The sequence below is a fragment of the Streptomyces longisporoflavus genome, assembly GCF_014649775.1.
Taxonomy (GTDB): domain Bacteria; phylum Actinomycetota; class Actinomycetes; order Streptomycetales; family Streptomycetaceae; genus Streptomyces; species Streptomyces longisporoflavus.
In genome coordinates this window covers 1-56341 of the sequence record NZ_BMTR01000009.1, presented here as the reverse complement: position 1 = coordinate 56341, position 56341 = coordinate 1, and the positions used below count along the sequence as shown (strand labels likewise).

Here is a 56341-nt window from a genome sequence, read left to right as displayed (position 1 = left end):
GCCCCACCGCCCCGCACGGCACATCCGGACCCCACCAGGTACGCTCGCCCCTGGCCGCACGCGGATGCCCCCTACACGCGACGCCGGCCCCCAGACGCCCAGCGAGAACGACCCCGGGAGACAGACGAAGATGGCCGACCGCGTCACGGTGATCGGCTGGGACGGTTCACCGCTGACCGCCACCGCGCGTTCGGCGCTCGGCGCCGCCACCCTCGTCGCGGGCGCCGCCCACCACCTGGCGCTCGCCGAAGTGCCGCGGGGCGCCGAACGGATCCGCCTCGGCAGCGTGAGCCTGGCCGCCCGCCGCATCGCCGCCCACCGCGGCACCGCCGTGGTCCTCGCCGACGGCGACCCCGGATTCTTCGGTGTCGTACGCACCCTGCGCGCCCCCGAATTCGGCCTCGAAGTCGAAGTGGTGCCCGCCGTCTCCTCCGTCGCGCAGGCCTTCGCCCGCGCCGGGATGCCCTGGGACGACGCCGAGGTCGTGGTCGCCCACCCTCGCACGCTGCGCCGCGCGGTGAACGTGTGCCGCGCGCACACCAAGGTCGCCGTCCTCACCTCACCGGGCGCGGGCCCCGCCGAGCTCGGCCTGCTGCTCCAGGGTGTCCACCGGACGTTCGTGATCTGCGAGGAGCTCGGCACCGAGCGCGAACGGGTCACCGTCCTCACCTCCGACAAGGCCGCCGACCACACCTGGCGCGACCCGAACGTCGTCATCGTCATCGGCGGCCCGGTCGCCGCGTCCGACACCGGCTGGATCGCGGGCCGCGACCCCGGAACGCCGCGCGGCTGGGCGCTGCCCGCCCCCGCCTACGGCGGCGACGCCGGGCTCGGCGAGGGCGAGAGCGACCGCCTGCGGGCCGCCCAACTCGCCCGCATCGGCCCGCGCGTGGGTGACCTGGTCTGGGACATCGGCTGCGGCAGCGGCGCCTTCACCGCCGAGGCCGCCCGCTTCGGCGCCGCCGTCATCGCCGTCGACGCCGACCCCGACGCCTGCGCCCGCACCGCGGAGGTCGCCCGCCGCTTCGGTGTGCAGCCGCAGATCGTGCACGGCATGGCGCCGCACGTCCTCGAAGACCTTCCCGAGCCCGATGTCGTACGCGTCGGGGGCGGGGGAGCCGCGGTGGTCTCCGCCGTCGCCGACCGCCGCCCGGCACGCATCGTGACGCACGCGTCGACCCGTGACGCCGCCGAACTCATCGGCAGGGACCTCACGGAGCACGGATACGCGGTGGAGTGCGCGCTGCTCCAGTCCGTCGAACTCGACACGCGCGCGTGGACGGAACGGGAGCGGACCGTGGTCTTCCTGCTTTCCGGACAGCTGCCCGATCGCGCCCCGTGACCCTGCTCCCGCATGGTGCGGGGTAGGCTGGCCGATCGTTGTACCGCACCGAGTCTCCGGCGAATAGTTGGTCAATGTCCGGAAAGCTCGCCCGTTTTGGGGGGTGTGTGGTACGGCAGGACCGGAGGGCGCGCAACGTGGCGCAGCCCACAGCGGACCGTTGCGGATCAAGCCGCCACAGCGGTCGGCAGACCGGGACAATGCCTGTTGTCCGTACGCGGTTCGTGCCGCGCGGCGCGCACGCTCGTTGAGATTGACGGGCGGTTGGTGCGCCGCTCCGGGCAATGGGGCTTCCCCGGCCTAAGGCTGCGGGGCGGTCGAAGAAGCACTAACCGATGGGCGAGGGGTTACGCATGACCGACACCGGCCAGGTTCCGGGCGAGGGACTGCCGGAGAACGCAGGCATGGTGGAGCAGCCGGGCGTCCCCGCCCCGGGCGCGTACACCTACCTCGACCCCTCCGAGAACCCCGCCGCGAGTGTCGCCCCCGCCGACGACGACGACCTGCTCCTGATGCCGGGAGCGCAGGGTGCCTGGAGCGAGCCGCATTCGGCCGCGCCGCAGCCGGTGGCCGAGCAGTACGGCGGTGCCCCGTACGGCGGTGCCCATGACGGAACCGCGCAGCACGGCGTCGCCCAGCCGGTGGGTGCGCAGGCCGGCGACCAGCAGGCGGCATTCGCGCAGGCTGCCGGCCAGCCCACGGGCGCCCCGTCGCCGACGGATCAGTACGCGGCCGGTCAGCCGGTGGCCGACCCGTCCATGGGGGACCAGTCCGTGAGCGACGCGTCCGCCGGGGGTCAGCCGTTCAACGGCCAGTCCGCGGGTGACCTGTCGGTCAACGGACAGGCCGCCGGTGCGCAGTCGGTCAACGGTCAGTCCGCCGGTGCGCAGTCGGTCAACGGTCAGTCCGCCGGTGGCCGGCACTCGGCCGGTCACGCGCCGGGCATTCAGCCCGCCGTCGATCAGCAGCTCGTGGGCCAGTACGCGGCGGGCCCGCAGCCGGTCGCGCAGCCGCAGGCCATGCATCAGCCGGGTCCGCACGAGACGGCAGGCCGTGACAGCGGCTCGGTCGATCTGAACGGCGTCCAGCTGCCCGGCGCGCCCACCCCTGCGCCCGCATCGCACCCCGGGCCCTCCCGCCGTCCGCTGCACCGGGGGCCGTCGGGCCCCGCCGTGCCGGACGGTACGGGGAGTCCCGTACGTTCGCTCGCCGACCGCGGCCCGGCCGGTGCTCCGCAGCACTCCGCGCCCATGCGGCATGCGGGTCCGCCCACTGTGGGGCCCGAGTACCTCGACATCCCGCGTGACGCGGAAGGCATGCCGGGCCCGCAGCTCGGCGAGATCGCGCCGCAGGGCGCGACGCCGTGGACGGCCCAGCCCGCGCAGCCCGCCCCGGCTGATCAGCCCTCGCGGTCCGCGCAGCCGGTCGCACCAGCAGAAACGGTCGTCCCGGACGCAACATCTGTCACAGACGGCGCACAGGACGCACAAGCTGCCCCGGACGCACAGGCTGCCCAGGACGTTCAGGCTGCACAGGACCCGCAGAATCCGCTCGCCGGTGAGGCCCCGCAGCCCGCGGCCGCCTTCCCGCAGGCCCCGGGTGCCGCCGACCCCGAGACGGCGCAAGGTGTGGCGGCCGACGACCAGTTCGCGCACGCCGCCGCCGAAGCCGGACAGCCCGCGTTCACGGTGGACGCCGAGCAGCCGCCGGCCGAGCAGGCGTCGGCAGCTGACCAGGCGGCGGCCCCGGTCGCAGCGGACGCGTCGGCCGTGGACTCGTCCGCGCCCGCCTCGGAAGTGAGCCAGGAGCTCCCGCTCGCCGCCGACGCCGAGCAGCTGTCCGCCGTCGGGCAGGCCACGCACACGCCGGACTACGGCCAGCCGCAGTTCGCCGTGGCCGGGGCGCAGCCCTGGTCGGACGCGCCGCTCGCGGCCGCCGGGCACACGCTCCAGGGCCCGCACATCCCGCAGTCCCCGCAGCAGCCCGACGCCCCCGCGGCTCCGGCCCCCGCGCCGCTCGGCCAGTTCGTGCCGGTCGAGGGCTCGGTACCGACCACGCCCCACCTGGCCCCGACGCCGCCGCACGCCCTGTCCGTACCCCCGGAGCACGTCGAGGCCCCGCAGCCCGACGCCCCCGAGGCGCAGCCGGAGTCCGCCGCCGAGGCCGAGGCGCCCGCGCCGGACGCCGTACCGGCAGCCGCTGTCCCGGAAACGCCGGTCGCCCCCGAGGTGCCCGAGACTCCGGAGGCACAGGAGACCCAGGAGGACCAAGAGGCCCAGGAGCCCTCGGCTCTCCTCGAAGTCGCCGAAGCCCCCGAAGCTCACGAAGCCGCCGAAGGCCTCGGAGCCCCCGAAGCGGCCGCACCCGCCGAAGCCGACGCGACCCCCGAGCCCGCCTCCCCCCAGCCCGCGGCCACCGTGCCCGCCCCGCGCGACGGCAACGGGAACGCGGCGGCCACCGCCGCGCCGGCCCCGACGGAAGAGCCCGTACCGGAGGCGCCGGAACCGGCGGCCGAAGCCCTGCCCCTCGCGGCGGGCGACGCACCCGTTGCGGCCGAAATCCCCGAACCGACTGAGGCACCCGAACCCATGGCAGCCCCCGAGCCCGCGGCAGCCGCCGAAGCCGGTCCCGGCGAAGAGACCGAAGCCGCGGACGACGCGGCCCCCTCGGAGCCGGTCACGGAGCCGGAAGCCGCGCAGTTGCCGGAGCCGGTCAAGGAGGCGGACACCCCCGCCGCCCCCGCCTACGACGACGCCGAGCGCGAAGCCGTCCTGCGCGTCATGCGCGAGCGCCGCGACATCCGCAACGGCTTCCGCAGCGACGCCATCCCGCACGAGGTGCTGCTCCGCGTCCTGGAGGCGGCCCACACGGCGCCCTCCGTGGGCCACTCGCAGCCCTGGGACTTCGTCGTCATCCGCTCGGCGGAGACCCGGCGGACCATGCACGAACTGGCGATGCGTCAGAAGGACGCGTACGCCAAGTCGCTCCCCAAGGGCCGTGCCAAGCAGTTCAAGGAACTGAAGATCGAGGCGATCCTCGACACCCCGGTGAACATCGTCGTCACCGCCGACCCCACCCGCGGCGGCCGCCACACCCTCGGCCGTCACACGCAGCCGCAGATGGCGCCGTACTCCTCGGCCCTCGCCGTCGAGAACCTCTGGCTCGCGGCGCGCGCCGAAGGCCTCGGCGTCGGCTGGGTGAGCTTCTTCGACGAACGTGAGATGGTCAGAACCCTCGGCCTGCCCGAGCACCTCGAAGTGGTGGCCTATCTCTGTGTCGGATACGTCGACGAGTTCCCGCAGGAGCCCGAGCTGATGCAGGCAGGCTGGTCCAAGCGCCGTCCGCTCTCCTGGGTGGTCCACGAGGAGACGTACGGCCGCCGTGCCCTGCCCGGCGAGGACCCGCACGACCTGCTCGCCGAGACCGTCTCCAACATCCGTCCCCTGGACGCGAAGGCGCTCGGCGAGGCGTGGGAGCGGCAGAAGCGGATGACGAAGCCGCCGGGCGCGCTCGGCATGCTGGAGATCATCTCCGCGCAGCTCTCCGGCCTCTCCCGGCAGTGCCCGCCGCCGATCCCGGAGCCCGCGGCCGTCGCGATCTTCGCGGGCGACCACGGCGTACACGCCCAGGGCGTCACCGCCTGGCCTCAGGAGGTGACCGCGCAGATGGTCGCCAACTTCCTCGGCGGCGGCGCGGTCTGCAACGCCTTCGCCAACCAGGTGGGCGCCGAGGTCTGCGTCATCGACGTGGGCGTGGCCAGTGAACTCCCGGCCACCCCCGGCCTGTTGCCCCGCAAGATCCGCGCGGGCACGGCCGACATGACGACCGGCCCCGCGCTGAGCCGCGAGGAGGTCAAGGCGGCCGTCGAGGTGGGCATCGAGACCGCCCGCGACCTGGTGGCGGCGGGCAACAAGGCCCTGCTCACCGGCGAGATGGGCATCGCGAACACCACGGCGTCCGCGGCCCTCATCTCCGTCTACACGGACACCGACCCGGGCGAGGTGACCGGCCGCGGCACCGGCATCAACGACGAGATGCACAGCCGCAAGGTCGACGTCGTGCGCCGCGCCCTCGAACTGCACCAGCCCGACCCGGCCGACCCGATCGGCGTCCTCGCGGCGATCGGCGGCCTGGAGCACGCGGCGATGGTGGGCCTGCTGCTCGGCGGCGCCTCCCTGCGTACGCCCGTGATCCTGGACGGCGTGAGCGCCGGCGCCGCGGCCCTGGTCGCCCGCGCCATCGCCCCCGAGGTCCTCGCGGCCTGCATCGCGGGCCACCGCAGCGCTGAACCGGGTCACGTGGCGGCCCTCAACAAGCTCGGCCTGCGCCCCCTGGTCGACCTCGACCTCCGCCTCGGCGAGGGCACCGGCGCCCTCCTTGCCCTGCCGGTGGTGCAGAGCGCGGCCCGCGCGATGCACGAGGTGGCCACGTTCGACTCGGCAGGCGTGACGGAGAAGTAGCCGAACGTGATGGAGCAGTATCCGGACATGACGGAGTAGCCGAAGCAGCCGTACGACGAGGCTCGGGGGCGAAGCCCGCTTTTCGGGACAGGGCGGGGCTGGGCGAGAGACCCCGCCCCGCCCAAGCCATACTGAACCCGCACGTCAAAGCATCAACGCAGCCGCCTCACCGTCGCAGCGGCCCCCGCAAAGCCCCGCGCCCCGCACGAGGAGCCACCCGCCATGGCCGAAAGTCCCGCCTACCCCGTAGGTCTCCGCCTCACCGCCCGCCGCACGGTCGTGCTCGGAGGCGGTCAGGTGGCCCAGCGCCGCCTCCCCGCCCTGATCGCCGCGGGCGCGGACATCACCCTCGTATCGCCGACGGCGACCCCCTCCGTGGAGGCGATGGCGGACGCGGGCGAGATCACCTGGGAGCGCCGCCGCTATGAGCACGGCGACCTCAAGGACACCTGGTACGCCCTCATCGCGACCAGTGACCCGGAGGCCAACAGGGCGGCGTCCGCGGAAGGGGAGGCGCACCGCGTCTGGTGCGTCCGCTCCGACGACGCCGAGGCCGCCACCGCCCTGACCCCCGCGACCGGCCGCTCCGAGGGCGTGACGGTCGCCATCCTCACCACGGACATCGACGACCGCGACCCCCGCCGTACGGCGGCCATCCGCGACGCGGTGGTCGAGGGCCTGCGCGACGGCACCCTGGCCGCGCCCCAGCAGCGCACCCGCACCCCCGGCGTCGCGCTGGTCGGCGGCGGCCCCGGCGACCCGGACCTCATCACGGTCCGCGGCCGGCGTCTCCTCGCCGAGGCGGACGTGGTCATCGCCGACCGGCTCGGACCCCGCGACCTGCTCGACGAACTCCCGCCGCATGTCGAAGTGATCGACGCCGCGAAGATCCCGTACGGACGTTTCATGGCCCAGGAGGCCATCAACAACGCCCTGATCGAGCACGCGAAGCAGGGCAAGTCGGTCGTCCGGCTGAAGGGCGGCGACCCCTTCGTCTTCGGGCGCGGCATGGAAGAGGCGCAGGCGCTCGCCGAAGCGGGCATCTCCTGCACGGTGGTGCCCGGCATCTCCAGCTCGATCTCCGTGCCCGGCGCCGCCGGCATCCCCGTCACGCACCGCGGCGTCGCCCACGAGTTCACGGTGGTCAGCGGGCACGTGGCCCCGGACGACGAGCGCTCCCTGGTCGACTGGCCGTCCCTCGCCAAGCTGCGCGGAACCCTCGTGATCCTGATGGGCGTGGACAAGATCGGCAAGATCGCCGAGGCGCTCACCGCCCACGGCAGGTCGCCCGGGACCCCCGTCGCCCTGATCCAGGAGGGCACCACCGCGGCCCAGCGCCGCGTGGACGCCACGCTCGGCACGGTCGCCGCCGAGGTCGCCGCCCACGAGGTGAAGCCCCCGGCGGTGATCGTCATCGGCGAGGTGGTGAACGTGGGCCCCGGAGGCCCCGCGTGACCCGCAGCGATCCGACCCTCGCGTAACCGCCGGTAACCCAACCGCCCCAAGGCGTTGGCACCACACCCAGGACAAGGCAGTATCACCCTGTGGCTGATCTCATCACCATCGACGACCCCGCCGACCCGCGTCTGCGCGACTACACGGGCCTGACCGACGTCGAACTGCGCCGTAAGCGGGAGCCCGCCGAGGGCCTCTTCATCGCCGAGGGCGAGAAGGTGATCAGACGCGCCAAGCAGGCGGGCTACGAGATGCGCTCGATGCTGCTCTCCGCCAAGTGGGTCGACGTCATGCGCGACGTCATCGACGAGGTCCCGGCCCCCGTGTACGCGGTCAACCCCGACCTGGCCGAGCAGGTCACCGGCTACCACGTGCACCGGGGCGCCCTCGCGTCGATGCAGCGCAAGCCGCTGCCGACCTCCGACGAACTCCTCACCACGGCGCGCCGCGTCGTCGTCATGGAATCGGTCAACGACCACACCAACATCGGTGCGATCTTCCGCAGCGCCGCGGCCCTCGGCATGGACGCGGTCCTGCTCTCACCCGACTGCGCGGACCCCCTCTACCGCCGCTCGGTGAAGGTCTCCATGGGCGCGGTCTTCTCCGTCCCCTACGCCCGCCTCGAATCCTGGCCCAAGGGCCTGGAGGGCGTACGGGAAGCGGGTTTCAACCTCCTCGCGCTCACTCCGGACGAGAAGGCGAAGACCCTCGACGAGGCGGCGCCCCACCGCATGGACCGGGTCGCGCTGATGCTCGGGGCGGAGGGCGAAGGCCTCACCACGAAGGCCCTGATGGCGGCCGACGAATGGGTCCGCATCCCGATGGCCCACGGCGTCGACTCCCTGAACGTGGGAGCGGCGGCGGCGGTCGCGTTCTACGCGGTGGCGACGGGCCGCCCTCAGCTCTGAGGGTCCGACCCCGGATCGAGCCGACCGCTCTGCCGTACGTCGTGCACATCGGACGTGCCGCTGCCGCCGAGCCCGCGGGCGGGGCCCTGGCACCCCTGGGCCGTCGCGATCGCAAGGGCCACGAGCAGCGTCACGACGACGAACACGAACAGACGCTGGCGCAGCAGGCGCGGATTGGCCGGGCGCCGCGCGCCGCCGGAGCGTGTCGTGTTCCGCGGCTGCGAGGGGCGTGAGCCGGAGCGCGAGGAACTGGATCCGGGACGCGAGGAATTCGGCCGCGACGATCCGGAGCGCGACGACCCGGTACGCGAGGAGCCACCGCCCCGCGAGGAACCGGTCCGCGAAGACCCGGTGCGCGAAGCCCCCGGCCGTGCCGCACCGGGCCGCGGCGGGGGAGTGCCCTGCGGCTGACGCCGCTGGGTCTGCTGGTCCGCGTACTCCTCGGCCATCCGGCCCGTCGGCCGGTCCTGGCTCTGGCGGGGCGCGGGCGGCCGGGGGTCGTTCAGGCCCTGCGCCTCGCGGGCCGCGATCTCCTTGAGCCTGAGGGACAGTTGAAGCGTGCTGGGGCGCTCCTCGGGGTCCTTGGCGAGACAGGCCCTGATCAGCGGGGCGAGCGCGTCCGGGACGCCCCCGAGCTGCGCCTCCTCGTGGACGACGCGGTAGAGCATGACCTCCGAACTGCCGTGCCCGAAGGGTGAGTCCGCCATGCCCGCGTACGCCAGCGTGGCGCCGAGGGCGAACACGTCCGTGGCGGGCGTGACGGCGGCGCCGCGCACCTGCTCGGGCGCGAGGAAGCCGGGCGATCCGACGGCGGTGCCCACATGGGTCAGTGTCGAGGCGCCGGTGGCCCAGGCGATACCGAAGTCGATGATCCGCGGCCCCTTCGGGGACAGCAGAATGTTCGAGGGCTTCAGGTCACGGTGTACGACACCGGCCTCGTGGACGGCCACGAGGCCTTCGGCGAGCGCCGAGCCGACGACCGCCACATCGGCCGCGGAGAGCGGCCCCTCGGCGGCGACCTTGTCGTGCAGGGAGGGGCCGGGGACGTACTGCGTGGCGAACCACGGCCGGTCGGCGTCGAGATCGGCGGCGACGAGCCGCGCGGTACAGCCGCCGCGGATGCGCCGGGCCGCGGAGACCTCGCGCGCGAAGCGCGAGCGGAACTCCTCGTCCTCCGCCAGATCGGGCCGGATCACCTTGAGGGCGACGCGCTGCCCCCGCCGGTCCGACCCCAGATAGACGACACCCATGCCGCCGGCGCCCAGCCGCCTGTGCAGTCTGAACGAGCCGACGACACGCGGGTCCTCGCGCCGGAGCCGCATCATCGCCATGTCCATCCCCGCTGCCCGGTCCGTTGTCGTGCCACAGCTTACGTTTCCGTGGCCGGGCAGGTGCAGAGGCCGCGCCCTCGCGGGCCGACCGATTGTCAGTGCCGGGTGGGAAACTTGAAGAGTGGTCAGGGGCAGTGGAGCGGGCGGCCGTTGTGCGGACCGCCGCTCCCAACCATCCGTCACCGAAGGGGGATTGATCGCGTGAAAGGTGATCGTGTGGAGATAGTCGTGGACGCCGGGGACACGACACGGACGTACGAGGTGGTGGCGAGCCGGGCGGGCCGCCGGGTGGAGACGGCGGTCCGCAGAGGGGTGGTCGAAGTGAGCGAAGTCACCCGTAGTGGGTCGGTCGTGCGGACGGCGCGGTTCATGTCGACCCGCGTCCTGGCTCTGGTCGAGCAGCCGGTGCCAGGAGAGGACACATCCGAGCGGGCAGCCCGTCCCCTCCGGGAAGACCCCGAGACCTAGGACCCCGTCTCCACCCACGGGAGTACACGAGCGACGATCGCTCATCCTCCGGGAGGCCCGGCAATCGGTACGAGGGCATGACGCCCCGGACCTCCGGCGCACCTAGATTTGAGGTCAAGCGGCGGGTGCGAGCACTCGTCCCCCGAGGTCAGACACCCGCCGCTGCCAAGTTCATACAGACTCGGTCAGGAGAGGAACCATGGCGGACACGGCATCGCGGACAATGATCCGCACGCAGGGACGTAAGGCCTTCGCCACGTTCGGCGTCCGCCCGTCCGGTACGCGCCATCCCTTGGTGGCGACGGCCATGGTTCTTCCTCTGGCGGCCCTGCTGGTGGTCGTCTTCGGCGGCTGGGAAGCAGTGGTCACACAGGCGTCGTCCGTGGGCGTGATGCTGGGGCGCTGAGCGGCGCCCCGGGCCCGGATGAGCGGTCCGGGCGGGGACATCCGGCCAGGAAACCCCGTGGGGACGGGGGTGCGGCGGACGGCACGAGAAATGCCCGCGCAGCTGGGGAGCTGCGCGGGCACTTCTTTGCGCCGGACGGGCTGAAATTTCAGCCCGCCCGGCGCTTGAGGACACCTTGTAAAGGGGGTCCAGGGGGCGCAGCCCCTTGATTTCGGGCAGGGGCGGGGTGGGGGAAGAACCTCTGAGCCCCGCCCCGGGATGGATGCGTACGCTCACGGGGAGCACCGATCGACGCACCCCGGGGGACCCGTGACCGCCACCGCCTTGCTGTCGGCGCTGACCGCCAAGGTCCGCCACACAGCCCACCGCACCCCGCAGGCCTGCGTCTGCGCCCCCGAAGGTGTCCTCGCCGACCGCGACGACGCCACCGTCGTCCGGCACGGCGACACCGTCGCCAAGGCGCACGCACCCGGCACGGACCCCGGCGAGCTCGCGGCCCGCCTGAAGGTCGCCGCCGCCCTCGACGGCATCCTCCTGCCGCCGCTCGACGAGAGGCCCCTCCCGCTCCACGGCCGCCTGGTCACTCTCTGGCAGGCCGGCACCCCGGTGGACCGCGACGACCCCGACGCCGCCCCCTGGGAAGCCGCCGCCACCCTCCTCGCCCACCTGCACGCCACACCCCCGGCCGCACTCCCGCACCACCTGCCGGACATGCGGGGCCCCGCGAAGGCCGCCCGCGCGATGAGGCGGATGAGGGACGCGGGAGCGCACCCCGCCGCCGCCCCCGTCGAACGCGCCTGGGCCACGCTCCCCGCATGGGCCCGCGCCGAGGCCCCCGCCCCGCTCCCCGGCCTCCTCTGCCACGGCGACCTGCACCTCGGCCAGCTGGTCCGCACCCCCGACGGGCGCTGGCTGCTCATCGACGTCGACGACCTCGGCCTCGGCGACCCCGCCTGGGACCTGGCCCGCCCCGCGGCCTGGTACGCCTGCGGACTCCTCCCCGCGGACGAGTGGACCCGCTTCCTCACCGCCTACCGCACGGCCCGCGGCCCCGCACTCCCGCCCGCCCCCGCCGACCCCTGGCCCGCCCTCGACATACCGGCCCGCGCCCTGACCGCGCAGACCGCCGCCCTGGCCGTCGCCAAGTCCGTCAGGGAGAACCGGCCCCTCGACGAGATCGAGCAGGCGGTGGTCGACGCCTGTGATCGAATGGCCGCCCTCCCGCCCGAGTTGGCACCCACCCCCACGAAGTAGGGTGCAACGCACCGAAGCCGGGCAGAGATCCGGCGAAGCAGTCACGACCGGCGAGGAGTTGAGCCGACCATGCAGTGTCCCAAGTGCCACGCACCCATGCACACGTACAACCGCAACGGCGTCCAGATCGAGCAGTGCAGCGGTTGCCGCGGGATATTCCTCGACTACGGCGAGCTCGAGGCCCTGAGCCGCGTCGAGAGTCAGTGGGGCGCCCAGCAGGGACCGCCGCCACCGCCCGCCCCGCAGGCGTACCCCGCCGCTCCCGCCCCGGCGTGGGGCGCTCCCCAGCACGGCGGGCCCCACGGACACCACGGCGGACACCACGGCGGGCACTACGGCCACAACAAGCGCCACAAGAGCTTCGGGCACATGCTCTTCTCCTCCTGACCGGAGGAACGACGAAGCCCCCGGCCGTGGAGACGGCCGGGGGCTTCGTACGGATGGTGCGCGATACTGGGATTGAACCAGTGACCTCTTCCGTGTCAGGGAAGCGCTCTCCCGCTGAGCTAATCGCGCAGGTCAACCTGCGTGTGATGCGTACTGCGTGCGCGATACTGGGATTGAACCAGTGACCTCTTCCGTGTCAGGGAAGCGCTCTCCCGCTGAGCTAATCGCGCAGGTCAACCTGCGTGTGATGCGTACTGCGTGCGCGATACTGGGATTGAACCAGTGACCTCTTCCGTGTCAGGGAAGCGCTCTCCCGCTGAGCTAATCGCGCTTGGAGGTGGAGACGGGATTTGAACCCGTGTAGACGGCTTTGCAGGCCGTTGCCTCGCCTCTCGGCCACTCCACCAGGAGTGCGGGGGTTCGGGAAGATCCCCCACTTCCTGCGAGCGGACGACCAGGTTCGAACTGGCGACCTCAACCTTGGCAAGGTTGCGCTCTACCAACTGAGCTACGTCCGCTTGTCTTTCCCGGTCCGCTTGCGCGTCCCGGCGACGTGTTGAACTCTAGCGGATTCCCGGGCCAGTACAAAAACGCGTTTGCGCAGCGTGCTGCGCTGTCGCCGGGCCGGGGCGCCACCAGGACGCCGGTCATAGACTCGCAGACGTGCACAGCGCCCCTCAGATGTCCCTGCGGCCGCCCTCCGGGGCGCCCCTGCCCATGGCGCGCTTCGGCGGCCTGCTCGCGACCGGCCTCAGGGACGTGACCAGCGATCCCTCGGCCCTGGACTCCCGCGGTTTCTGGGCGGTCACCGCGAGTTTCGAGGGTGGACTGGTCTGCGCCCGCTTCGACGACGTACGCGAGGAGCCGGTGCCCGCGCCGGTGCCCGGGGCGTGGCAGGGGCCCGCCGCCGGTGACTGGACGTCGTCGCTCGACCGCGCCGCGTACGTGAACGGCGTGCGGCGGGTGCGCGAACACATCGCGGCGGGCGACGTCTATCAGGCGAACCTCTGCCGCGTGCTGTCCGCGCCGGTCGCGAAGGACGCTGACGTGGACGCCCTGACGGCGCTCCTCGCCCGCGGGAACCCCGCTCCGTACGCCGGGACGATCCGGCTGCCCGGGCACGGCGTCGAGATAGCCACCGCGTCACCCGAGCTGTTCCTGCGCCGCGAGGGGCGCGTCGTGGAGTCCGGGCCGATCAAGGGCACGGGCCGGACCGAGGCCGATCTCCTGGAGAAGGACTACGCCGAGAACGTCATGATCGTGGACCTCGTCCGCAACGACCTCGGCCGGATCTGCGTGACCGGCTCCGTGACCGTCCCCGATCTCTGCGTCGTCGAGAAGCACCCCGGCCTCGTCCACCTCGTCTCCACCGTCCGGGGCGAGCTCCGCCCCGAAGAGGGCTGGCCCGGACTCCTCGCCGCCGCCTTCCCGCCCGGTTCCGTCACCGGCGCCCCCAAATCCAGCGCCCTGCGCATCATCGACGCCCTGGAGACCGCGCCCCGCGGCCCGTACTGCGGCGGCATCGGCTGGGTCGACGCCGACCGGGGCACCGGCGAACTGGCCGTCGGCATCCGAACCTTCTGGATCGACCGGTCCGCCGGGGACGCTGCCGTCCTGCGGTTCGGCACCGGCGCGGGCATCACCTGGGGTTCGGACCCCGAGGGGGAGTGGCGGGAGACCGAGCTGAAGGCGGAACGGCTGCTGGCGGTAGCGTCGGGAGCGTACGAAGTGAGTGGAGGGACCCCTTGGTGAAGATCTGGCTCAACGGCGGCCTGCAGGAAATGGAGACCGCCCGCGTCTCCGTGCTCGATCACGGCCTGACCGTCGGCGACGGTGTCTTCGAGACGCTGAAGTCGGTCGGGGGGCGGCCTTTCGCGCTGACCCGGCACCTGGACCGGCTCGCCCGGTCGGCGCGCGGCCTCGGCCTGCCCGAGCCGGACCTCGACGAGGTGCGCGCGGCCTGCGCCGCGGTCCTCGACGCCAACCCGATGCCGCTGGGGCGGCTGCGCATCACGTACACCGGCGGCCTGTCGCCGCTCGGCTCGGACCGCGGTGACCAGGGGCAGACGCTGGTCGTCGCCCTCGGTGAGGCCGAAAGGCGCCCCGACTCGACCGCCGTGATCACGGTGCCGTGGACCCGTAACGAGCGCGGCGCCCTGACCGGCCTGAAGACCACGTCGTACGCCGAGAACGTCGTCGCCCTCGCGCGCGCCCACGAGCAGGGCGCCTCGGAGGCGCTGTTCGCCAACACGGTGGGGCAGCTGTGCGAAGGCACGGGGTCGAACGTCTTCGTCGTCCTCGACGGCGAGATCCACACGCCGCCGGTCGCCTCCGGGTGCCTGGCGGGCATCACGCGCGCGTTGACCGTCGACTGGACGAACGCGCGCGAGAGCGATCTGCCGCTCGACGTGCTCGACAGCGCCGACGAGGTGTTCCTGACCTCGACGCTCCGCGACGTCCAGGCCGTGCACCGGGTCGACGGGCGCGCACTGCCCGGCGCGCCGGGTCCGGTGACCGCCAAGGCGATGCGGATCTTCGCCGAGCGGGCGGCGGGCGACCTCGACCCGTGATCGGTCGAACAAGTGGCCGCAAGTGCATGCGATCCAGATGACGCTCGGGCCGCAGGGCGGGTAGAACACCACTGATGACCACGACCCTGCGGCCGACCGGGCCGCTCCAGCAGAGCGCTGACGGCGCCAAGTCACGTACGTACGAAGTGCGCGTGAACAGCCGTCCCGTGGGCGGGATAGAACTCGCCACGCACCCCGTGTTCGGCCCCGGCGTCGCCGAGATGCGGGACCTGAGCATCGAGGAACCCGACCGCAGGCGCGGCCGTGCCACCGTGGCCGTGCTCGCCGCCGAAGAGGTGGCGCGCGGCTGGGGATGCAACCGGATCGAGGTGGCGGTGCCCGCCGCGGCCGCGGCGGCCCACCGCCTCGCGGTGTCCCTCGGCTATGTGGAGCGCAACCGCCACATGGTCAAGCCCCTGACCGCCGAGCCGCCCGCGCTGCCGGCGGATGTCGAGGGGCGGGAGATGACCGAGGAGGAGTACGAGGTCTGGCTGGCCCGCGAGAAGGAGGACTACGCCCAGACCTGGATCGAGCGCGGGGTCCCGGCCGCGCAGGCGCGGGCCAAGTCCGATGCCGACCACGCCGACCATCTGCCGCAGGGCCTCGCCACCCCAGGCACCAGCCTCAGTGTGCTGACGCACGGGGGCACCAAGGTCGGCACCCTCTGGCTCGCGCTGCGCGACGGCGACGGGTTCGTCTTCGACGTCCAGGTCGACGAGGAGCACCGCGGACGCGGCCACGGCCGCTCGCTGATGCTCCTGGCGGAGGCCCAAGCCCGCGCGGTGGGCCTGAACCGCATCGGCCTCAACGTCTTCGCGGGCAACACCCCGGCCCTGCGTCTGTACGAGTCGCTGGGCTACGAACCGGTCACGTACTACGTCTACAAGCAGCTGCTCTAGTACGAGCAGCTGCTTCATGGGCCGCGGCTAGGAAGCGTCCTGTCCGGAGGCCGCGAGAAGGAGATCGGTCATCTCCTCGACGCGCTCGCGCAGGCCATCCTGGCTCTTGCCGCCGTCGAGGCGCTCGCCCCCGATGACGTACGTCGGCGTCCCGGTGACGCCGATCGCCTTGCCCTCGGCCTGATCGGCGTCGACCATCAGGATGTGCCGACCGTCGACGAGCGCGGTGTCGAACTCTTCGGCGTTCAGGCCCAGTTCGCGCGCGACGTCGACCAGGAAGGATTCGCCCTCGCGGGTCAGGTCCTCGACCCTGCCGAGCACCGCCTCGACGTACGGCCAGCCCTGCCCCTGCTCGAAGGCCTCCTCGGCGGCCTGGGCGGCGGCGAAGGCGTGCTTGTGCTTTTCGAGGGGGAAGTGCCGCAGGCGCAGCTCGACGGTGTCGCCGTAGCGGGCACGGAGCGCGCGTACGTCGTCGAGGGCGGTCCGGCAGTCCGGGCACTGCAGTTCGCACCAGATGTCGATGACGAGGGGGCTGGTGGGGCCGGCAGGGGCAGAGTCACTCATGGGACACAGTCTTCCAGCCCCGCGGGCACCCTCCCAACCGGGAGCGGGCCGGTGACCGGCACCCGGGGAGGAGGGGCGACCCTGATATGTCCCTGAAGTCCGCTCGTGGCGTGGCCCGCGGGTACCCGGCCGGTGCAGGATGGAGGGGAGGACGGCGCGACCGTCCGTGCCCGTACGCCGCATGCCTGGAGGACCGGATGATTGCCGAGACCGTCTGTTCCGCCGTATCCGCGGCCGGCCTCGGCATTGCCGCGATCACGGCCTACCGCAAGCGTTTCCTCGCGGCGACGCGCCTGGCCGCCTACTCCCTGGTCCCGGTCGGCCTGGTGATGACCGGCGTCGTGGGGTGGCTGGCCGACACCGCCTTCAGCATGAAGGCATGGGTGGGTTTCGGCGTCCTCGGCGTGGCCTGGCTGCTGTTCGTCACCACCCGCGCCGTGGAGCGCAGGACCGGCGGCACCCGCAAGGAGCGCAAGGCCGCGAAGGCCGCCCAGCGCGAGGGAGTGGCCCCCGGGGCGTCCGCCCCCTCCCTGGGGCAGGGTGCGCGCCCTGCCGCCCAGCCGGTGCAGCCGAAGGCCGCGGCGCCGCGCGAGGACTTCAGCGACATCGAGGCCATCTTGAAGAAGCACGGCATCTGACGGCGGCGGGACCGGCGGCCGGGAAGCCGGCGGAAGCCCGGTAGGCCACGTCAACAAGCGTCGTGTGTCCGACGGGCGCTCGGCTCCCTCGTTCGTGTGGACGGCGGCGGGGCGGGGGCCGGCGGGGTGCGTCGCTGGTGAACAGGTCACGACAGCTGCGGGACGCCGGACTTGCGCAGGTCACGGGATGCGGCGAACTCCCGCGAGTTTCTGGCGTGTTGGTCATCGGCACCCCGCGGACTGCGTCATCATCGCGGCGAGATGCTGGACACCGCACCGGGCGATGCCGCCCCGCCGACCGATGGACGAGTCGCGACCGAAGAGCCCAAGGGCTGTCTGTTCGCGCTTTCCCAGCCACCCCTGATGATCTTCCTGGCGGTGATCGGCGTCCTGCTCCTGCTGGGGTCGTTGCACGATCTGCTGGGACTGTAGGCGCCTCGGCCGCGGGCTCAGCCCGCGGCTTCCTTGCGCCGGGCCCGGTAGGCGGCGACATGCAGCCGGTTGCCGCAGGTGCGGCTGTCGCAGTAGCGGCGCGAGCGGTTGCGGGAGAGGTCGACGAAGGCGTGCCGGCAGTCCGGGGCCTCGCAGCGCCGCAGCCGTTCCTGCTCGCCGGCGACCACGAAGAAGGCGAGCGCCATCCCGCAGTCCGCCGCGAGGTGGTCGGCGATGGAGGCGCCGGGCGCGAAGTAGTGCACGTGCCAGTCGTAGCCGTCGTGGTCGGTGAGGCGGGGCGTGGTGCCCGCCGCCGCGATCAGTTCGTTGATCACCGCCGCCGCGGCCTGCGGCTCGGGCGCCGCGAAGACCTCCTGGAAGCGGCTCCGGATGTGCCGGACGCCGGCCAGATCACGCTCCGAGAGCACACCGACATCGCTTATGTCGTGGCTTCGTACGAACTCCGCCAAAGCCGCTACGTCCGGGAGCCCCTCCGTCTCGGCGCTCTCGGTGTCCGGTGCGGTGTTCACCAGATCGACCACGGCGTCGAGTGCGCACCGGGTGTCGTGGGTGATCAGCACGATTTGCTCCCTGGCCTGGGGTAGTGGGGTTTCCCCCGCTCGTCGGGAGCTGGGGGAAGGGTGCCCGCCGATGCTGGCCGATGCTAGCGGCTTCACGACACGACACCGGCGCCGTCGCCGCGGGAATCCGCGGCGACGGCGCCGGTGTGTCTGCTCTGTGCGGTTGTCGTGCCCGAGCCGTCGCCCCGAGTCGGACGGCGCCGGGTGCTCTCGCGCGGCCTGGAGCTAACTTTCGGCCAGGATGTGCGAGAGCTCCGTATCCAGATCGAAGTGGCGGTGCTCCGTGCCGGGGGGCACGGCCGCGTCCGTCCGCTTCAGGAACGATTCCAGGGCCCGCGCCGGGGCTTCGAGCAGAGCCTCACCCTCAGGGGAGCTCAGGGCGATGCAGACGACGCCCTGACCGTGGCTCCGGGACGGCCAGACTCGGACGTCGCCGGTACCGGTGGGCCGGTGCAGGCCCTCGGCGAGGAGGTCGCGGGCAAACACCCATTCGACTGTTTCCTCGGCTCCGGTGTGGAAGGTGGCGTGCACGGCATAGGGATCGGCCGTGTCATACCGCAGTCCTGCGGGTACAGGCAGTGAGGACTCGCTCGACACAACGAGGCGCAGGTGCAGCTCGCAGCTGACCGTGGTGTTCATAAGCGCCAGGGCCTTTCGCTCAGTGTGCGCTCGGGGATTCGCACGTCGGCGAAATCGACATGCCACCTACGGTGCCGTTGTAAACCCCTCTGAGGGTTTTGGGTGTCTTTAGGTAGCTCGTACGGCGGGTTGTTTGTTCGGCGCGTACACCCATTCCAGTGACCGGTTTCCGTCCGGTAGGGTTTGGCCGTATGAATACGGGGAGTAACGAGCCGGGGGTTGCCGAAACAATCACCGGTACGAAGGACGAACAGCCGCTCGGATCGCGTGCGCCGGAGTTCATCCAGGCCCGCAAGGCGCTGCACCTCAGCTGGCAGGTGGGCGTATTCATCGTCGGTCTCGCCGTGGTCGTCGCGGGCATCATCATGCTGCCGCTGCCCGGGCCGGGCTGGCTGGTGATCTTCGGGGGAATGGCGATCTGGGCGACCGAGTTCGTCTGGGCCCAGCTGGTGCTTCGCTGGACGAAGCGGAAGGTCACCGAGGCGGCGCAGCGTGCGCTCGACCCCAAGGTGCGCCGCCGGAACATCATCCTGACGACCATCGGTCTGGTGATCATCGCCGTGCTGGTGGCGATCTACGTCTGGAAGTTCGGTCTCGAGATGCCGTGGAAGATCAAGGAGTGACCCCGGTGGCCCCGGGTGACCTCAGGGCGGTCGGAAGCACCCGCTGACATGCGGTAATGTTCTCCGTGCGCCGGGGCGATTAGCTCAGTGGGAGAGCGCTTCGTTCACACCGAAGAGGTCACTGGTTCGAACCCAGTATCGCCCACCCCGGAACTGCGGCCCGGAGGCTTTACAGCCTCCGGGCCGCAGTCGTATACGCGGGATTTCCCGTGCGGCACAAGGGAATTGATGCCCCGTCGACTGCCGGACTACCTGACTGCCGGAGTGCCCGACTGCCGGACCGCCGCACGGAAAGCGGAGTCAGTGCATTCTGCCGAGAACGTCGCGCACCCGGCGGGCGTCACGCAGCCTTTTCTCGTACGTCGCTCCGATGGCGAGCAGCAGGAGTCCGGCGAGCGCGGGCGGCAGCCAGCGCGGCAGGGCGTCCACCGCTTGGACGATGTAGGGCGCCAGTTCGTGCAGCGCGTCCAGGGCGAGGACCGTGCCGCCCAGCAGCAGCGGGCCCTGTAGCCGGTACCGGGCGCCCGTCAGCGTGATCAGCAGGGCCGCCGTGCCCAGGAGCAGCGGGCGCTGCCAGTGCTCGTCGCTCCAGGCGGCCACCAGGCTCGGCAGGAGGGTCGCCGCGAGGCCGGGTCCGTAAGCCGGCCAGGAGGACGTCTCCGGGGCGCGGCGGCACCGCAGCACGCCGATCACGAGCGCCGGGACGGTGACCGGCAGGGTGTACGCCTCCGGGGTTCCGACGCCCCAGGCGGCGAGGCGCACCCAGGTCGCCAGGAGGAAGAGCACCCCGGCCGCGTACCCGACGGGCCCGCGGTCCGCGCGCAGTGCCGTGCCGGCGGCGATGACACCGCCGAGCGCGAGAGCCAGGGCGAGGGTCGTCGCGTGCCCCGTGGTGAGGATGATCGCGAGCCCGCCCGTGACGGCTCCGGTGATCTCGACCGGCGGCGTCAGCGGATGACGTCCGAGCCGGGCCGCGGCCAGGGCGGCGAGCGCCGGTACGACGAGCATCAGGAGCCCCGTGTGCTCCGGGCGCAGGTCCATGGCGGCGCCCGAGGCGCAGGCGAGCGCGGCGGCGTACGAGACGGCCGCGCAGACGGCGACGGGCGCCACGCCCGCGACCGGCTCCGGGCGGCGGGCCGCGACGACCGTGGCCGCCAGGAACAGCGCCGTCAGGGCGGCCAGCGTGCCGAGCGTCGCGGAGGCGGTCGCCAGGGCGAGGAACGCGACGCTCGCCGAGGAGGCGCCCGCCAGGCTCAGGGAGGTCGTGGCGATCGCCCTCGACCCCGCGAGCGCCGCCGTACCCAGCAGAGCCGCGACCACCGCGATGTGGGCCGTGACCCCGGCCGCGTAGGGGAGTTCAAGCGCGGGAGGCAGGACGAACCCCGCTGCCCAGAGCAGAACGAGGGCACCGGCCCGCGCCACGGAAGGGGTCACGGCGGGCGCAGCGGCGGGGCTCCCTGGCGGCGCGGTCGTCTCGGCGCCGGGCGGTGCGGGCGTCCTCGTAGCGGACCCCTGTTCGGTTCGGCCGGGCGTCTGCGTCGTGACCGAGGGAAGGAACCGCGCCCCCGCGAACAGCACACCGGCGACGACGGCGAGCACGAGCGATGCCATGGTCGGGTGGTGCACGGGAAGTCCGTCCGTGAAGACCGCGTCCGCCGCGTTCGGCGGCGCGCCCGACCAGACCTTTCCGGCCCGGCTGACGGGTCCGGCGAGCGCGGAGACCAGCGCGGGCAGTGTCCAAAGGACCGCGAGCGCGTGCACCAGGAGCGCCGCTCCGGCGATCCCGCGCACCATCGGGCGCGGCAGCGCGGTGCGTATGACCGCCAGCATCACGACGGCACACGCCAGCTGGCCGGGAACCGTCCACGCGTCCGGCAGCGCCTCGCGCAGCACGCCGCCGGCCGCCGACGCCACGAGCAGACCGCCCGCGAACGCCGCGCCCGTCGCCCGCGGCGCAGGCGTGATCAGCCACGCCGCCACCAGAGCGATCGACGCCGCGAGAAGCAGCAGTGCGCCCGCCCGCGCCGCGCCGGACAGATCCGTCGCCGACCAGGACAGGAAGCCGGCGCCCGCCGCGCCCCACAGGCCCGCGGCGCAGGCGAAGACCGTGGCGACGGCACGTACGCCGGCGTCGCCGACCCGCAGCGCGACCGCCGCGTCGAACGCCGCCGTCACCAGGAGCGCCGCCACCGTCCCGTGCTCACCCGCGTCCGCTGCGCGGGCCCAGAGGAACAGGGGCAGTTGAGCGCTCGCCACGGCGAGCGGCAGAGGCAGCCGCAGTTCGCGGAAGACCAGGCCGTACGCCGCCCACAGCGCCGCCAGCACGCCCGACGCGGCAGCCGTGTAGCCGAGCGCGTCGGCCTCCGGCAGCGCGACGACACGCAGGGCGTACGCGTCGAGGACTGTCAGGGCGAGGCCGAGCGCGGCCACCGTCTCCGCCGTCGAACGCAGCTTCCGGCGCAGCAGCAGCACGGGCACACCCAGCGCCGTCAGCGTCACGGCCGCCAGAACCGCGCCGCGCCCGCCGATGCCCAGATGGCCCCAGCTCACCAGCGTGAAGGCGATCGCCGCGACGGTCAGCAGGATGCCGCCCAGGGTGAGCAGCACGTTCTGGACGCTCGGCGGGGACGCGTCCGGAGAGCGGACCGGCCGCGGGGGAGCGGCTACGGGAGCGGACGAGGCGGCGGACGTGGTGGCGGACGCGGGACCGGTCGCCGTCCGGAGGACGCCGACCAGCCAGGCACGGCGTTGCAGCAACTGCGTCCTGCGTGCGTCGAGTCGGCGCAGCTCCAGGTCGAGGAAGCGGAGTTCCTCGGCCGGGGGCGGAATGTTCGTCATGTCCGTGGAGTGTGGTGCAGGACACCGCGCCGGGCATGGGCGCGGATACTCAGCACGTACTCAGATCCGGCGTTCGGACGGGAGACTCGATCCATGGACTGGAGCCACTACCGCTTCCGCAGCGTCTGGAACGTGCCCGCGCCGCCCGCCGACGTCTTCGCCGTCCTCGAACGCGCCGAGGACTATCCGGCGTGGTGGCCACAGGTGCGCGAGGTGACGCCCGTCGACGAGCGCACCGGCACCGCCCGCTTCCGCTCCCTCCTGCCGTACGACCTGTTCGTCACCGGCGAGGAACGGCGCCGCGACCAGGCGGCCGGGATCCTGGAGCTGGCGATGACCGGGGATCTGGACGGCTGGGCGCGCTGGACCGTCGCGGCCGCGCCGGGCGGGACGCGGGCGCTCTACGACCAGGAAGTGGTGGTGCGAAAGCCGCTGATGCGACGCTTCGCCGTCCCCGGCAGACCCGTCTTCCTCCTCAACCACGCGCTGATGATGCGCGCGGGCGAGCGAGGCCTGAGGGCGCACCTCGGGCGGGGCTGACGGCTTTCGCACAAGCGGTTTGTCGGAGACCCGCGTGGACCTGTATTGTTCAGTCCGTTCCCGGGCGATTAGCTCAGTGGGAGAGCGCTTCGTTCACACCGAAGAGGTCACTGGTTCGAACCCAGTATCGCCCACCCGGAGAATGCCGGTCCGTCATCGACGGACCGGTTTTTTCATGCCCTGATGTGCGGCTGCCCGAAGCGGCAACCCTCAGGCGGCCGCGGGCATTTCCGGGCGCAGCGGCCATGCGGGATCCACCGTCTCCGGCGTACCGCTGCGCGCGAACCAGGCCTGCAGACCGCGCGCCTGCGCCGCATGCCACACCGCCTGCAACGCGTGCAGCTCGGCCGGCGACAGCCGTTCGAGCCGGGAGGCGAAACGCCGGCCGACGGCCCGTACGACGTCCAGCGCGGCCTGTGCGTCGGCCGCCGCGTCGTGCGCCCCGTCCAGTTCCACCGCGTAGTGCGCACACAGATCGGTCAGGGTGCGGCGGCCCTTGCGGTACCGGTCGAGCTGCTTGTCCAGGACGCGGGGATCCAGGACGCACAGGGACGAGCCCGCCATGTAGTGACCGAGGGACGAGGCGCGGTGCCTGCGCAACTCCCGGTCCAGGAGCGTCAGATCGAAGGGTGCGTTCATGACGACGATGGGGCGGCCCGCCGCGCCCTGCTCCGCCAGCTCCCTCGCTATCTCCTCCATCACCGGCGCGGGCCAGCGGCCGTTGTGCTGAAGATGTTCCTCCGTCAGGCCGTGCACCGCCGTGGCGCTCTCGGGCACCGGAACGCCCGGGTTCACCAGCCAGCGGGTGATGCGCGGTCGGGTCCCCGCGCCTTGCTGGACGACGACGGCGGCCGACACAATGCGGTCGGTCTCGACGTCGACGCCCGTGGTCTCCGTGTCGAATGCGGCCAAGGGCCCCTCGTACCAGCACGTCATAGTGACGCAACTCCTCGATCATGTCCGGCAGATGGCTTTCCTCCCCCTGCCCACACCGGTGATACCCGGCCCGTTTGCGCCGTACGCGGCCCGGAGACAACAGAGGTACAGGGTTTGGAAGTTGACCCGCCCGAAGCGGGGATTCACTGGTTCGGAAGGCACGTTGGACATGTCGCTCGCGCAGCCCGAACAGGGTGGGCTGCTGCCCGAGCGGATCGCACCGCCGCGCGGCACACTCGCCACCACCGCCTGTATGGAGACCCTCCAGGTGGGCTATCTGCACGCTGTCGCCGCCGCGGCGGGGTGCTCGCTCTCGCAGCCCTTTCCCGACAACGGAATCGACTGGCACGTCAGCCACAGCGCCCCGGGGCACACGGTCGACGACGAAGTCACCATCAAGGTGCAGCTCAAGTGCACCTACCAGATACCGCCTAACCCGGCGGGTCCGGCTTTCTCCTTCACTCTCGACAACCCGCACCTGGAGAAGCTCGCCAGGACCCCGGTCGCGGTGCACAAGATCCTGGTCGTGATGCTCGTGCCCCGGTCGCAGGACGACTGGCTGCGCGCGGGGCACGACCGGCTCGACCTGCGGCACTGCTGCTACTGGACCAACCTCGCCGGACACCAGGTGACCGGCCGGCGCAGGACCACCGTGCGCGTCCCGACCTCGCGGATCTTCGACGACAGGGCCCTCTGCGAGATCATGACGCGGGTCGGGACGGGAGGGAGACCCTGATGCACCGCCCGATCGAAGAGCCGCTACGCCCCGTTCGCCCGCACCCCGTCGATGCCGCGGGCCCCCGGGCCGATCCACTGGGCCGGCACGATCCCCCCGACCCCTCGCAGGTCGACCCCGCCGTGCTCGGCGTACTGCTCGACCGGCACGGCTGGCACCGGCGCGGGGGAGCGGCGGGCCGCTACGCCCGCTGGACCCCGCCGGGGCCCGGCGGTGGCGGCACCAGTCTGCTGGTCCCGGAGAGCAGGGCCTTCCCCGACTGCGACGACCTGCTCGGCGAGGCGCTCACCGCCCTGGCGCGCAGCGCGACGCCCTCCGCGCGCGACGTCCTTGTCGGGCTCGCCGTGCCCAGCGACGAGATCCGCTGGTGGCGCGATGTCCCGGCAGGGCCGGCGGGCGCCGCGACCTGGACGGCGGAGGAGAAGCTGCGCTCGGCGGCACGGCAGATGCTGCTCGCGGGAGCCCTCGCGGCACGCGGCCGTGCCGGGTACTACGGGGCGCGGCACCGCGGACCCGCCGCCGCGTCCCTGGAGAACGTCCTGGTCGGCCCCGCTCCCGGCGGGCGGCAGCTCACGGCGTTCGTGCCCGTCCTGAAGGAGCGCCTCATCGCGGTGCGCCTGCACCAGGCGCTGTACGCGGTCCGCGAGGCCGTCGACTACCAGCGCGCCACCGGGGGCATGGACGCCTTCGACGGCGCGGTCGAGGCGGGCGCCAGCCATGAGCTGACGGAGGCCGTCGTGGCCCTGGTGCGGGGCACGGAGGGGGCGCGGATCGCCGTGGAGTGGGCGCCCGCCGCCGGGGTGCCCGAGGGATGCGCCGTCGATGCCGGGCCCGTGGAGTTCTCGCCCGGCGATCTGCCGGTGCTCCGGGAGGCGGGCGCCCGCTATCTGCGGGACGAGCCCGCGATGCCGGTGCGGCTCACGGGGGCCGTGGTGCGGATGCGGCGGTCGGGGCCGCGGGGTGAGGGCACCGTGCGGGTCCGGGTGCTCGCGGGCGTGGACGTCCCCCACGTACGCATGACCCTCGACGAGGACTCGTACCGCATCGCGGGCCATGCCCACCTGGTCGGGCTGCCGATCCGGGTGCACGGGCGCCTGGAGAGCCGGGGCGGGTTCCGGCGGCTCACCGGGGCCTCGGGGGTGGTGCCGGTGCAGGTGGACGAGTCGGAGAAGGACCGCCTGATGAAGTCGCTCCAGGAGCATCTCGACTTCTTCGAGGGAGCGTGCGGCGAGGACTGAGGCGGGGTGCGGCAGGGGCCGGGGAGAGAACCGTTTCGCGATGGGCGCCCCCGGCTCGGTACGATTCGTTTCGCGTGCAGAAGCAGATCTGCCGCGACCCCCTTCAGGTAGGAGAAGACCGGTGTCAGACGTCCGTGTGATCATCCAACGCGATTCCGAGCGGGAAGAGCGCGTGGTGACGACGGGCACTACGGCCGCCGAACTCTTCTCCGGTGAGCGCACCATCGTCGCCGCCCGCGTGGCCGGCGAGCTGAAGGACCTGGCGTACGAGGTGCGGGACGGCGAGGAGGTCGAGCCGGTCGAGATCTCCTCCGAGGACGGCCTGAACATCCTGCGCCACTCGACCGCCCACGTGATGGCGCAGGCCGTGCAGGAGCTCTTCCCCGAGGCGAAGCTGGGCATCGGCCCGCCGGTCCAGAACGGCTTCTACTACGACTTCGACGTCGAGAAGCCCTTCACGCCCGAGGACCTCAAGGCCATCGAGAAGAAGATGCAGGAGATCCAGAAGCGCGGCCAGCGCTTCTCGCGCCGCGTCGTCACCGATGAGGCCGCCCGCGAGGAGCTCGCCGACGAGCCGTACAAGCTGGAGCTCATCGGCATCAAGGGCTCCGCCTCCAGCGACGACGGCGCGGACGTCGAGGTGGGCGGCGGCGAGCTGACCATCTACGACAACCTCGACCCGAAGACCGGCGACCTGTGCTGGAAGGACCTCTGCCGCGGTCCCCACCTGCCCACCACGCGCAACATCCCGGCGTTCAAGCTGATGCGCAACGCCGCCGCGTACTGGCGGGGCAGCGAGAAGAACCCGATGCTCCAGCGCATCTACGGCACCGCCTGGCCCACCAAGGACGAGCTCAAGGCCCACCTGGAGTTCCTCGCCGAGGCCGAGAAGCGCGACCACCGCAAGCTCGGCAGCGAGCTGGACCTCTTTTCCATCCCGGAGCAGATCGGCTCGGGCCTCGCGGTCTTCCACCCCAAGGGCGGCATCATCCGCCGGGTCATGGAGGACTACTCGCGGCGCCGCCACGAGGAGGAGGGGTACGAGTTCGTCTACACCCCGCACGCCACCAAGGGGAAGCTCTTCGAGACCTCGGGCCACCTGGACTGGTACGCCGACGGCATGTACCCCCCCATGCAGCTCGACGAGGGCGTGGACTACTACCTCAAGCCCATGAACTGCCCGATGCACAACCTGATCTTCGATGCGCGCGGGCGTTCCTACCGTGAACTGCCGCTGCGCCTCTTCGAGTTCGGCACGGTGTACCGCTACGAGAAGTCGGGCGTCGTGCACGGTCTGACCCGGGCCCGCGGCTTCACCCAGGACGACGCGCACATCTACTGCACCAAGGAGCAGATGGCGGACGAGCTCGACAAGACGCTCACCTTCGTCCTGAACCTCCTGCGCGACTACGGCCTGACCGACTTCTACCTCGAGCTCTCCACCAAGGACCCGGAGAAGTTCGTCGGCTCCGACGAGATCTGGGAAGAGGCCACCGCGACGCTCCAGCAGGTCGCCGAGAAGCAGGGCCTCCCGCTGGTCCCGGACCCGGGCGGCGCCGCCTTCTACGGCCCGAAGATCTCCGTGCAGTGCAAGGACGCCATCGGCCGCACCTGGCAGATGTCGACCGTGCAGCTGGACTTCAACCTGCCGGAGCGCTTCAACCTCGAATACACCTCGCCGGACGGCTCCAAGCAGCGTCCTGTGATGATCCACCGTGCGCTCTTCGGTTCCATCGAGCGGTTCTTCGCGGTGCTCCTGGAGCACTACGCGGGCGCGATGCCGCCGTGGCTCGCCCCCGTGCAGGCCGTGGGCATCCCCGTCGGGGACGCGCACATCCCCTACCTCCAGGAGTTCGCGGCCGACGCCAGGAAGAAGGGCCTGCGGGTCGAGGTGGACGCCTCCTCGGACCGCATGCAGAAGAAGATCAGGACGCAGCAGAAGCAGAAGGTCCCGTTCATGATCATCGTCGGTGACGACGACATGAACGCGGGCACGATCTCCTTCCGCTACCGCGACGGCTCGCAGGAGAACGGCATTCCGCGCGAGCAGGCGCTGGCCAAGCTCCTGGACGTGGTGGAGAGCCGCGTACAGGTGTGACGTGAGCGAGCGAGAGGCCCCCGGGACGTTCAGCGTCCCGGGGGCCTCTTCTCGTCCTCCCGCGCGAACACCTGAAGCAGCCACGACGAGAACGACCCCGTCACCGCGCCGAGCAGCGCGAGCCCGCCGAGCATCACGCCCACCGCGACCAGGCGCCCCACGGGTGTCACGGGCGCCACGTCGCCGTAGCCCACCGTCGAGAGCGTGGCCGCGGTCCACCACACCGCGTCCCCGAAGGTACGGATCGTGGCGCCCTGAGCCGAGTGCTCGTGCTGGTAGACGGCGAGCGCCCCGGTGAAGCCGAGGAGCAGCGCCGAAAGCCCGGCATACGTGACTACGCGCGCGTGCAGCGTGAGACGCGGCCTGCCGTGCCTGCGCTGGACGGCCTCGTAGACGTGCACGACGCGCAGCGGCCGCAGCAGGGGCAGGACGAGGACCACGGTGTCCAGCCAGTGGCTGCGCACAAAACGCAGGCCCTGCCCGCTCAGCCGCCACCGCACCGCGTAGTCCACGGCGAACAGGGCCCAGGCCGCGCAGAGCACCGCGAGGCAGATGTCCCGCCATGCCCGGGGCAGCCCCGAGGCCAGGACCTGTACCGCGTACGAGGTCAGATAGAGGAGTGACGCCACGGCGAGGAGTGCTTCCGTGCGGCGCTCCCAGCGTGTCTGACGGCTTTCATCGGTCATCGACCCAGCTTCGCCGTGCTGCGCCCGGCGGGCGCCCCGCCGACACGCTCCGATCGCGGCAAGTCATATGCTGCACTGCATGACGAGTGAGCCGGAGCAGCAGATCGGAGTGGGGACGCAGGACGCGTTCCAGCGCCTGTGGACGCCCCACCGGATGGCGTACATCCAGGGCGAGAACAAGCCGAGCGGTCCGGGCGCCGACGACGGCTGCCCCTTCTGCACCATCCCGGCCAAATCCGACGAGGACGGCCTGGTCATCGCGCGCGGCGAGCAGGTGTACGCGGTGCTCAACCTCTACCCGTACAACGGCGGCCATCTGATGGTCGTGCCCTACCGTCACGTCGCCGACTACACCGAGCTGACCGCCCCGGAGACGGCCGAACTCGGCGAGCTCACCAAGCAGGCCATGACGGCCCTGCGCGCCGCGTCCGGCGCCCACGGGTTCAACATCGGCATGAACCAGGGCACCGTGGCGGGCGCCGGCATCGCCGCGCATCTGCACCAGCACGTCGTGCCGCGCTGGGGCGGGGACACGAACTTCATGCCGGTCGTCGGGCACACGAAGATCCTGCCGCAGCTGCTCGCGGACACCCGCAAGATGCTGGCCGACGCCTGGCCCGCCACCCGCTAGGACCTACGCGTCGTACACGTCCGCCTTCCTCGGCATCGGGTCCTGGACCGCACCGCTGAGGAAGCCGGAGCGCGCACCGAACTTCTCCGTGTTGACGCCGTTCTCCTCGAGCACCTTGATGGCCGCCGAGTGCACCACGCGCAGCACCGGCGTGGCCGCCCGCAGGGCGTCGTCCGCCATGAAGCGGTGCCGCCACGGCTTGTCCGCCCAGGCGTGCCGCAGGCCGAAGGGCTCGGGCAGGACCAGCTTGCCGCCGAGGTGGTCAAGGAGCGGGGGATACCAGGTGAAGGGCGCCCGCAGCGCGAGGCGTACCACCTCGTCCGCGTCGACCAGGGGCAGCTTGCGCTCCGTGGTCTCCCAGAACTTGATGGGCTTGGAGACCTTCTTGACCTTGGGGTCGGGCTTGCTCGTGAACAGGGAGTGGACCGGGCCGAGCGCGTGGCCGGTGACCTCGATGCGCAGGGTCTCGTGCAGGACGGTCACCGTGATCAGCATCGTGATGACCAACTGGCCGTCCCAGAGCGTGAACTGGCAGCCCAGATAGTGCCGGTTGCCGCCGCCGAACTGCTGCTCGTTGCAGATCCGCTGTATCTCGTGGCCCCGGACCTGGAAGGCCTCGACCTCCGTGCCCGAGGGGCGCGCCACCGCCTTCGCGTTCTCCCCGATGGGGGTGACGATCCAGTGCTTTATCGACGGCTTCGGGAAACCGCCGGTGTGCAGGGGGCCGCGCTCCAGGAGGCGCAGCTGGTCGTGCACCGCCCGTATGACGTCCCAGCTGCGGAACGGGTGGATCTCCGTGCCCTCCTTGCCGGCGACCAGCTCCTCGGCCAGCTGCCAGCTGCCCCAGCGCGTGCCCATGCCCAGTATTCCCTTGGGCCCCGCGTAGAAGACCGAGTTGCTCTGCTGCTCGGCGGAGAGGCGGGCCAGGCCCTGGCGGAGCTGCTCGGCGGCCGTCTCGCCCGGGCTGCCCGGCACCGCCTCGGGGATCTTCGCGCCGATGCCGCCGCCGGAGAGCAGGCTCGACCAGCGCTCGCGGAGGTCTCTCGCGGTGCGCTCGGCGATCAGCTTGGCCCAGAACCAGCCCGCCACCGGGACGACGATCGCCGCGCGGATGTACCAGCCGAGGAGGCCGTCGACCGGCAGCTTGATGAGAAAGATCACGGCCAGGACGCCCACGGCCACCATGACGGCCGTCGCGATCGCGCTCGCCCGCTTGTTGTCCCGCTTGACCACCGCCTGCTTGATGGTGAACAGCAGCAGCCAGACGAGGAGTCCCGGCAGGAACAGCAGTCCGCACAGCACCATCACGACGGTGAGCCAGCGGTCGCGGTCCTTGCGGATGTTGCTCGCCGCGAGGCAGTGCTCGACGATCGACTGCGGCTCCATGCCGAAGGACTGGATGAGCGGTTTGCGGGCGCCGCCGAGCATCCGCACCTGCACGGCCCGGGCGAAGGCCTCGCCCAGATTGGGCGCGCAGAGCGACCAGAGGCCCTTGTGCACCTCGGACTTGTGCCATTCGTTGTTGGCGTCGAGGATCTTCGACACCTTGTCGTCGCGGTACGCGGCCGAGGCGAGGGCATGGGTCGCCGCCGTCTGCCCCGCGGCCCCGGACAGCGGGACCTGGGCCCCGGGCCTGAAGTCGAATACGTCGTCCGCCACTGCCGCCCCCATCGCCGCACTGTTTCGCTGCTGCGGCTCTTCCCGACTTCCTTGCCCTGCACACCTGTTGATCAGGTCATCAGCGTATCGGTGCGCACCGACATCCGGCAGGGCGCATCGGTACGCCCTGCCGGAAATCCTCGACCGGGACTCGACTAGGAGACGTCCTGGGCCTGTTCGCGGATCCTCTCGGAGAGCTGGGGCGGCATGGGTTCGTGCCGTGCGTACGTGCGGCTGAAACGCGCGGTGCCCTGCGAGAGGGACCGCAGATCCACGGCGTACCGCCCGATCTCGATCTCCGGCACCTCGGCCCGTACGAGCGTGCGCCCGCCCGGCGCCTGCTCGGTGCCGACCACCCGGCCGCGGCGTCCCGAGAAGTCGCTCATCACCGGCCCCACATGGTCGTCGCCGACCAGCACCCGCACCTCGGCCACCGGCTCCAGGAGATGGATCCGGGCTTCGGCGGCGGCCTCGCGCAGGGCGAGCGCGCCCGCCGTCTGGAACGCGGCGTCGGAGGAGTCCACCGAGTGTGCCTTGCCGTCGAGCAGCGTGATGCGCACGTCGATCAGGGGATAGCCCGCGGCCACCCCCTTCGCGGCCTGCGCCCGCACGCCCTTCTCGACGGACGGTATGAACTGGCGCGGCACGGCGCCGCCCACCACCTTGTCGACGAACTCGATGCCGCTGCCGCCCGGCAGCGGTTCGACCTCGATCTCGCAGATCGCGTACTGCCCGTGGCCGCCGGACTGCTTCACATGACGGCCGCGCCCCGCCGACTTGCCCGCGAACGTCTCCCGGAGGGAGACCTTGTGGCTCACGACGTCGACCTGTACGCCGTACCGGCTGCGCAGCCGTTCGAGGGCGACGTCGGCATGTGCCTCGCCCAGGCACCACAGGACCACCTGGTGGGTGTCCTGGTTCTGTTCCAGGCGCATCGCGGGGTCCTCGGCGACCAGGCGGGAGAGCCCCTGGGAGAGCTTGTCCTCGTCCGCCTTGCTGTGTGCCTGGATGGCGAGCGGCAGGAGCGGGTCCGGCATGTCCCAGGGCTCCATCAGGAGCGGGTCGTCCTTGGCCGAAAGGGTGTCTCCCGTCTCGGCGCGATTGAGCTTGGCCACGCAGGCCATGTCGCCCGCGATGCAGCGCGTGAGGGGGCGCTGCTGCTTGCCGAAGGGGGAGGAGAGCGCGCCGACGCGCTCGTCCACTTCGTGGAGGGCGCGGCCCTCGTGGCCGCGGTCGGCCAGACCGTGCCCCGAGACGTGCACGGTCTCCTCGGGACGCAGGGTGCCGGAGAAGACGCGTACGAGCGAGACGCGCCCCACGTAGGGATCGGACGCCGTCTTCACCACCTCGGCGACGAGCGGGCCGTCGGGGTCGCAGCTCAGCGCGGGGCGCGCCTTGCCGCCCGGAGTGGTGACGGCGGGCGCAGGGTGCTCCAGGGGGGTGGGGAAGCCGCCCGTGATCAGCTCCAGGAGCTCGACCGTGCCGATGCCCTGGCGTGCGCCCTCGGCCGCCGGCGCCGCCGCGAGCACGGGGTGGAAGATGCCGCGCGCCACGGCCCGTTCCAGATCGTCGACGAGTGTCTTGAAGTCGAGGTCCTCGCCGCCGAGATAGCGGTCCATGAGGGACTCGTCCTCGCTCTCGGCGATGATCCCCTCGATCAGTTTGTTCCGTGCTTCGGTGATGACCGGGAGCTGGTCCTCGCCGGGTTCGGACTCCTTGCGTTCGCCGGACGCGTAGTCGAAGACCCGCTGCGAGAGCAGCCCGACCAGGCCGGTCACCGGAGCGTGCCCGTCCGGGCCCTTGGCGCCGTGCAGCGGCAGATACAGCGGGAGCACCGCGTCGGGGTCATCGGCGCCGAAGGCCTCGGCACACGTCCGCGTCATCTCCCTGAAGTCGGCGCGAGCGGACTCCAGATGGGTCACCACGATGGCCCGCGGCATACCGACCGCCGCGCACTCCTCCCAGACCATGCGGGTCGCGCCGTCCACGCCGTCCGCCGCCGAGACGATGAAAAGGGCCGCGTCCGCGGCGCGCAGACCGGCCCGTAACTCGCCGACGAAATCGGCGTACCCGGGTGTGTCCAGAAGGTTGATCTTGTAGCCGCCCCATTCGACGGGGATCAGGGACAGCTGTACGGAGCGCTGCTGCCGGTGCTCGATGTCGTCGTAGTCGGAGACGGCCGTGCCGTCCTCCACCCGGCCCGCCCGGTTCACCGCCCCCGCGGTCAGCGCGAGGGCCTCCACGAGGGTCGTCTTGCCCGATCCACTGTGGCCGACCAGCACCACATTCCGTACGGACGCGGGGTGGTCGGCCGCTGTAGCCCTGCCGGCGGCTCCGGGGTGTGCGTTCGCCTTGTCGCCCATGCCTTGGCCTCCCGGTTACGTGCACGGTGAGGAGGCACAGCCCCCTCGGGGATGCTGGCTGCTCGCGGACGTGCGGGGCCGTGTGCGGGTCGGCTCCGGCGACGCCCGCGGTGCTTTCGAGCTTTCCACCCGGGTCACTGTGCGTCCATACGTCGTACGCGATCGTGAGGGGGCGAGCCGGTCCGTCAAGGGCGTGACTACGATGGGCCAGCCGGTGGCCAACAGGGCCGCGCGGCTCACCGACCCCTCGGGAAGGCCATGCTGAACAAGTACGCGCGTGCATTCTTCACGCGTGTTCTCACACCGTTCGCCGCGTTTCTCATCCGACGTGGCGTGAGCCCCGACGCGGTCACCCTCATCGGCACCGCCGGGGTGATGGCGGGCGCGCTGGCCTTCTTCCCCCGCGGGGAGTTCTTCTGGGGCACGATCGTCATCACGCTCTTCGTGTTCTCCGACCTGGTCGACGGGAACATGGCGCGGCAGCTGGGCCGCTCCAGCCGCTGGGGAGCCTTCCTGGACTCGACCCTCGACCGGGTCGCCGACAGCGCGATCTTCGGTGGCCTGGCGCTCTGGTACGCGGGCTCGGGCGACGACAACATCCTGTGCGCCGTCTCCATCTTCTGCCTGGCCAGCGGCCAGGTCGTCTCGTACACGAAGGCGCGCGGCGAGGCGATCGGCCTGCCCGTCGCGGTCAACGGCCTGGTGGAGCGCGCCGAGCGCCTGGTGATCACACTGGTCGCCGCGGGCCTCGCGGGACTGCACAAGTTCGGCGTCCCCGGCATCGACGTACTGCTGCCCGTCGCGCTGTGGATCGTCGCCGTCGGCAGCCTCGTCACGCTCGTCCAGCGCGTCGTGACCGTACGCAGGGAGTCCGCCGAGGCGGACGCGGCCACGGAGGCCCCCGCACAGGGCAGTGAGGCCACGCCGTGAAGGACCGCCTGACCGACGCGCTCTACGGAGCCGCCTGGAGCTCGGTCAAGAAGCTCCCCGAGCCGGTCGCGGTGCGCCTGGGCCGAACCATCGCCGACGCCGCGTGGAAGCGGCGCGGCAAGGGCGTCCTGCGCCTCGAGGCGAACTACGCGCGCGTGGTGCCCGACGCGAGCCCGGAGCGCCTGCGCGAGCTGTCGAGGGCGGGCATGCGCTCGTACCTGCGCTACTGGATGGAGTCGTTCCGGCTGCCGTCCTGGAGCCGGGAGCGCATCGGGGCAGGCGTCGCCATCAACGACCTCCACCGTCTGACGGACGGCCTGGCCTCCGGCAAGGGCGTCATTCTGGCCCTTCCGCACCTGGGCAACTGGGACCTGGCGGGCGCATGGGTCACCACGAAGCTGGACACGCCGTTCACGACGGTCGCCGAGCGCCTCAAGCCCGAGACGCTGTACGACCGTTTCGTCGCCTACCGCGAGGGCCTGGGCATGGAGGTCCTGCCGCACGAGGGCGGCTCCGCCTTCGGCACCCTGGCGCGCCGGCTGCGCGCGGGCGGCCTCGTCTGCCTCGTCGCGGACCGGGACCTCTCGGAGTCCGGCGTCGAGGTCAAGTTCTTCGGGGACACCGCGCGGATGCCCGCAGGGCCCGCGATGCTCGCGCAGCACACGGGGGCGCTGCTGCTGCCGGCCACCCTCTGGTTCGACGAGACGCCTGTCATGAAGGGGCGTGTTCACGCCCCCGTCGATGTCCCCGAGACAGGTACCCGCAAGGAGAAGACGTCTGTCATGACGCAGGCGCTGGCAGACGCCTTCGCCACGGGTATCGCCGACCATCCGGAGGACTGGCACATGCTGCAGCGCTTGTGGCTCGCTGATCTCGACCCCGTGAAGGGGCCCGCCGAAGGGTCCGGACGTCCGGCCGGAGGGACCGCGCCGTGAGGATCGGCATCGTCTGCCCCTACTCGTGGGACGTGCCGGGCGGCGTCCAGTTCCACATCCGCGACTTGGCGGAGCATCTGATCGGCCTCGGGCACCAGGTGTCCGTCCTGGCCCCCGCGGACGACGAGACCCCCCTTCCGCCGTACGTCGTCTCGGCGGGCCGCGCCGTCCCCGTGCCGTACAACGGCTCGGTGGCCCGGCTCAACTTCGGGTTCCTCTCGGCGGCGCGGGTACGGCGCTGGCTGCACGAGGGCACCTTCGACGTCATCCACATCCACGAGCCGACCTCGCCGTCGCTCGGGCTGCTCGCGTGCTGGGCGGCGCAGGGCCCGATCGTCGCCACGTTCCACACGTCCAACCCGCGCTCGCGGGCGATGATCGCCGCCTATCCGATCCTGCAGCCCGCCCTGGAGAAGATCAGCGCGCGCATCGCGGTGAGCGAGTACGCGCGCCGCACGCTGGTCGAGCACCTGGGCGGCGACGCGGTCGTCATCCCGAACGGCGTGGACGTCGACTTCTTCGCGAAGGTCGAGCCCAAGGCGGAGTGGCAGGGCAGCACGATCGGCTTCATCGGACGCATCGACGAGCCGCGCAAGGGCCTGCCGGTCCTGATGAAGGCGCTGCCGCAGATCCTCGCCGAGCGCCCGGACACCCGGCTCCTCGTGGCAGGACGCGGCGACGAGCACGAGGCCGTCTCCTCGCTGCCCGTCGAGATGCGGGAGCGCGTGGAGTTCCTCGGCATGGTCAGCGACGAGGACAAGGCGCGGCTGCTGCGCAGCGTCGACGTGTACGTCGCTCCCAACACCGGGGGCGAGAGCTTCGGGATCATCCTGGTCGAGGCGATGTCGGCGGGCGCACCCGTGCTCGCCAGCGATCTGGACGCCTTCGCGCAGGTGCTCGACCAGGGCGCCGCGGGCGACCTGTTCGGCAACGAGGACGCGGACTCCCTGGCCGCGGCGGCCCTGCGGCTCCTGGGCGACCCCGCGCGCCGCGACGAACTGCGGGAGCGCGGCAGCAGGCACGTGCGCCGGTTCGACTGGTCGACGGTGGGCGCCGACATCCTCTCGGTGTACGAGACGGTGACGGACGGAGCGACGGCGGTGGCCGCCGACGAACGCTCCGGCTTCCGGGCGCGGTTCGGGCTCGCACGGGACTGATCGCCGCGGGCCGGGGGAGACCGGCGGTGGGCGAGGGGAACCCGGCGGTCCTGGGGGCGGGGCGGCTCGACTAGCCTCGGGCCGGTGACCTCGACACTGATCTGGATCGCGGTGGCCCTCTTCGCGGTCGGCCTCTACCTGAGCTGGACCGCGGGCCGCCTCGACCGGCTGCACGCCCGCATCGACGCGGCCCGCGCCGCCCTCGACGCCCAGTTGCTGCGCCGCGCCTCGGTCGCCCAGGAGCTGGCCACGTCCGGGGTGCTCGACCCCGCGGCCTCCATCGTGCTCTACGAAGCGGCACACGCGGCCCGGCAGGCGGAGGAGGAGCACCGGGAGGTCGCGGAGAGCGAGCTCAGCCAGGCCCTGCGCGCGATCTTCGGGGAGGTGCAGCAGGTCGAGGTGGTGCGCGAGGCCCCCGGCGGCGACGAGGCGGCGACCGAGCTGGCCGCCGCCGTACGGCGGGTGCCGATGGCCAGGCGCTTCCACAACGACGCCGTACGCGCGGCCCGCGCCCTGCGCAGGCACCGCAAGGTCCGCTGGTTCCGCCTCGCGGGGCACGCGCCGTTCCCGATGGCCTTCGAGATGGACGACGAGCCGCCGGTCGCCCTGGCCGACCGCGCCACCACGTAGGCCCCTCAGGGCCATCCCGTCCACGCTGACCAGGGGCGTCGGGGAAAAATGAGCCACCGGTCATCCATTGGCCCTTGCTGTGGACTGGTCGCCGGGAGTTTCCTCGTAGGCGCAGGAACCCGTCTTCAGCGAGCGAGGTCAACTCCGTGTCCACCACCTCTTCCAGCAGCAACCAGTCGCCCGAGACCGGCACCGCGCGCGTCAAGCGCGGCATGGCCGAGCAGCTCAAGGGCGGCGTCATCATGGACGTGGTCAACGCCGAGCAGGCGAAGATCGCCGAGGACGCGGGTGCCGTGGCCGTCATGGCCCTGGAGCGGGTCCCGGCCGACATCCGCAAGGACGGCGGCGTGGCCCGGATGTCCGACCCGAACATGATCGAAGAGATCATCGAGGCCGTCTCCATCCCCGTCATGGCCAAGTCCCGCATCGGCCACTTCGTCGAGGCCCAGGTGCTCCAGTCCCTCGGCGTCGACTACATCGACGAGTCCGAGGTCCTGACCCCGGCCGACGAGGTCAACCACAGCGACAAGTTCGCCTTCACGACCCCGTTCGTGTGTGGTGCCACCAACCTGGGCGAGGCCCTGCGCCGCATCGCCGAGGGCGCGGCCATGATCCGCTCCAAGGGCGAGGCCGGCACCGGCAACGTCGTCGAGGCCGTGCGTCACCTGCGCCAGATCAAGAACGAGATAGCCAGGCTGCGCGGCTTCGACAACAACGAGCTGTACGCCGCCGCCAAGGACCTGCGCGCCCCGTACGAGCTGGTCAAGGAGGTCTCCGATCTTGGCAAGCTGCCGGTGGTCCTCTTCTCGGCCGGTGGCGTCGCCACCCCCGCCGACGCCGCCCTGATGCGCCAGCTCGGTGCCGAGGGTGTCTTCGTCGGCTCCGGCATCTTCAAGTCGGGCGACCCGGCCGCGCGCGCCGCCGCCATCGTGAAGGCCACCACCTTCTACGACGACCCCAAGATCATCGCGGACGCGTCCCGCAACCTCGGCGAGGCCATGGTCGGCATCAACTGCGACACCCTCCCCGAGGCCGAGCGCTACGCCAACCGCGGCTGGTAAGGCATCACACAGATGAATGACACCCCTGTAGTCGGCGTCCTTGCACTCCAGGGCGACGTACGGGAGCACCTGATCGCCCTGGCCTCGGCGGACGCCGTGGCCAGGCCGGTCCGGCGTCCCGAAGAGCTTGCGGAGGTGGACGGCCTCGTCATCCCCGGCGGCGAGTCCACCACCATCTCCAAGCTGTCCGTCCTCTTCGGCCTGATGGAGCCCCTGCGCGCGCGCGTGCGGGACGGCATGCCGGTCTACGGCAGCTGCGCGGGCATGATCATGCTGGCCGACAAGATCCTCGATCCGCGCTCGGAGCAGGAGACCTTCGGCGGCATCGACATGATCGTGCGCCGTAACGCCTTCGGGCGGCAGAACGAGTCCTTCGAGGCGGCCGTCGACATCGCGGGCATCGACGGCGACCCTGTGGAGGGCGTCTTCATCCGCGCCCCCTGGGTCGAGTCGGTCGGCGCGCGCGTCGAGGTGCTCGCGGAGCACGGGGGACACATCGTCGCCGTGCGCCAGGGCAACGCGCTCGCGACGTCGTTCCACCTCGAGCTGACGGGCGACCACCGGGTGCACGAGCTGTTCGTCGGGATGGTGCGTGGGAACACGGAGGCCGGATCCTTGTAGGATCCGGGGGTCCCCCCGGGTTCTCGAGGTCCGGGGGAGTTCGTACAGGTTGGGTAACGCGAAGGAGACAGGCAGATGTCCGGCCACTCTAAATGGGCTACGACGAAGCACAAGAAGGCCGTGATTGACGCCAAGCGCGGCAAGCTCTTCGCGAAGATGATCAAGAACATCGAGGTCGCGGCCCGTACGGGCGGCGCCGACGTGTCCGGGAACCCGACCCTCTTCGACGCCATCCAGAAGGCCAAGAAGAGCTCGGTCCCGAACAAGAACATCGACTCCGCGGTCAAGCGCGGTGCCGGTCTCGAAGCCGGTGGCGCCGACTACGAGACGATCATGTACGAGGGCTACGGCCCGAACGGCGTCGCGGTGCTCATCGAGTGCCTCACCGACAACCGCAACCGCGCGGCATCGGACGTGCGCGTGGCGATGACCCGCAACGGCGGCTCCATGGCCGACCCGGGCTCCGTCTCGTACCTCTTCAACCGCAAGGGCGTCGTGATCGTCCCCAAGGGCGAGCTGTCCGAGGACGACGTCCTGGGCGCTGTCCTGGACGCGGGCGCCGAAGAGGTCAACGACCTCGGCGAGTCCTTCGAGGTGCTCTCCGAGGCCACCGACATGGTCGCGGTCCGTACCGCGCTCCAGGACGCCGGCATCGAGTACGACTCCGCCGACGCCAACTTCGTCCCGACCATGCAGGTCGAACTGGACGAGGAGGGCGCGCGGAAGATCTTCAAGCTCATCGACGCGCTCGAGGACAGCGACGACGTCCAGAACGTCTTCGCCAACTTCGACGTGAGCGACGAGGTCATGGAGAAGGTCGACGCGTAACGCTCCCGCGAGCTGAGCGGTTTCGGCGGGCCGGATGGGACACACGTCCACCGGCCCGCCGCTGTTGTCGGTGGCAGCGGATAGCCTGGCGTGAAGTCAAAGATCGCTGCCGCGACGAGGGGAGGGGCGCGCATGCGCGTACTGGGGGTGGACCCCGGGCTCACCCGGTGCGGTGTCGGCGTCGTCGACGGCGTGGCCGGACGACCGCTCACCATGCGCGGAGTCGGCGTCGTGCGTACGCCCGCCGACGCCGAGCTCGGCCACCGCCTGGTCGCCATCGAGCAGGGCATCGAGCAGTGGCTCGACGAGCACGACCCGGAAGTCCTCGCGGTGGAGCGGGTGTTCAGCCAGCACAACGTACGGACGGTCATGGGCACCGCCCAGGCGAGCGCCGTGGCCATGCTCTGCGCCTCGCGCCGCGGCATCCCCGTCGCCCTGCACACCCCCAGCGAGGTCAAGGCCGCCGTCACCGGCAGCGGTCGCGCCGACAAGGCACAGGTCGGCGCGATGGTCACCCGCCTCCTGCGGCTCGACGCACCGCCCAAGCCCGCCGACGCCGCGGACGCCCTCGCGCTCGCCATCTGTCACATCTGGCGCGCCCCCGCCCAGAACCGCCTCCAGCAGGCCGTCGCCCAAAACCGCCTCCAGCAGGCCGCGGCCCTGCACGCATCGCGCACCACCCCGGCACAGAAAGGCCGTACCGCATGATCGCCTTCGTCAGCGGCCCCGTAGCCGCCCTCGCCCCCGACACCGCGGTGGTCGAGGTCGGCGGCGTCGGCATGGCCGTCCAGTGCACGCCCAACACCCTCTCCACGCTCCGGGTCGGCCAGCAGGCCAAGCTCGCCACCTCCCTGGTCGTGCGCGAGGACTCCCTGACGCTGTACGGCTTCGCGGACGACGACGAGCGCCAGACCTTCGAGCTCCTGCAGACCGCGAGCGGCGTCGGACCGCGTCTCGCGCAGGCCATGCTCGCCGTGCACAGCCCGGACGCCCTGCGCCGCGCGGTCGCCACCGGAGACGAGAAGGCGCTCACCGCCGTGCCGGGCATCGGCAAGAAGGGCGCCCAGAAGCTGCTCCTGGAGTACAAGGACCGCCTCGGCGAGCCCATCGGCACCGGCGGCCCCGCGATCGGCACCCCGGTCACCTCCGGCTGGAGCGATCAGCTGCACGCGGCGCTCATCGGCCTCGGGTATGCGACGCGCGAGGCCGACGAAGCCGTCGCCGCCGTCACCCCGCAGGCCGAGGCCTCCGAGAAGCCGCAGGTGGGCCAGCTCCTCAAGGCCGCACTCCAGACGCTGAACCGCACCCGCTAGCGCCTCCGCATGACGCGCCGACCCCCGACCACCAGAACCACATCGCGAGGCGAGCTCATGAACTGGGACGAGACGACCGACGACGCGACTGCCGCACCCGCCGCGGCCGAGCGGCTCGTCGGTGCGTCCGCCGACGGCGAGGACCAGGCGGTCGAGGCCGCCCTCCGCCCCAAGGACCTGGACGAGTTCATCGGCCAGGAGAAGGTCCGCGAGCAACTCGACCTCGTCCTGCGCGCCGCCCGCGCGCGAGGCGCCACCGCCGACCACGTCCTGCTCTCGGGCGCCCCCGGGCTCGGCAAGACGACCCTCTCGATGATCATCGCGGCCGAGATGGGCGCCCCGATCCGCATCACCAGCGGCCCCGCCATCCAGCACGCGGGCGATCTCGCGGCGATCCTCTCCTCCCTCCAGGAGGGGGAGGTGCTCTTCCTCGACGAGATCCACCGGATGTCCCGGCCTGCCGAAGAGATGCTCTACATGGCGATGGAGGACTTCCGCGTCGACGTGATCGTCGGCAAGGGTCCCGGCGCCACGGCCATCCCGCTGGAACTGCCGCCCTTCACCCTGGTCGGCGCCACCACCAGGGCGGGCCTGCTGCCGCCGCCGCTGCGCGACCGCTTCGGCTTCACCGGGCACATGGAGTTCTACGAACCCGCCGAGCTGGAGCGCGTGATCCACCGCTCGGCACAGCTGCTCGACGTGGCGATCGACCCGGACGGCGCCGCCGAGATCGCGGGACGCTCGCGCGGCACGCCCCGCATCGCCAACCGCCTGCTGCGCCGCGTGCGGGACTACGCGCAGGTCAAGGCCGACGGAGAGATCGACAGGGAGATCGCCGCCGCGGCCCTCAAGGTCTACGAGGTGGACGCCCGCGGCCTCGACCGCCTCGACCGCGCGGTCCTCGAAGCCCTGCTCAAGCTCTTCGGCGGCGGACCCGTCGGGCTCTCCACGCTCGCGGTGGCCGTGGGGGAGGAGCGCGAGACGGTCGAGGAGGTCGCCGAGCCCTTCCTGGTGCGGGAGGGTCTGCTCGCGCGCACCCCGCGCGGCCGGGTCGGTACGCCCGCCGCATGGGCGCATCTCGGCCTTGTGCCGCCGCGGCAGGCGGGCGGAATCGGACAAGGGGACCTGTTCGGGGCGTGACGGCGCGCGTAGTGGAGCGGTCAGGAACTGCGGTGCCATGCTGAGCGTTGTTCGTTAGGTGCGGACTCGCTTAGACTCCGCCGATGCCGTCCTTGTGGGCGGCGTGCCCACCCCCGTCCATCAGGCCGCTTATCTGCGCGGTCATGCGAAGGAAACTCCGTCCCGTGAATATCGTGACCCTCCTCCCCTTCATCGTGCTCATCGGGGCCATGTTCCTGATGACGCGCTCCGCCAAGAAGAAGCAGCAGGCGGCCGCGCAGATGCGCAATGAGATGCAGCCCGGCACCGGCATCCGCACGATCGGCGGTATGTATGCCACCGTCAAGGAGGTTCACGACGACGCCGTCCTCCTTGAGGTGGCTCCCGGTGTGCACGCGTTCTACGCGAAGAACGCCGTGGGCGCCGTCCTCGAGGACGACGAGTACAACCGCATCGTTCACGGCACGAGTGCCGTGAAGTCGGACGACCCCGTCGTCCCGGACGACGCCTCCTCCCTCACCGGGACCGACGAGCCCGCCGCCGGCGCTTCCGACGACTCGCCCATCGACCTCGGCAAGAAGGACGCGGACAGCGCCCCCGAGGCCGACGACGCCGAGCCGAAGAAGACCGACGGCGAGTCCGGCACGAAGTAACCACCACCGGGGTCCGTGGGGTGCGCCGCTCGCGCTGCCACGGCCCCCGAAGTGCGTGGGTTTCGTGGCGGGTCTCGACACCATTTCATGGCCGCCCGACCCGGGAACTCCCCGTTCAGTGAGGGGCAGTGCACCGGACGCCGGGGCGGTTGGACAGGGAGAACGAGAAGGTGGCAGCACCTAAGAAGGGCCGAAGGCAGAGCGCCCCGGGCAAGCCGGGCCGCTCATTGGTCTTCATTCTGATCGCCCTCGTGGCGCTCACCGGGGGGATGTTCCTCTCCGGGAACACGACGCCTCGCCTCGGCATTGACCTCGCCGGCGGCACCAGCATCACGCTCCAGGCGAAGGACGAGCCGGGCCAGAAGAAGAGCGCGATCAACCCGACCAACATGAACACCGCGGTCAGCATCATCAACAACCGCGTCAATGGTCTGGGTGTGTCCGAGGCCGAGGTGCAGACCCAGGGCGACGACAACATCATCGTCAACATCCCCAAGGGCACGAACGAGAAGCAGGCGCGCGAGCAGGTCGGCACGACCGCTCAGCTCTACTTCCGTCCCGTGGTGACGGTGGCCAGCGGCGAGCCCACGCCCGAGCCGTCCGCCAGCTCGTCCGGCAAGGGCAAGGACAAGGGCAAGGACACCGCGGACCCGGACAAGGCGACCGAGCAGGGCGACGGCAAGGGTGACGACAAGGCGTCCCCGACCCCGACCGCCTCGCCCACCTCGCAGGGCCGCGCCGTCACCGACGGCCTGAAGGCCGACGCCACCCCGACCCCGAAGGCTTCGGACAAGGGCGGCGACAAGGACAAGGCCGCGCCGACGCCCACCCCGTCCGCGGACCCGGCCACCGCGGCGCTGCAGAAGAAGTTCACCGAGCTCGACTGCACCGACAAGGCGCAGCGCGGCAAGGTCGGCGACGGCATCAAGCCGTCCGAGCAGACCATCGCCTGCGGCAAGAACAGCGCGGGTCAGTGGGAGAAGTACGTCCTCGGCCCTGCCGAACTGAACGGCAAGGACGTCGACGACGCCAAGGCGACGATCAACCAGCAGAGCGGTGCCTGGGTCGTCAACATGGAGTTCACGGGCAGCGGCTCGAAGAAGTTCTCCAAGACGACCAGCAAGCTCTCGCAGCAGCAGCAGCCGATGAACCAGTTCGCCATCGTCCTGGACGGCGAGGTGGCCTCGGCCCCCAGCGTCAACACGACCCTGAGCGCGAACGCCGAGATCTCCGGCAGCTTCACCCAGGAGTCGGCGCAGGACCTCGCCAACATCCTGTCGTACGGCGCGCTGCCGCTCACCTTCCACGAGCAGAGCGTCACCACCGTCAGCCCGGCACTCGGCGGCGAGCAGCTGCACGCCGGTCTGATCGCCGGCGCCATCGGCCTCGCGCTCGTCATCATCTACCTGGTGGTCTACTACCGCGGGCTCTCGCTGATCGCCATCGCGAGCCTCCTGGTCTCGGCCGCCCTGACGTACACCCTGATGACGCTGCTCGGCCCGGCCATCTCCTTCACCCTGAACCTGCCCGCGGTGTGTGGTGCGATCGTTGCCATCGGTATCACCGCGGACTCGTTCATCGTGTTCTTCGAACGCGTCAGGGACGAGGTCAGAGAGGGACGCACACTGCGGCCCGCCGTCGAGCGCGCCTGGCCGCGCGCCCGGCGCACCATCCTGGTCTCCGACTTCGTGTCGTTCCTGGCGGCCGCGGTGCTCTTCATCGTCACCGTCGGCAAGGTCCAGGGCTTCGCGTTCACGCTCGGCCTGACCACGCTGCTCGACGTCGTGGTGGTGTTCTTCTTCACCAAGCCGCTGATGACCCTCATGGCCCGCAAGAAGTTCTTCGCGAACGGCCACAAGTGGTCCGGCCTCGACCCGAAGCGGCTCGGCGCCAAGCCCCCGCTGCGCCGCACCCGCCGTGCCACTGGTTCCGCCGCTGGCCCTGTCGACCCGAAGGAGGCCTGAGGTGTCGAAGCTCGGCAATCTCGGCGCCAGGCTCTACCGCGGTGAGGTCGGCTACGACTTCGTCGGCAAGCGCAAGATCTGGTACGGCATCTCGATCCTGATCACCATCACGGCCATCGTCGGCCTGGCGGTGCGCGGCCTGAACATGGGCATCGAGTTCGAGGGCGGTGCCGTCTTCACCACCCCGAAGACCAGCGTCTCGGTGGCCCAGGCGGAGAAGTACGCGGAAGAGGCCTCCGGCCACGACGCGCTCGTCCAGGAGCTCGGCTCGGGCGGTCTGCGCATCCAGGTCGCGGGCGTGGACACCGCCAAGTCCGACCAGATCAAGGCTGACCTGGCCAAGGACATGGACCTCAAGCCGGAGTCCATCAACGCCGACCTCGTGGGCCCCAGCTGGGGTGAGCAGATCAGCCAGAAGGCCTGGCAGGGTCTGATCATCTTCATGGTCCTCGTGGTGATCTATCTGGCGATCGCCTTCGAGTGGCGCATGGCGCTTGCCGCGCTGATCGCCCTGATCCACGACATCACGATCACCGTCGGTGTGTACGCACTGGTGGGCTTCGAGGTCACCCAGGGCACGATCATCGGTCTGCTCACGATCCTCGGTTACTCGCTCTACGACACCGTGGTGGTCTTCGACAGCTTGAAGGAGCAGTCGAAGGACCTCACCAAGCAGACGCGGTGGACGTACAGCGAGGTCGCCAACCGCAGCATCAACAGCACCCTGGTGCGCTCGATCAACACCACGGTCGTCGCGCTCCTGCCGGTCGCCGGACTGCTCTTCATCGGCGGCGGCTTCCTCGGGGCGGGCATGCTCAACGACATCTCGCTGTCGCTGTTCGTCGGCCTCGCGGCCGGTGCGTACTCCTCGATCTTCATCGCCACGCCGCTCGTCGCCGACCTCAAGGAGACCGAGCCGGCGATGAAGGCGCTCAAGAAGCGCGTCCTCGCCAAGCGTGCCGCTGCCGCGGCCAAGGGCGAGTCCGTGGAGAGCGAGAGCGACGCGCGGATCGAGGAGGACGACGAGCCGCAGGACGACGAGCCGGCGGGGGCCACCCCCGCGGGCGTCGTCGGGCCGCGCACCCAGCCGGCCTCGCGGGGCCGGGGCCGCGGCCGTCCTTCGGGGAAGCGCCGATGACCGAGCTCGCCGGCACGACGGAGCTGCTGCTCAGCCGCATCCGGGACGTTCCTGACTACCCCGAGCCCGGGGTGATGTTCAAGGACATCACCCCGCTGCTCGCGGACCCGGAGGCCTTCGCCGCACTCACCGAGGCCCTCGCGGCCCTCGCCGTGCGGTACGGCGCCACGAAGATCGTCGGCCTGGAGGCCCGCGGCTTCATCCTGGGCGCCCCGGTGGCCCTGCGCGCCGGGCTCGGCTTCATCCCCGTACGCAAGGCGGGCAAGCTCCCCGGAGCGACGCTCGCCCAGTCGTACGACCTGGAGTACGGCAGCGCGGAGATCGAGGTGCACGCCGAGGACCTCGCCGCCGACGACCGCGTCATGGTCGTCGACGACGTCCTGGCGACCGGCGGTACCGCCGAGGCGTCCCTGCGGCTCATCCGCCGCGCGGGCGCTCAGGTCGCCGGTGTGGCCGTCCTGATGGAGCTCGGCTTCCTCGGGGGCCGCGCCAAGCTGGAGACAGCGCTGGAGGGCGCCCCGCTGGACGCCCTTCTCACCGTCTGAGCAGCCACCACGCACACCCGAGGCGGGCCCGGAGGAATCCGGCGCCCGCCTCGGGTGTTCCCAGTACAGAAGCCTGTCGTTCGCCGCGTGGAACCTCAGGCGTCCCTCCCGTAGTGAGCAGTCTCACGAGCTGGGGGAGAGCCGAAGGTCCAGGATCGATACCATGGGCTCTTCGGGACCTGACCGGGGGACCCGGATCGCGCACGCACAGGGAGCGCCTCTTGCCAGACGAGTCCAAGGCACTCACCGCCGCCAAGGCCGCAGAGCAGGCCAAGGGCGCGGCGGCGGCCTCCACTGCCGCGCCCGCGAAGAGCCCGGCGCCCGCCTCGGGCGCGACGCCGGCGAAGCAGGCGAGCACGCCTCCCAGCACCAAGCCCGCATCGAGCACGCCCGGCGACGGCGCCAGGCGTGAGCGGCCGGCCGCCGAGCCCGCGCGGTCCAAGCCGCCCACCGAGGCCCGCGCAGGCAGCACGACGCCCACGCCGCGGCCCACCGCCGCCAAGAACGAGCGCTCGGGCTCCTCCAACCGCGTACGCGCCCGCCTGGCCCGCCTCGGCGTCCAGCGTTCGAACCCGTACAACCCGGTCCTGGAGCCCTTGCTGCGGATAGTGCGCAGCAACGACCCCAAGATCGAGACGGCGACGCTGCGCCAGATCGAGAAGGCCTATCAGGTCGCCGAGCGCTGGCACCGCGGCCAGAAGCGCAAGAGCGGCGATCCGTACATCACGCATCCGCTCGCCGTGACGACCATCCTCGCCGAGCTCGGCATGGACCCCGCCACCCTGATGGCCGGGCTCCTGCACGACACCGTCGAGGACACCGAGTACGGCCTGGACACCCTCAAGCGCGACTTCGGCGACCAGGTCGCCCTGCTCGTCGACGGCGTCACCAAGCTGGACAAGGTCAAGTTCGGCGAGGCCGCGCAGGCCGAGACCGTGCGCAAGATGGTCGTCGCCATGGCCAAGGACCCCCGCGTCCTGGTCATCAAGCTCGCCGACCGCCTGCACAACATGCGCACGATGCGGTATCTCAAGCGCGAGAAGCAGGAGAAGAAGGCCCGCGAGACGCTGGAGATCTACGCGCCCCTGGCCCACCGCCTGGGCATGAACACCATCAAGTGGGAGCTGGAGGACCTCGCCTTCGCGATCCTCTACCCCAAGATGTACGACGAGATCGTGCGCCTGGTCGCCGAGCGCGCCCCCAAGCGCGACGAGTATCTGGCCATAGTGACCGACGAGGTCCAGGCCGACCTGCGCGCCGCCCGGATCAAGGCGACCGTCACCGGACGCCCGAAGCACTACTACAGCGTCTACCAGAAGATGATCGTCCGCGGCCGTGACTTCGCCGAGATCTACGACCTGGTGGGCATCCGCGTCCTCGTCGACACGGTCCGCGACTGCTATGCCGCACTCGGCACCGTCCACGCGCGATGGAACCCGGTCCCCGGCCGGTTCAAGGACTACATCGCGATGCCGAAGTTCAACATGTACCAGTCGCTGCACACGACGGTCATCGGCCCCAACGGCAAGCCGGTCGAGCTCCAGATCCGTACGTTCGACATGCACCGCCGCGCCGAGTACGGCATCGCCGCGCACTGGAAGTACAAGCAGGAGGCCGTCGCCGGTGCCTCGAAGGTGCGCACCGACGTACCGAAGAAGGCCGGCGGCAAGGACGACCACCTCAACGATATGGCGTGGCTGCGCCAGCTCCTGGACTGGCAGAAGGAGACCGAGGACCCCAGCGAGTTCCTGGAGTCCCTGCGCTTCGACCTCTCCCGCAACGAGGTCTTCGTCTTCACGCCGAAGGGCGACGTCATAGCGCTTCCGGCGGGCGCCACCCCGGTCGACTTCTCGTACGCGGTGCACACCGAGGTGGGCCACCGCACCATAGGAGCGCGGGTCAACGGCCGTCTCGTACCGCTCGAATCGACCCTGGACAACGGCGACCTGGTGGAGGTCTTCACCTCCAAGGCGGCGGGCGCGGGTCCGTCCCGCGACTGGCTCGGCTTCGTCAAGTCGCCGCGGGCGCGCAACAAGATCCGCGCGTGGTTCTCCAAGGAGCGCCGCGACGAGGCGATCGAGCAGGGCAAGGACGCCATCGCACGCGCCATGCGCAAGCAGAACCTGCCGATCCAGCGCATCCTGACCGGCGACTCCCTGGTCACCCTCGCGCACGAGATGCGCTACCCCGACATCTCGTCCCTGTACGCGGCGATCGGCGAAGGCCATGTCACCGCGCAGTCCGTCGTGCAGAAGCTCGTCCAGGCGCTCGGCGGCGAGGAGGCCGCCAACGAGGACATCGCCGAGAGCACACCGCCCTCGCGCAGCCGCAGCAAGCGTCGCGCCAACGCCGACCCCGGAGTCGTCGTCAAGGGCGTCGAGGACGTCTGGGTCAAGCTGGCCCGTTGCTGTACGCCCGTCCCCGGAGATCCGATCATCGGCTTCGTCACGCGCGGCAGCGGCGTATCCGTTCACCGCAGCGACTGCGTGAACGTCGACTCGCTCTCCCGCGAGCCCGAGCGCATCCTCGAGGTCGAGTGGGCGCCCACCCAGTCCTCGGTCTTCCTGGTCGCCATCCAGGTCGAGGCACTGGACCGCTCGCGCCTCCTGTCGGACGTCACGCGCATCCTCTCGGACCAGCACGTGAACATCCTGTCCGCGGCCGTCCAGACCTCCCGCGACCGCGTCGCCACCTCACGCTTCACCTTCGAGATGGGCGACCCCAAGCACCTGGGCCATGTGCTCAAGGCGGTCAGGGGAGTCGAGGGCGTCTATGACGTGTACAGGGTGACGTCGGCGCGCAGGCCGTAAACCGGTCCACTACGTAGAGGGGCTCCCGTACGCGATGTACGGGAGCCCCTCTACGTAGTGAGCGAAAACTCAGCCGCCGAACTCGTGCAGACCCTTGAGGGCCTGGTCGAGAAGCGCCTGGCGGCCGTCGAGTTCCTTCTGGAGCTTGTCGGCCTTGGCGTTGTTGCCCGCCGCGCGCGCCTTCTCGATCTGGTCGACCAGCTTGTCGACGGCGGCCTGCAGCTGGCCGGTCAGACCCTCGGCCCGCGCCCGCGCCTCAGGGTTCGTACGGCGCCACTCGGCCTCCTCGGAGTCCTGCAGGGCCCTCTCCACCGCGTGCATCCGGCCCTCGACCTTCGGCCGTGCGTCACGCGGGACGTGGCCGATGGCCTCCCAGCGCTCGTTGAGCGCACGGAAGGCCGCGCGCGCCGACTTGAGGTCCTTGACCGGGACGAGCTTCTCGGCCTCCTCGGCCAGCTCCTCCTTCAGCTTCAGGTTCTCCGTCTGCTCGGCGTCCCGCTCCGCGAAGACCGAGCTGCGCGCCGCGAAGAACACGTCCTGGGCGCCGCGGAAGCGGTTCCACAGGTCGTCCTCGTGCTCGCGCTGGGCGCGGCCCGCGGCCTTCCACTCGGTCATCAGGTCGCGGTAGCGCGCGGCCGTCGGACCCCAGTCGGTCGAGTTGGAGAGGGCCTCGGCCTCGCCGACCAGCTTCTCCTTGGTCTTGCGGGCCTCCTCGCGCTGGGCGTCGAGCGAGGCGAAGTGGGCCTTGCGCCGCTTGGAGAACGCCGAGCGGGCATGCGAGAAGCGGTGCCACAGCTCGTCGTCCGACTTGCGGTCCAGGCGCGGCAGACCCTTCCAGGTGTCCACCAGGGCGCGAAGCCGCTCGCCCGCCGCCCGCCACTGCTCGCTCTGGGCGAGCTCCTCGGCCTCGACGACCAGCGCCTCCTTGGCGTGCCTCGCCTCGTCCGACTGCTTGGCCTTTTGGACCTTGCGCTCTTCACGGCGCGCGTCGACGGTCTCGACGAGCTTGTCCAGACGCGTGCTGAGGGCGTCCAGATCGCCGACCGCGTGTGCCTCGTCCACCTGCTGGCGCAGGTGCTCGATGGCGGTCATGGCGTCCTTGGCCGACAGATCGGTCGTTTTCACCCGGCGCTCGAGAAGTCCGATCTCGACGACCAGACCGTCGTACTTGCGCTCGAAGTAGGCAAGGGCCTCGTCAGGAGATCCCGCCTTCCACGAACCGACTTCGCGCTCGCTGCCGTCGGCCTTGCGCACATACACGGTCCCCGTCTCGTCGACGCGGCCCCACGGGTCGCTGCTCACAGCGCCTCCTCCACATGATGCCTGTGCAGGGCCCCCGGCCCCCGGCATCGTCCACAGTTTCGTCTCCGCCAACATAGGCGACGCGCGGGGCGGCTGTCCGCATCCCGCGCGTCCGAAGTTTGCCCGCGGGCGGTCAGGATTTCGACACGGTCGCCTTGTTGATGACGACCGTCGCGTTCGGGGCGCCGTCGCCCCGCCCGGTGCTCTCGCCGGCATCGGCGATCTTCTTGAGCACCTTCATACCGGAATCGGAAATGGTCCCGAACGGTGTGTAGTCGGGCGGGAGCTGACTGTCCTGGTAGACCAGGAAGAACTGGCTGCCGCCGGAGTCCCGGCCCTTCTTCTCCGCGGCCTTGTACTTGTTGGCCATCGCGACCGTACCCGTCGGATACACGTTCCCCTTGAGCCTCTTGTCCTTGAGGTTCTCGTCGGGGATCGAGTAGCCGGGACCGCCCTCGCCGGTGCCCTCCGGGTCGCCGCACTGCAGGACGTAGATGCCGCCCGTGACGAGTCGGTGGCACTTCGTGTGGTCGAGGTAGCCCTTGTTCACCAGGAAGTTGAAGGAGTTGACCGTGTGCGGGGCCTTCGACGCCGACAGGTCGAGGTCGATGTCGCCGCAGGTCGTGCTCAGCTTCATCGCGTAGTCCGCCGACTTGTCGATCGTCATCGCCGGCTCCTTCTTGAAGCTGAGCGGCTTCACCTTGCCGCTCGCGGGCTTCTCGCAGGGATCCGGCTTGGTGGTGGGGCTCGCGTTCGTGTTCGCCGCGTTCTCGGACGTGCCGCCGTCGTCGAAGGCACCCGCCGCGTACGAGACCGCGCCACCGGCCACGACCACCGCGAGGGCCGAGGCGATCACCGCGTTGCGCATCCGCGCCCTGCGCCGCGCGGCCTCCCGGCGCTGCTGCTGCCGCAAGAACTTCTCCCGGGCGAGCTGACGCCGCCGCTGATCGTTGCTGACCACCGGGTTCTCTCTCCTCTGCGTGGATGACCGCTTCTGTGTGCCCCGTACCGTATATGGGTTAGCTGTGGAATCGGGAGCGCCGGTAGGCTCTGATCTGCCGCGACCTGCGCGGTCACCTCCGCCGGACGACGAACGAAGGACGATCGTGCTCATTGCCGGGTTTCCCGCCGGGGCCTGGGGGACCAACTGCTACTTGGTCGCCCCCGCCGCAGGCGAGGAGTGCGTGATCATCGACCCGGGCCACCAGGCCGCCGAGGGAGTCGAGGAAGCGCTCGAGAAGCATCGGCTCAAGCCCGTCGCGGTCATCCTCACCCATGGCCACATCGACCACGTCGCCTCGGTCGTGCCGGTCTGCGGCGCGCACGACGTGCCCGCGTGGATCCACCCCGAGGACCGGTACATGATGAGCGACCCGGAGAAGGCCATAGGCCGTTCCTTCGGCGCGCAGCTGCTCGGCGAACTGACCGTGGGGGAGCCCTCCGACGTCAAGGAGCTGGCCGACGGCGCGCGGCTGAAGCTCGCCGGACTTGACTTCTCCGTCGCGCACGCGCCGGGGCATACGAAGGGGTCGGTGACGTTCCGGCTCCCCGAGTCCGCCGAGGTTCCCTCGGTGTTCTTCTCGGGCGACCTGCTCTTCGCCGGCTCCATCGGCCGCACCGACCTGCCCGGCGGATCGCAGGACGAGATGTTCGAATCGCTGGCGCGTGTGTGCCTGCCGCTCGACGACTCGACCGTGGTCCTGCCCGGTCACAACGAGCACACGACCATCGGCCGTGAGCGCGCCACCAACCCGTATCTGCGCCAGGTGGCCGCCGGCCAGGGAGCCGACGCTCCCCGACGAGGAATGTGACGAGAGAAAACCCGTGAGCACCTTCAAGGCCCCCAAGGGCACCTACGACCTGCTGCCCCCGGACTCGGCGAAGTACCTGGCGGTGCGCGAGGCCATCTCCGCGCCGCTGAAGAACTCCGGCTACGGCTACGTGGAGACCCCCGGCTTCGAGAACGTCGAGCTGTTCTCGCGCGGCGTCGGCGAGTCCACCGACATCGTCTCCAAGGAGATGTACGCCTTCGAGACCAAGGGCGGCGACCAGCTCGCCCTGCGCCCCGAGGGAACGGCATCGGTTCTGCGCGCGGCCCTGGAGGCCAACCTGCACAAGGCGGGCAACCTCCCGGTCAAGCTCTGGTACTCCGGCTCGTACTATCGCTACGAGCGCCCGCAGAAGGGCCGCTACCGCCACTTCTCGCAGGTCGGCGCCGAGGCGATCGGCGCCGAGGACCCGGCCCTGGACGCCGAGCTGATCATCCTCGCGGACCAGGCGTACCGCGCCCTCGGGCTGCGGCAGTTCCGCATCCTGCTGAACTCGCTCGGCGACAAGGAATGCCGCCCCGTCTACCGCGCCGCGCTGCAGGACTTCCTGCGCGGGCTCGACCTGGACGAGGAGACACGTCGACGTATCGACATCAACCCGCTGCGGGTCCTGGACGACAAGCGCGACGACGTCCAGAAGCAGCTGGTCGGTGCCCCGATGCTGCGCGACTACCTGTGCGACGCGTGCCAGGCGTACCACGAGCAGGTGCGTGAGCTCCTGACGGCGGAGGGCGTCGCGTACGAGGACGACCCGAAGCTGGTCCGCGGCCTGGACTACTACACCCGTACGACCTTCGAGTTCGTCCACGACGGCCTCGGCTCGCAGTCCGCGGTGGGCGGCGGCGGCCGTTACGACGGCCTGTCCGAGATGATCGGCGGCCCCTCGCTGCCCTCCGTCGGCTGGGCGCTCGGCGTGGACCGCACGGTCCTGGCCCTGGAGGCGGAGGGCGTGGAGCTCGAACTGCCCTCGGCGACCAGCGTGTTCGCGGTGCCGCTCGGCGACGAGGCCCGGCGGGTGCTGTTCGCCAAGGTGACGGAGCTGCGCAAGGCCGGGGTCGCGGCGGACTTCTCGTACGGCGGGAAGGGCCTCAAGGGCGCCATGAAGAACGCCAACCGCTCGGGCGCGCGGTACACCGTCGTCGCCGGCGAGCGGGATCTCGCCGAGGGCGTCGTGCAGCTGAAGGACATGGAGTCCGGGGAGCAGGCGGCGGTCGCCGTGGACGAACTGGTGGGCGAGCTGAAGGCCCGGCTGAGCTGACTCCGGGGCGGTGTCTCCGCCGCCCCGGCCCCTGCCCGTCCCGTCCCCGGGGGCTCCGCCCCCAGACCCCCGGATCGGCCTGAACGGCCTCGTCCTCAAACGCCGGACAGGCTATTTTCAGCCCCTCCGGCGTTCGAGGAGCGGGGTCCGGGGCGGAGGGGGCGAGAGACTCAGTCCAGTAACCCCTGCCGCAGCGCATGCGTCACCGCCGCCGTCCGGTCGTCGACCCCCAACTTCCCGAAGACCCGCAGCAGATGCGTCTTCACCGTCGACTCCGCGACGAACAGCCGACGCCCGATCTCCGCGTTCGTGCACCCCTCGGCGACGAGCCGGAGCACCGCCGTCTCGCGCTCCGACAGCCGAGGCCGCTCCGGCCGGGTCCGCAGCTGGTCCACCAGGCGGGCCGCCACCGAGGGGGCCAGGACAGTCTCCCCGCGTGCCGCCGCCCGGACGGCGGAGGCCAGTTCCCCCCGCGCCAGATCCTTCAGCAGATAGCCCGCCGCACCCGCTTCCACGGCCCGCAGGATGTCGCGGTCGGTCTCGTACGTCGTCAGGACGATGACCCGGCACGGCAGCCCCGCGGCCGCCATCCGCTCGATCGATTCGACCCCGTCGCCGCCCGGCATCCGCAGGTCCATCAGGACGATGTCCGGCCGCAGCTCGGCGGCCAGCGCCTGCGCGCGGGGCCCGCTCGACGCCTCCGCTACGACGTCCAGGTCCGGCTCGGCGCTCAACATGGCGCGCAGCCCCTCGCGTACGACGGGATGATCGTCCGCCAGCAGTATGCGGATCACGGTGCGCTCCTCTCGGAGAGCGGGATCGGGAGCAGGACGGTGACGGTGGTGCCGTCGCCCGGTCCGCTCGTCACCTCGGCGGTGCCGCGGAACTCGGCCGCCCGCGCCCGCAGCCCGGGCAGGCCGTACCCCTCGTGCGGCACGCCGGCATCGAAGCCGCACCCGGAGTCCCGCACCGCGAGGGAGAGCGAGCCCCGCGCGTAGGCCAGGGCGACGCTCGCGAAAGCGCCGTCCCCCGCATGCTTGCGCACGTTGGCCAGGGCCTCCTGGCAGGAGCGCAGGGCGACCACTTCCAGGCCCGGCGGCAGCGGGCGCACGTCCCCCGTCACGGCGAGCTCGGCCCCATGCCGGTCGGCGAGGCGCCGCAGCGCGTCCGGCAGCGAACCGCCGTCCAGATCGGCGGGGGCACGGCCCGCGACCAGGGCCCGCGCCTCCGCGAGGTTCTGCCGTGCCGTCGCCTCCATCAGCTCCAGGTGGCGGCGGGCGGCGGGCACATCGCGCTCAAGCTCGGCGTCGATCGCCTGGACGAGCATGAGGACGCTGGTGAAGCCCTGGGCGAGGGTGTCGTGGATCTCGCGCGACATGCGCTCGCGTTCCGTGAGGGCGCCGCGCTCGGCGGAGAGCCGCTCGATCTCCTCCCGGCTCGTCTCCAGGTCGGCGATGAGGTCGGCCCGTTCGACGCTCTGCTCGATGATGCGGACGGTCCAGCTCCCCATCGCCACCGAGAAGACCAGCGTGACCACGGCGAAGACGGCGTGGTAGAAGATGACCTGCGACGAGGGCCGCCACAGCAGGGCCCAGCCCGCCACCGGCGCGATGTTGATGACCGTGACCGCCACGAGCGCCCGGCGCATCCGCAGACAGATGAAGCACTGCGGGATCAGCGCGAAGGTCATCAGACGCGTCTGGCCGACCAGCACGCCCGACACAAGGAATAGCGCGACCGCCCCCGCGATGTAGACGAGCGCCCGTCGTTCGTCGGCGCCCTCCGTCACCAGGACACAGCGCCCGAGCCCCACGTACCAGGGGACGAGGAGCAGCAGAATCCCCGCCGCCGTGAGCCGGACGGGCCCCCCGGCCCCGCCGTGCCGAGCATGAAGACCAGGGTGGCGGCCCAGACCACGGCGAAGTACGAGTCCCAGAGCCGGAAGCTGCGCTGCCAGATGTTCGAGTCGCGCGGCCCGGAACGGCCCGGTCATCCGTCGCGCCGTTCCTTCACCGGAAGGTCAGCAGACACAGCGCCAATCCTCCGACGCACCAGGCACCGAGCACCAGAGCGATGCGTCCATACTCCCAACTCCCCGCCTGCTCCAGGACGCTCGCCGACTCGGGCAGGAACACTCCGCGAAAGCCCTCAGCTCCAGCGCGCCCTGATGCAGACCGAGCACCCAGGCCGATGGCAGCCGCGGGGTGCTGCGCTCGGCGGGACGTACGCCTGTGCCGGTCGCCGTCGCTGTCATCGCGCGCCTCCTTCTTGAGAGCCCTGAACGTCCTGCCCGTCCTGCCCCTCCTGGCCGGTGAGGCGCAGGTATACGTCTTCCAGGGTGGGGCGGCTGACGCGCAGCCCCGGGACCTCCCCGTCGAACCGGGACGCCAGTTCGGCGACGGTCCGCGTCGGGGTCCCAGTGCGCTCGCCGCGCGGGGTCCCGTCCGGATCGGTCCACTCGACGGTCGCCTCCGTCCCGTACCGGCGGCGCAGGGCCGCGGGTTCGCCCTCGGCAACCACCCGCCCCGCGGCGATCACCGCGAGCCGGTGGGCCAGTGCCTCGGCCTCCTCCAGGTAGTGCGTGGTGAGCACGATGGTCGTGCCCTCGTCGGCGAGCCTGCGGAGCAAGCCCCAGAACTGGCGCCGCGCGGCCGGGTCGAAGCCCGTCGTCGGCTCGTCCAGGAGCAGGAGCCCGGGGTCGCCGATGACGCCGAGCGCCACGTCGAGGCGCCTGCGCTGGCCGCCGGAGAGGCTCTTGATGCGGCTCGCCGCCTTCTCCTCGAGGCCGACGAGCGCGATGACGTCCTCGGGGTCGCGCGGCTTCGGGTAGTAGCGGGCGAACTGACGTACTGTCTCGCGCACCGTCAGCTCGGCGGGCGCCGATTCGTCCTGCCAGACGACCCCGACGCGTGAACGCCGCGCGCGCCCCGCGGAGGCGGGGTCGGCGCCGAGCACGGAGACCTCGCCGCCGTCCCGCGCGCGGTTGCCCTGGAGGATCTCCACCGTGGTGCTCTTGCCCGCCCCGTTGGGGCCGAGGATGCCGAAGACCTCCCCGTGCCGGATGGCCAGGTCGACGCCGTCCAGGGCCGTCACCTCGCCGTAGCGCTTGCGCAGTCCCCGGACGTCCACCGCCAGCCCGGCCGTGTCCGTCGTCGTGCCCTCGTGTGTCGTCATGCCGTCGAGCGTCGCGGCGGAGCGAACGCTCCGGGACCTCCGTGCGTACCTCCTTATGTCCATCGAACGGTGGACACACGCGCGCGTGCGGCACAATGTCCGTGCCCGCAGGCCCCCACAAGCGACGGAACGGCGTGATGAGCAAGACGACCCCGGCAAGCGAAAGCCGCCCCTCCGACCACGATCGCGAGCGGGGCGGCACGGACGCGCCGCCCGGTGTCGGCGGGAGCCGTGCGTTCGCGCTGCTTCTGGTGATCACGGGTGCGGCGGGTCTGCTCGCGGCGTGGGTCATCACGCTGGACAAGTTCAAGCTCCTCGAGGACCCGGACTTCACGCCGGGCTGCAGCCTCAATCCGGTCGTCTCGTGCGGCAACATCATGCAGAGCGAGCAG

51 protein-coding genes, 7 tRNA genes and 1 pseudogene are annotated in these 56341 nt (G+C 71.4%); 39 read left to right on the top strand and 20 right to left on the bottom strand.

Features of this window, described 5'->3' with window-relative positions:
• Nucleotides 1–130 precede the first annotated feature (130 nt).
• The 4 genes from cbiE (at nt 131) to IE226_RS19335 (ending at nt 8165) form a co-directional block, all read left to right on the top strand.
• On the top strand, nt 131–1342 hold the full coding sequence (gene cbiE, locus IE226_RS19350; protein WP_190082541.1) for a precorrin-6y C5,15-methyltransferase (decarboxylating) subunit CbiE: 1212 nt from the start codon (nt 131–133) through the stop codon (nt 1340–1342).
• A gap of 353 nt (nt 1343–1695) precedes the next feature.
• Nucleotides 1696–5802 carry a nicotinate-nucleotide--dimethylbenzimidazole phosphoribosyltransferase gene (cobT, locus tag IE226_RS19345; RefSeq protein WP_190082540.1) on the top strand — a complete coding sequence of 1369 codons (4107 nt, stop codon included), beginning with the start codon at nt 1696–1698 and terminating at the stop codon, nt 5800–5802.
• 222 nt (nt 5803–6024) lie between these two features.
• A complete protein-coding gene (gene cobA, locus IE226_RS19340; protein WP_190082539.1) occupies nt 6025–7257 on the top strand; it encodes a uroporphyrinogen-III C-methyltransferase in 1233 nt (410 codons plus the stop codon).
• An 89-nt stretch (nt 7258–7346) separates the two neighbouring features.
• A complete protein-coding gene (locus tag IE226_RS19335) occupies nt 7347–8165 on the top strand; it encodes a TrmH family RNA methyltransferase (protein ID WP_190082538.1) in 819 nt (272 codons plus the stop codon).
• On the opposite strand, the gene IE226_RS19330 is transcribed toward IE226_RS19335, so the two are convergent.
• Complete coding sequence (locus IE226_RS19330; RefSeq protein ID WP_190082537.1) at nt 8156–9502, bottom strand: serine/threonine-protein kinase; 1347 nt, start codon at nt 9500–9502, stop codon at nt 8156–8158. The genes IE226_RS19335 and IE226_RS19330 overlap by 10 nt on opposite strands.
• 195 nt (nt 9503–9697) lie before the next feature.
• Here IE226_RS19330 and IE226_RS19325 point away from each other — a divergent pair, with 195 nt between their 5' ends.
• The 4 genes from IE226_RS19325 (at nt 9698) to IE226_RS19310 (ending at nt 12011) form a co-directional block, all read left to right on the top strand.
• On the top strand, nt 9698–9964 hold the full coding sequence (locus IE226_RS19325; RefSeq protein ID WP_190082536.1) for a DUF8836 family protein: 267 nt from the start codon (nt 9698–9700) through the stop codon (nt 9962–9964).
• A gap of 199 nt (nt 9965–10163) precedes the next feature.
• Nucleotides 10164–10370, top strand: a complete 207-nt coding sequence (locus IE226_RS19320; RefSeq protein WP_135336237.1) for a hypothetical protein — start codon at nt 10164–10166, stop codon at nt 10368–10370.
• Nucleotides 10371–10679: 309 nt separating this feature from the next.
• Nucleotides 10680–11624: an aminoglycoside phosphotransferase family protein gene (locus IE226_RS19315; protein WP_229871250.1), complete on the top strand. Its 945-nt coding sequence runs from the start codon at nt 10680–10682 to the stop codon at nt 11622–11624.
• 69 nt (nt 11625–11693) lie between these two features.
• Nucleotides 11694–12011 (top strand): TFIIB-type zinc ribbon-containing protein, encoded by a 318-nt coding sequence (locus IE226_RS19310; protein WP_190082534.1) that lies wholly within the window; start codon nt 11694–11696, stop codon nt 12009–12011.
• Nucleotides 12012–12065: 54 nt separating this feature from the next.
• On the opposite strand, the gene IE226_RS19305 is transcribed toward IE226_RS19310, so the two are convergent.
• The 5 genes from IE226_RS19305 to IE226_RS19285 form a co-directional block, all read right to left on the bottom strand.
• Nucleotides 12066–12140, bottom strand: a tRNA-Val gene (locus IE226_RS19305).
• A gap of 29 nt (nt 12141–12169) precedes the next feature.
• Nucleotides 12170–12241, bottom strand: a tRNA-Val gene (locus IE226_RS19300).
• A gap of 29 nt (nt 12242–12270) precedes the next feature.
• Nucleotides 12271–12342: transfer RNA gene (locus IE226_RS19295), tRNA-Val, on the bottom strand.
• A 1-nt stretch (nt 12343) separates the two neighbouring features.
• Nucleotides 12344–12417 (bottom strand) — tRNA-Cys (locus IE226_RS19290).
• 39 nt (nt 12418–12456) lie between these two features.
• A tRNA-Gly gene (locus IE226_RS19285) sits at nt 12457–12529 on the bottom strand.
• A gap of 163 nt (nt 12530–12692) precedes the next feature.
• Here IE226_RS19285 and IE226_RS19280 point away from each other — a divergent pair.
• The 3 genes from IE226_RS19280 (at nt 12693) to IE226_RS19270 (ending at nt 15480) form a co-directional block, all read left to right on the top strand.
• Nucleotides 12693–13763, top strand: a complete 1071-nt coding sequence (locus IE226_RS19280) for a chorismate-binding protein (protein WP_190082790.1) — start codon at nt 12693–12695, stop codon at nt 13761–13763.
• On the top strand, nt 13760–14581 hold the full coding sequence (locus IE226_RS19275) for an aminotransferase class IV (protein WP_190082789.1): 822 nt from the start codon (nt 13760–13762) through the stop codon (nt 14579–14581). Before IE226_RS19280 ends, IE226_RS19275 begins: the two co-directional genes overlap by 4 nt.
• 74 nt (nt 14582–14655) lie before the next feature.
• The gene (locus IE226_RS19270; protein ID WP_190082533.1) at nt 14656–15480 is read left to right on the top strand and encodes a GNAT family N-acetyltransferase; all 825 of its coding nucleotides are present in this window, start codon (nt 14656–14658) and stop codon (nt 15478–15480) included.
• Nucleotides 15481–15507: 27 nt separating this feature from the next.
• Here the strand turns inward: IE226_RS19270 and IE226_RS19265 are convergent, their stop codons facing one another.
• Nucleotides 15508–16044, bottom strand: a complete 537-nt coding sequence (locus IE226_RS19265; RefSeq protein WP_190082532.1) for a DsbA family protein — start codon at nt 16042–16044, stop codon at nt 15508–15510.
• Nucleotides 16045–16241: 197 nt separating this feature from the next.
• On the opposite strand from IE226_RS19265, the gene IE226_RS19260 reads away from it, so the two are divergent.
• Nucleotides 16242–16682 carry a hypothetical protein gene (locus IE226_RS19260; protein WP_190082531.1) on the top strand — a complete coding sequence of 147 codons (441 nt, stop codon included), beginning with the start codon at nt 16242–16244 and terminating at the stop codon, nt 16680–16682.
• A 261-nt stretch (nt 16683–16943) separates the two neighbouring features.
• Entirely contained in the window at nt 16944–17114 is a 171-nt protein-coding gene (locus tag IE226_RS19255) for a hypothetical protein (RefSeq protein ID WP_190082530.1), read from the top strand.
• Nucleotides 17115–17131: 17 nt separating this feature from the next.
• Here the strand turns inward: IE226_RS19255 and IE226_RS19250 are convergent, their stop codons facing one another.
• Both IE226_RS19250 and IE226_RS19245 read right to left on the bottom strand, forming a co-directional pair.
• Nucleotides 17132–17695: a CGNR zinc finger domain-containing protein gene (locus IE226_RS19250; protein ID WP_190082529.1), complete on the bottom strand. Its 564-nt coding sequence runs from the start codon at nt 17693–17695 to the stop codon at nt 17132–17134.
• 225 nt (nt 17696–17920) lie between these two features.
• A complete protein-coding gene (locus IE226_RS19245) occupies nt 17921–18334 on the bottom strand; it encodes an SsgA family sporulation/cell division regulator (RefSeq protein ID WP_003959770.1) in 414 nt (137 codons plus the stop codon).
• A 191-nt stretch (nt 18335–18525) separates the two neighbouring features.
• On the opposite strand from IE226_RS19245, the gene IE226_RS19240 reads away from it, so the two are divergent.
• Together IE226_RS19240 and IE226_RS19235 are read left to right on the top strand one after the other, a co-directional pair.
• Nucleotides 18526–18957, top strand: a complete 432-nt coding sequence (locus IE226_RS19240) for a TIGR02611 family protein (protein WP_190082528.1) — start codon at nt 18526–18528, stop codon at nt 18955–18957.
• 73 nt (nt 18958–19030) lie between these two features.
• Nucleotides 19031–19102: transfer RNA gene (locus tag IE226_RS19235), tRNA-Val, on the top strand.
• Between the two features lie 155 nt (nt 19103–19257).
• Here IE226_RS19235 and IE226_RS19230 read toward each other — a convergent pair.
• Entirely contained in the window at nt 19258–21795 is a 2538-nt protein-coding gene (locus IE226_RS19230; RefSeq protein ID WP_190082527.1) for an SCO7613 C-terminal domain-containing membrane protein, read from the bottom strand.
• 93 nt (nt 21796–21888) lie between these two features.
• Between IE226_RS19230 and IE226_RS19225 the strand changes: the two genes are divergently transcribed.
• Nucleotides 21889–22335: an SRPBCC family protein gene (locus IE226_RS19225; RefSeq protein ID WP_190082526.1), complete on the top strand. Its 447-nt coding sequence runs from the start codon at nt 21889–21891 to the stop codon at nt 22333–22335.
• 62 nt (nt 22336–22397) lie between these two features.
• Nucleotides 22398–22469 (top strand) — tRNA-Val (locus tag IE226_RS19220).
• A gap of 76 nt (nt 22470–22545) precedes the next feature.
• Here the strand turns inward: IE226_RS19220 and IE226_RS19215 are convergent.
• Nucleotides 22546–23271, bottom strand: coding sequence for a 3'-5' exonuclease (locus IE226_RS19215; protein ID WP_190082525.1), 726 nt, complete (start codon nt 23269–23271; stop codon nt 22546–22548).
• 169 nt (nt 23272–23440) lie between these two features.
• Here IE226_RS19215 and IE226_RS19210 point away from each other — a divergent pair, with 169 nt between their 5' ends.
• The 3 genes from IE226_RS19210 to thrS all read left to right on the top strand — a co-directional run bounded on the left by IE226_RS19210 (nt 23441) and on the right by thrS (nt 27343).
• The gene (locus IE226_RS19210) at nt 23441–24007 is read left to right on the top strand and encodes a DUF4365 domain-containing protein (protein WP_190082524.1); all 567 of its coding nucleotides are present in this window, start codon (nt 23441–23443) and stop codon (nt 24005–24007) included.
• Nucleotides 24004–25245: a hypothetical protein gene (locus IE226_RS19205; RefSeq protein ID WP_190082788.1), complete on the top strand. Its 1242-nt coding sequence runs from the start codon at nt 24004–24006 to the stop codon at nt 25243–25245. Before IE226_RS19210 ends, IE226_RS19205 begins: the two co-directional genes overlap by 4 nt.
• Before the next feature lie 121 nt (nt 25246–25366).
• Nucleotides 25367–27343: a threonine--tRNA ligase gene (gene thrS / locus IE226_RS19200; RefSeq protein ID WP_190082523.1), complete on the top strand. Its 1977-nt coding sequence runs from the start codon at nt 25367–25369 to the stop codon at nt 27341–27343.
• A 29-nt stretch (nt 27344–27372) separates the two neighbouring features.
• Here the strand turns inward: thrS and IE226_RS19195 are convergent, their stop codons facing one another.
• The gene (locus tag IE226_RS19195; RefSeq protein ID WP_190082522.1) at nt 27373–28029 is read right to left on the bottom strand and encodes a potassium channel family protein; all 657 of its coding nucleotides are present in this window, start codon (nt 28027–28029) and stop codon (nt 27373–27375) included.
• Between the two features lie 67 nt (nt 28030–28096).
• Here IE226_RS19195 and IE226_RS19190 point away from each other — a divergent pair, with 67 nt between their 5' ends.
• The gene (locus tag IE226_RS19190; RefSeq protein ID WP_190082521.1) at nt 28097–28660 is read left to right on the top strand and encodes an HIT family protein; all 564 of its coding nucleotides are present in this window, start codon (nt 28097–28099) and stop codon (nt 28658–28660) included.
• Between the two features lie 3 nt (nt 28661–28663).
• Here IE226_RS19190 and IE226_RS19185 read toward each other — a convergent pair whose 3' ends face one another.
• Both IE226_RS19185 and IE226_RS19180 read right to left on the bottom strand, forming a co-directional pair.
• Nucleotides 28664–30331 (bottom strand): AbeC-like domain-containing protein, encoded by a 1668-nt coding sequence (locus IE226_RS19185; RefSeq protein ID WP_190082520.1) that lies wholly within the window; start codon nt 30329–30331, stop codon nt 28664–28666.
• A gap of 143 nt (nt 30332–30474) precedes the next feature.
• Nucleotides 30475–32682 (bottom strand): elongation factor G-like protein EF-G2, encoded by a 2208-nt coding sequence (locus IE226_RS19180; protein ID WP_190082519.1) that lies wholly within the window; start codon nt 32680–32682, stop codon nt 30475–30477.
• Between the two features lie 258 nt (nt 32683–32940).
• Here IE226_RS19180 and pgsA point away from each other — a divergent pair, with 258 nt between their 5' ends.
• The 15 genes from pgsA (at nt 32941) to IE226_RS19105 (ending at nt 48386) form a co-directional block, all read left to right on the top strand.
• Nucleotides 32941–33612: a phosphatidylinositol phosphate synthase gene (pgsA, locus tag IE226_RS19175; RefSeq protein ID WP_190082518.1), complete on the top strand. Its 672-nt coding sequence runs from the start codon at nt 32941–32943 to the stop codon at nt 33610–33612.
• On the top strand, nt 33609–34547 hold the full coding sequence (locus tag IE226_RS19170; protein WP_190082517.1) for a phosphatidylinositol mannoside acyltransferase: 939 nt from the start codon (nt 33609–33611) through the stop codon (nt 34545–34547). The genes pgsA and IE226_RS19170 overlap by 4 nt, the downstream gene beginning before the upstream one ends.
• On the top strand, nt 34544–35704 hold the full coding sequence (locus tag IE226_RS19165; protein WP_190082516.1) for a glycosyltransferase family 4 protein: 1161 nt from the start codon (nt 34544–34546) through the stop codon (nt 35702–35704). The genes IE226_RS19170 and IE226_RS19165 overlap by 4 nt, the downstream gene beginning before the upstream one ends.
• 84 nt (nt 35705–35788) lie before the next feature.
• Entirely contained in the window at nt 35789–36334 is a 546-nt protein-coding gene (locus IE226_RS19160; protein ID WP_190082515.1) for a LemA family protein, read from the top strand.
• Nucleotides 36335–36480: 146 nt separating this feature from the next.
• Nucleotides 36481–37395 (top strand): pyridoxal 5'-phosphate synthase lyase subunit PdxS, encoded by a 915-nt coding sequence (gene pdxS, locus IE226_RS19155; RefSeq protein WP_190082514.1) that lies wholly within the window; start codon nt 36481–36483, stop codon nt 37393–37395.
• A gap of 12 nt (nt 37396–37407) precedes the next feature.
• Entirely contained in the window at nt 37408–38016 is a 609-nt protein-coding gene (pdxT, locus tag IE226_RS19150) for a pyridoxal 5'-phosphate synthase glutaminase subunit PdxT (protein ID WP_190082513.1), read from the top strand.
• A 75-nt stretch (nt 38017–38091) separates the two neighbouring features.
• Entirely contained in the window at nt 38092–38844 is a 753-nt protein-coding gene (locus IE226_RS19145; RefSeq protein WP_190082512.1) for a YebC/PmpR family DNA-binding transcriptional regulator, read from the top strand.
• A gap of 132 nt (nt 38845–38976) precedes the next feature.
• On the top strand, nt 38977–39552 hold the full coding sequence (gene ruvC / locus IE226_RS19140) for a crossover junction endodeoxyribonuclease RuvC (protein WP_190082511.1): 576 nt from the start codon (nt 38977–38979) through the stop codon (nt 39550–39552).
• Nucleotides 39549–40157: a Holliday junction branch migration protein RuvA gene (gene ruvA / locus IE226_RS19135; RefSeq protein ID WP_190082510.1), complete on the top strand. Its 609-nt coding sequence runs from the start codon at nt 39549–39551 to the stop codon at nt 40155–40157. Before ruvC ends, ruvA begins: the two co-directional genes overlap by 4 nt.
• A 57-nt stretch (nt 40158–40214) precedes the next feature.
• Entirely contained in the window at nt 40215–41297 is a 1083-nt protein-coding gene (gene ruvB / locus IE226_RS19130) for a Holliday junction branch migration DNA helicase RuvB (protein WP_190082787.1), read from the top strand.
• A 164-nt stretch (nt 41298–41461) separates the two neighbouring features.
• Nucleotides 41462–41929 (top strand): preprotein translocase subunit YajC, encoded by a 468-nt coding sequence (gene yajC / locus IE226_RS19125; RefSeq protein WP_190082509.1) that lies wholly within the window; start codon nt 41462–41464, stop codon nt 41927–41929.
• Nucleotides 41930–42099: 170 nt separating this feature from the next.
• On the top strand, nt 42100–43893 hold the full coding sequence (secD, locus tag IE226_RS19120; protein WP_190082508.1) for a protein translocase subunit SecD: 1794 nt from the start codon (nt 42100–42102) through the stop codon (nt 43891–43893).
• Between the two features lies 1 nt (nt 43894).
• Nucleotides 43895–45031, top strand: coding sequence for a protein translocase subunit SecF (gene secF / locus IE226_RS19115; protein WP_190082507.1), 1137 nt, complete (start codon nt 43895–43897; stop codon nt 45029–45031).
• Entirely contained in the window at nt 45028–45576 is a 549-nt protein-coding gene (locus IE226_RS19110; RefSeq protein ID WP_190082506.1) for an adenine phosphoribosyltransferase, read from the top strand. The genes secF and IE226_RS19110 overlap by 4 nt, the downstream gene beginning before the upstream one ends.
• Before the next feature lie 221 nt (nt 45577–45797).
• Nucleotides 45798–48386, top strand: a complete 2589-nt coding sequence (locus tag IE226_RS19105) for a RelA/SpoT family protein (protein ID WP_190082505.1) — start codon at nt 45798–45800, stop codon at nt 48384–48386.
• Between the two features lie 69 nt (nt 48387–48455).
• On the opposite strand, the gene IE226_RS19100 is transcribed toward IE226_RS19105, so the two are convergent.
• Both IE226_RS19100 and IE226_RS19095 read right to left on the bottom strand, forming a co-directional pair.
• Nucleotides 48456–49688, bottom strand: coding sequence for a DUF349 domain-containing protein (locus IE226_RS19100; RefSeq protein WP_190082504.1), 1233 nt, complete (start codon nt 49686–49688; stop codon nt 48456–48458).
• A 133-nt stretch (nt 49689–49821) separates the two neighbouring features.
• Complete coding sequence (locus tag IE226_RS19095; RefSeq protein WP_190082503.1) at nt 49822–50649, bottom strand: peptidylprolyl isomerase; 828 nt, start codon at nt 50647–50649, stop codon at nt 49822–49824.
• A gap of 145 nt (nt 50650–50794) precedes the next feature.
• Between IE226_RS19095 and IE226_RS19090 the strand changes: the two genes are divergently transcribed.
• Nucleotides 50795–51499: an MBL fold metallo-hydrolase gene (locus IE226_RS19090; protein ID WP_190082502.1), complete on the top strand. Its 705-nt coding sequence runs from the start codon at nt 50795–50797 to the stop codon at nt 51497–51499.
• A 13-nt stretch (nt 51500–51512) separates the two neighbouring features.
• Nucleotides 51513–52775: a histidine--tRNA ligase gene (hisS, locus tag IE226_RS19085; protein WP_190082501.1), complete on the top strand. Its 1263-nt coding sequence runs from the start codon at nt 51513–51515 to the stop codon at nt 52773–52775.
• 170 nt (nt 52776–52945) lie between these two features.
• Here the strand turns inward: hisS and IE226_RS19080 are convergent, their stop codons facing one another.
• The 4 genes and pseudogenes from IE226_RS19080 to IE226_RS19070 all read right to left on the bottom strand — a co-directional run bounded on the left by IE226_RS19080 (nt 52946) and on the right by IE226_RS19070 (nt 55949).
• Nucleotides 52946–53569, bottom strand: coding sequence for a response regulator (locus IE226_RS19080; protein WP_190082500.1), 624 nt, complete (start codon nt 53567–53569; stop codon nt 52946–52948).
• Complete coding sequence (locus IE226_RS19075) at nt 53566–54768, bottom strand: sensor histidine kinase (protein ID WP_373306993.1); 1203 nt, start codon at nt 54766–54768, stop codon at nt 53566–53568. Before IE226_RS19075 ends, IE226_RS19080 begins: the two co-directional genes overlap by 4 nt.
• Nucleotides 54765–54925, bottom strand: a pseudogene (locus IE226_RS44120) (ABC transporter permease); the annotation flags it as partial. The pseudogene IE226_RS44120 and the gene IE226_RS19075, both read right to left, overlap by 4 nt.
• Before the next feature lie 100 nt (nt 54926–55025).
• Entirely contained in the window at nt 55026–55949 is a 924-nt protein-coding gene (locus IE226_RS19070) for an ABC transporter ATP-binding protein (protein ID WP_190082499.1), read from the bottom strand.
• A 137-nt stretch (nt 55950–56086) separates the two neighbouring features.
• Between IE226_RS19070 and IE226_RS19065 the strand changes: the two genes are divergently transcribed.
• Nucleotides 56087–56341, top strand: a 255-nt coding sequence (locus tag IE226_RS19065) for a vitamin K epoxide reductase family protein (RefSeq protein WP_308429495.1), incomplete at its 3' end; no start/stop codon positions are given.

Excerpts from the sequence above, each read along its gene's own strand:
- cbiE (WP_190082541.1), top strand. The coding sequence starts at position 131 with ATGGCCGACCGCGTCACGGTGATCGGCTGGGACGGTTCACCGCTGACC.
- cobT (WP_190082540.1), top strand. The coding sequence starts at position 1,696 with ATGACCGACACCGGCCAGGTTCCGGGCGAGGGACTGCCGGAGAACGCA.
- cobA (WP_190082539.1), top strand. The coding sequence starts at position 6,025 with ATGGCCGAAAGTCCCGCCTACCCCGTAGGTCTCCGCCTCACCGCCCGC.
- IE226_RS19330 (WP_190082537.1), bottom strand. The coding sequence starts at position 9,502 with ATGGACATGGCGATGATGCGGCTCCGGCGCGAGGACCCGCGTGTCGTC.
- IE226_RS19320 (WP_135336237.1), top strand. The coding sequence starts at position 10,164 with ATGGCGGACACGGCATCGCGGACAATGATCCGCACGCAGGGACGTAAG.
- IE226_RS19310 (WP_190082534.1), top strand. The coding sequence starts at position 11,694 with ATGCAGTGTCCCAAGTGCCACGCACCCATGCACACGTACAACCGCAAC.
- IE226_RS19280 (WP_190082790.1), top strand. The coding sequence starts at position 12,693 with ATGTCCCTGCGGCCGCCCTCCGGGGCGCCCCTGCCCATGGCGCGCTTC.
- IE226_RS19270 (WP_190082533.1), top strand. The coding sequence starts at position 14,656 with ATGACCACGACCCTGCGGCCGACCGGGCCGCTCCAGCAGAGCGCTGAC.
- IE226_RS19265 (WP_190082532.1), bottom strand. The coding sequence starts at position 16,044 with ATGAGTGACTCTGCCCCTGCCGGCCCCACCAGCCCCCTCGTCATCGAC.
- IE226_RS19260 (WP_190082531.1), top strand. The coding sequence starts at position 16,242 with ATGATTGCCGAGACCGTCTGTTCCGCCGTATCCGCGGCCGGCCTCGGC.
- IE226_RS19255 (WP_190082530.1), top strand. The coding sequence starts at position 16,944 with ATGCTGGACACCGCACCGGGCGATGCCGCCCCGCCGACCGATGGACGA.
- IE226_RS19245 (WP_003959770.1), bottom strand. The coding sequence starts at position 18,334 with ATGAACACCACGGTCAGCTGCGAGCTGCACCTGCGCCTCGTTGTGTCG.
- IE226_RS19240 (WP_190082528.1), top strand. The coding sequence starts at position 18,526 with ATGAATACGGGGAGTAACGAGCCGGGGGTTGCCGAAACAATCACCGGT.
- IE226_RS19230 (WP_190082527.1), bottom strand. The coding sequence starts at position 21,795 with ATGACGAACATTCCGCCCCCGGCCGAGGAACTCCGCTTCCTCGACCTG.
- IE226_RS19225 (WP_190082526.1), top strand. The coding sequence starts at position 21,889 with ATGGACTGGAGCCACTACCGCTTCCGCAGCGTCTGGAACGTGCCCGCG.
- IE226_RS19215 (WP_190082525.1), bottom strand. The coding sequence starts at position 23,271 with ATGACGTGCTGGTACGAGGGGCCCTTGGCCGCATTCGACACGGAGACC.
- IE226_RS19210 (WP_190082524.1), top strand. The coding sequence starts at position 23,441 with ATGTCGCTCGCGCAGCCCGAACAGGGTGGGCTGCTGCCCGAGCGGATC.
- IE226_RS19195 (WP_190082522.1), bottom strand. The coding sequence starts at position 28,029 with ATGACCGATGAAAGCCGTCAGACACGCTGGGAGCGCCGCACGGAAGCA.
- IE226_RS19190 (WP_190082521.1), top strand. The coding sequence starts at position 28,097 with ATGCTGCACTGCATGACGAGTGAGCCGGAGCAGCAGATCGGAGTGGGG.
- IE226_RS19185 (WP_190082520.1), bottom strand. The coding sequence starts at position 30,331 with ATGGGGGCGGCAGTGGCGGACGACGTATTCGACTTCAGGCCCGGGGCC.
- IE226_RS19180 (WP_190082519.1), bottom strand. The coding sequence starts at position 32,682 with ATGGGCGACAAGGCGAACGCACACCCCGGAGCCGCCGGCAGGGCTACA.
- pgsA (WP_190082518.1), top strand. The coding sequence starts at position 32,941 with ATGCTGAACAAGTACGCGCGTGCATTCTTCACGCGTGTTCTCACACCG.
- pdxT (WP_190082513.1), top strand. The coding sequence starts at position 37,408 with ATGAATGACACCCCTGTAGTCGGCGTCCTTGCACTCCAGGGCGACGTA.
- IE226_RS19145 (WP_190082512.1), top strand. The coding sequence starts at position 38,092 with ATGTCCGGCCACTCTAAATGGGCTACGACGAAGCACAAGAAGGCCGTG.
- ruvC (WP_190082511.1), top strand. The coding sequence starts at position 38,977 with ATGCGCGTACTGGGGGTGGACCCCGGGCTCACCCGGTGCGGTGTCGGC.
- ruvA (WP_190082510.1), top strand. The coding sequence starts at position 39,549 with ATGATCGCCTTCGTCAGCGGCCCCGTAGCCGCCCTCGCCCCCGACACC.
- ruvB (WP_190082787.1), top strand. The coding sequence starts at position 40,215 with ATGAACTGGGACGAGACGACCGACGACGCGACTGCCGCACCCGCCGCG.
- IE226_RS19110 (WP_190082506.1), top strand. The coding sequence starts at position 45,028 with ATGACCGAGCTCGCCGGCACGACGGAGCTGCTGCTCAGCCGCATCCGG.
- IE226_RS19075 (WP_373306993.1), bottom strand. The coding sequence starts at position 54,768 with ATGACCGGGCCGTTCCGGGCCGCGCGACTCGAACATCTGGCAGCGCAG.
- IE226_RS19070 (WP_190082499.1), bottom strand. The coding sequence starts at position 55,949 with ATGACGACACACGAGGGCACGACGACGGACACGGCCGGGCTGGCGGTG.